Genomic DNA, 57,671 nt, shown 5'->3' on the forward strand with positions numbered 1-57,671 from the left:
TAAAAATAGTTTTTGTTAACGTTTTCATGACTGTTGATAATGATTGATGCTATAAAAGTATATGAATTAAGCACTTATAAAAATCATTTTCTGATAAATTGGGATAAAAAGGGGCTGAACCCTATTTTTTTAATGACCAATTGTAATTGCTAAAAACTAAAAAGGCTTCCTGTAACAGGAAGCCTTTTTTATTTACAATATTTGTTTTTTATTCTTCTTCAGATATGTCTGCGTGCTTATCTACATCGAACATTTTACCTAAGTAAACAAGTTCATAACCTTCTGTAATATCTGTAAAAGATGTACTAAACGCTGGTATAATATGTAACTCACCATCTGGTGATTTTAAAAATATTGGAATAATATTTTCATCGGCTTTTGTAATCTCTATTAAACCTTCATAATGAGTTTGGTCTTTTAATTTTATTTCGTGTATTGTTGGGTATTTACGTGCTGCTTCCATCAGCTTAATAAAATCATCTGTATGAGAAAATAAACCTTCTTTAGGGTTATTCTCTGGATCGTTCATCTCATCAGAATTTACCAATCTAAAAGAACCATTTTCACCAAATTGCTTTTCAAACTTTTTAACTGCAAAATTGTTAATATCAGAGTTTGCAGTAAGCGCCATAACATAGCCCATATCACTCAACTCTATATTATCTGTTAAAGAATCTGAATAAATATTGGCGTTAATAGCGTCTAAACCTAACTTTTTTGCTTTGCTTATATTGGTTTGGTTGTTGTCTATTAATACTACGTGTCTGTTGTGGTCTTTTAAATAATTTGCTATTAATCTAGATAATTTAGACCCTCCAATAATTAAAATACCTTCTGATCTTTTTAAGAAAACACCAACCAATTTTGCAAACATCCTTGCGGTAGTTGCATTAAGTAAAACTGTACCTAATACTATAACAAACACCAAAGGGGTAATATAATCTGCCCCAGGAACACCCTTAGAAAATAATTTAGAACCAAATAATGACGCTATACCTGCTGCTACAATACCTCTTGGACCAACCCAGCTAATAAAAAGTTTTTCTTTTAAATGAAGGTTAGATCCTCTTGTGCTTAAAAACACACCAAGCGGCCTTACAACAAATACAATAACTGCAAAAAGTATTAAAGTACCCCAATTAAAAATAAGCTCTAAATCTGCTATGTTAATATTAGCAGATAACAATATAAATAAGATAGATATTAACAGTACACTTAAAGATTCTTTAAAATAAAGTAACTCTTTAATATTAGGTAAGTCTGTGTTACCCATTACCATACCCATTACTACTACGGCTAGTAAACCAGATTCGTGTGCAAAAACATCAGACATTACAAATACAAGTAATACTACAGATAAAGACACCACATTAAGTAAATAATGCGGAATAAAATTACGTTTTACAGCAGCTGTTAAACCGTGTGCAAACGTAAAACCAAAAGTGGTACCAAATAAAAGTATTTTACCAAACTCTATTAAAGCAGTAAACGTAAAGTCTCCACCACCACCAACACTAATAAACTCATATACCAAAACGGCAACTAAAGCACCAATTGGATCTATTAAAATACCTTCCCATTTAAGGACTGCAGAAATATCTTTTTTTAAAGGTATGTTTCTTAAAATAGGAGTTATTACCGTTGGGCCAGTTACTATAATTAATCCTGAAAATAAAAATGAAATTGACCAACTTAAACCTAAAATATAGTGGGCAGCAACACCTGCGCCAAAAAACGTAACTAAAGAACCAATGGTTATTAACTTAGAAATTACAGGACCTATATTTTTAATTTCTGATCGTTTTAAAGTTAAACCACCTTCAAACAAAATAATACTAATTGCAAGAGATACAAAGTAGTACAAACTATCACCAGGAAAAAGACCTGTTGTTCCGTTCCAAATTGGTTCAATTATTTTACTGTTATCTTCTGTAAAAAGAGTGGATATTGGCCCCACTATTAACCCTATTAAAATTAAGGGTAAAATTGCAGGTAATTTTAATTTCCAAGCAAACCACTGTGCTAGTATTCCTAGTATTATAATTCCGGCTAATTCCAGCATAATTTATTTTTTTTGAAAAATAGCATTTTAATTTTAAAAAGCAATTTTTATGAACAGATTACTTTTCTTGTATAATTGTACTATCTTGGGCTAAATTTAGTTTATGGTTTACAAAAATCGTCCTTTTAAAACGATTCTTTTTGGATTTGCTTTCTCCCCAAAATTAGAAATAAATATTTTGGAGACTACAAGGATAGCACATTTTTTTAAGGCCAAGTTAATACTGCTTCATGTTGGTTCTAAAACTTCAGAAAAAGAAACCAAAATTGCATCTTTTTTAAACAAAACAGAATACAAAAATTTAGATGTAGAGGTTAAATGGGAAAATGGAGACCCTATAGATGTAATTACAAATGCCTGTAAAACGAGTAATATAGATTTGCTAATTCTTGGTGCGCTACAAAAAGAAAATATGTTTAAATTTTATGTAGGTTCTATTGCTCGTAAGCTTACACGTAAAGTATGTTGTTCTGTTTTACTGCTTATTAAGCCATCTATAGAGCGTGTACCTTGTAAAAATATTGTTGTAAACGGTTTAGATGCACCAGACACACCACTTACTATAAATTCCGCTTTTTATATTGCAGATGCACTTGGTGCTCCACAAGTAACCATTGTAGAAGAAATTTTGCAGAAAGATATTCAGGTTAGTGTACAGGATGACAAAACACTAAAAAAAGTAAATATTGTTAAAGAACGATTAAAACACCGAGAAGAACAAAGGGTTAGAGAAATTGTAAAAGACATTCCTGAAACTTGTAAAAAGGGAATTAAAATTAAAAACCAGGGCATTTTTGGCAAAAGGGGATACTCTATTGGTCATTATGCTGAAATTGTTAGAGCAGATTTATTGGTAATGAATGCTCCGTCTAAAACAGGAATTTTAGATCGTATTTTTCCTCATGATATAGAATATATTTTATCTGACTTACCAACAGATTTATTTATAATACGTAACCGATTTGACTCCGAAAACTAATAAAACAAAAACATTTGTAAGTGCACTACCTAAAAACATATTTTCTGGTTTTGTAGTTTCATTAATAGCATTACCCTTAGGATTAGGTTTAGCATTAGCTAGTGAAGCACCTCCAATTTCTGGTGTTATTGCCGCTATTGTTGGTGGCTTAATTGTATCTATTTTAGGAGGCTCTAATGTTACAATTTCTGGTCCTGGTAACGGTATGGTAATTGTTTTGCTAAGTGCTATTTACACTTTAGGAGATGGTGATTTGTATCAAGGGTATTTATTTACACTTGCTGCCATTATTGTATCTGGCTTGGTAATGATTATACTTGGTTTTTTAAAAATGGGCCGTCTTGCAGATTTTTTCCCAGCCTCTGCTATAGAGGGTATGCTTGCAGCAATAGGTATAGGAATCCTCTCTAAACAGTTTCATATAATGCTTGGTAATAATGGCGCTAGTGGCTCTATAGTATCATTACTAAAACAGTTTCCGGAAGGCATACAAAATTTATGGATAACCACAGATATTAGCGTTTTAATTGCTGCTGCAATTGGTATTGTTAGTTTACTAATTATGGTTTTTTATGCTAAAATTAGGAACAAATACTTTCAGCTTATACCTGCTCCTATGTGGATTATTGTACTTGTTGTAGGACTTAGTTATTTGTTAGCAAGTTTAGATATTAATTATCCGTTAACTAAAGATTTTTTGGTAAAAATACCTGAAGATGTTACTTCTAATTTAGCTTTTCCAGATTTTTCAAAAGTATACCAGCCCAATTTTATAATAGCCGTTTTTTCTATCACGCTAATTGCAAGTATAGAATCTTTACTTAGTATAAAAGCAGTAGATAAGTTAGACCCTTTAAACAGGCGTTCTAATGTAAATAGAGACTTAAAAGCCTTAGGTGTAGCCTCTATTGCTAGTGGTTTTTTAGGTGGTATAAACGTTGTAACCGTTATTGCTCGTAGTTCTGTAAATGTTAATAATGGTGCTACTAATAGGTCTGCAAACTTTTTTCATGCATTCTTTTTAGCTGCTTTTGTGCTACTTTTTCAGGAACAATTACGTAAAATACCTTTAGCTGCCTTAGCTGCTATTTTGGTATATACAGGTTATAAATTAGCTACACCAAAAACATTACAAAAAGTTGCTAAAATTGGTAAAGAGCAAATAATTATATTTTTAGTTACGCTTTTAACAACATTGTTTACAAACCTAATTACTGGTATAAGTGCAGGTATTTTAATTACTTTTTTAATTCACGTAACACTAAACAAAAGCTTTTCTTTATTTTTTAGCAACTTATTAAAGCCAAATATTTTAATGTATAAAGAGCCAGATGGTGGTAACTTTTATATTAGTGTAAAATATTTTTGTAGCTTTTTAAATTTTTACAAACTAAAAAATAAACTAGATGCTATACCAGAAGATAATGATGTAGTTTTAGATTTTTCTATGTGTAATTTTGTAGACCACACTGTTATGGAAGGCCTAGAGGGTTACATAGACACATTTAGTAAAAAGGGTGGTAGTATAGAGCTTATTGGGCTAGATAAGCATGGTACCGACTCTGCACACCCATTTGCCATACGTAAAATACTTCCGTTTGCTACAAAATTAGCTCCAGTTGGTGGTAACCTTACCAAAAGGCAGTTACTGCTTAAAAATACAGCTTCAGATTTTAAATGGAATTACATACCAGAGAAAAATAAAAATGCTAGTTTTTTCACCGATTTTGTTTTCTTTAAAAGTAGAGAAATACGTTATTTTTATAATCAACTTATAGCAAAAAACAGCAAAGTTGCTCTTATGGATGTAGAGTTTACTGAAGGTGCTTTTATTGCCCGAGAAGTAATAAAAACTACTGTTTTACATATAAAATTAGATAGGGAAGTACCTGTTTTTACTTTAGATAAAGAAGGACTTATAAAATACCTTTACAGCTTAGCTGGTTTTAAAGAGTTGAGCATAGATAACCACCCAGATTTTAACCGTAGATTTTATCTAAGTGGAGAAAAGCCAGCCCAAATACAACAGCTATTTACAAATGAGCTTATTCTGTTTTTAGAAAGTAATCCTTATTACCATATAGAGTGTAATGGGTCTGCGCTACTAATTATAAAAAAGGAACGCTTATTAAGTGTACAAGAAGTTAAAGCAATGCTATATTTTGGAAAGCAATTGCATCAAATATTACAATAAAAAAAGGGAGCATTTTGCTCCCTTTTTATTTAGTTCTGTATTACTGTTTGTTTCTTATTTTTGAAAAAATCTACAACTATTATTAATACTACACTTATACCAAACAAAGGAAAAATAACAGAGAGTAAAGCAATTATAGCTATTATACCGTAGCCAACTTTAAACTTTACAGGAACTTTAGGTACACCCCATTCTCCTTTTTTCTTTCTTTTTAGGTATGATAGTAATCCTGCTATACTAACAAAAGCTAATAATAGTGCAACACCAAGCATTAAAATCCAGTTCCAACGTCCAAATTGCCCTTGATGAAAAGCCATAACCCACATTCTACCGCGCATTAAAACACCTACATCTTCCCAATTGTGTTTTAGCAACTGTACTCCAGAATATTGATCAAAATGAAACCGTTTTTGCTTATCTAAGTCAAAGGTTTCATTAAACACACTATACACGCCTTTATCACTTGCAGGTAAGCCTATATTTAATTTACCTTCTAATTTTAGAGACTTTGCCTTTGCAACCATTTCATCTAAAGAAATAGGATTACCTTTTACAGCAGATTTTAAACTTTTACCATCCCAAGTTGCTGGAAATCCTGTATTAGTGGCATTTTGTAAACTTCTAAAATTATCACCAAAAACATCTGTCCAAGGCATACCTCCTGCCAAGGTTAATAACAACAAAATAGATATCCAAAAACCAAAAACGGTATGTAAATCTCTATATAATGTGCGCTTACCCTCTTTAAGCCGTATGGTAAAAAAACCTTTTATCCCTTGTTTTTTATTGGGCCAAAAAACATAAACTCCGGTTATAATTAACACAAAAAGCCAACTAGCAACAAGCTCTACTATTTTGGTTCCAAACTTACCCAATAAAAGTTCTCCGTGCAGTTTTCTAACAATATGCATATTAGAGTCCTTTGGTTTTATAGAACCTGTAACTTTATTTTTAAAAGGGTTTATATAAGTACTTGTTTTATGGCTAAATCTTCCTGTAATAAACTCTGTAGCTTCATTTTTTTGTGTAGGAACAACCATAGTATTTGGTGGTTGTTTAGACGCGTTTTTAGCGACTTGCCATTGTTCTTGAAAACTAACAAGTTTACCTCTGTCTTCTACTGTTGTTATATGCGCTTGTTTTGGAGCATCATATGTTTCTTTAAACAAATAAATACCGCCAGTTATTGCTAATAAAAAAACAAAGGGCAATGCTACTAAGCCAGCTATAAAATGCCATTTCCATAGCCATTGGTTTAACTTTCTATTTTTCTCTATCATTTTAAAAAAATTAAAAGTTATATTTTATTCCTAAATGAAAAGCTCTTGGATTACCAATTGTGTAACTATTAGCGCCTCTGTACTTATTGTAACTTGCTCTTGCAGCATATAAATCATCAAAAATATTAAGTGCATTTACCCAAATCTCACAGTTTTTAATATTATATGAGACCAAAGCATTAAATATGTTGTGACCTTTATATGTAGCTGTACCAAAAGTATCGTCACTGTTTTTAACTTGATTTTCAAAACTAGTATTGTATTTACCTACCATTTCATGTGTTAGGCTTAACATTAACCCTTTTACTAGTGACGGTTTATAAGCAATTTTAGATGTTCCTAAAAGTTTAGGTGCTGTTTCGCGGTCTGTGTCTGAATAGTCTACTCCTCCATCAAAAAAACTAACATAACGATGTTTTGCATAGCTACCGTTGTGCGTTATGGTAATCTCTTTAGTTGGATTATATGTTACACCATACTCAACGCCATAAGATCTTGTTTTACCTGCATTTGCGTTAAAAAAGTTATCTTCATCATCACGTAATGTAACCAATGTGTTTTTTCCGTCTAAAAGGTAAATAGCTGCATCTGTCTGTAACTTATTTCCTATTTTAAAATAGGTTCCTAGCTCAAAATTATCATAGTTACTTGGTTTTAAATTAAACACATCGCCGCCAACGCCTACAAAACTATTTCTGTATAATGTAGATGTTTGTGGTGGCGTAAACCCATTAGAATAATTAGCGTATAACCCTATACTTTTATTTAAATTATAGTTTATTCCTAATTTAGGAGAAATATTATTGTAGTTATTTTTAGAATCTTTTGGACCTGCTAAACCATCAATTAAATTGTTGTAATTATAGTCAAACCCATCATAACGTACAGAAGCTGTTAATTTTACATTTTCTGTTGGGTTTATTTCAAACTGAAAGTAATTGGCATAATTTAAAATATCTGCATTATAATTTAAAATATAATCTCCAGAATTAGTAATGTAACTTACATTTTTACCTGTATTTGTATCTACTGTTACACTTATATTTTCTGCATTATAACTCTGCGGAGAATAATCTACAGAAGCACCAATAATTAAAGATGAACTAGCAAAATTAAAGTTTATTTTATGCTGAATTAAACTTACATAACTGTTATATGAATTGCTGTTTATTTCTCCTTTTGCCGCTCCTGTTAACCTACCGTTTTCTCTAAACTGGCTTACTCTATAAGAAGGAATTTGATCCATTACGTTTCTTCTAAAAACAAGATTAAGTGTTGTTTTGTTATTGCTGTTCCAGTGTTTGTCTAAAGTACTTCTAACTCTAAAGGCCACTGCTTCTCTTTCTGTAAATGTTTGGTCACTTTCATAATTACCAGCAGAATAATCTTCTTCGCTTATAGAGCCAGACATATCTGACCTGTATTCAATAATATCAAAAACATTTGTCCAGTTTAATGTTTGTGATAAGTGATTTACGTTTTTAAACGTAAGTGCAAATTTTTCATAATTGCTATGCTCTACAGGTCCATCTTTACGCTGTACATATTGTGCTCCTATGTAAAAACCAACCTTTTCTGATGCGTACTGTGACAACTCTAAACTGTATTTAGATAAACCAAGATCGTTTACTTGGTAAGTTACCCCTCCAGATAAATCTCTTGTTGGTTGCTTTGTTATAAAGTTAAAACTTCCGCCAATAGACTCGCTACCATAAATACTAGAAGCAGGACCTTTAATAACCTCCATTCTATCATAAGAAATGTCATTCATTTCTAACAATGTATTGTGGTTAAATACTGCTGTTGGCCTAATAGGTAAGCCATCTTCTAAGTATAAAAACAAAGATTTTGTAGATATAGGAGAACGCACAGACATAAAATGCTGCTCATTACTTGCTGCCCTAGATGTAGACATTAAAACCCCAGGAACATTATTTACCAATTGGTCTATACCAATAGCTTTTGCTTCCTCTATTTGCTTAGTTGTAATTACAGAAATAGAAGCAGGAACGTCACTTCTTTGTTGTACTTCTCTACTACCAGAAACAACAACCTCTTTTAAGCGCTCTTCATTTAAAGTCAAAGTAATATTATTTTCTTTAGTAAAGAGCTCTTGGGTGCGTGTTACGTAGCCTACGTAACGTATTATTGCTATTGGTTTATCTTGTAAAGTAGTAATAGAAAATTTACCGTCTTTATCTGTAACAACAGTGTTTTTTAAATTAGATTGTAACTGTATTGTTGCGTTTTGTAGCGGATTATTATAAGTATCTACAACTTTTCCGTTGTATTTTTTTTGGGCATAGCCACCCAAACTCACCAATAATATGGCAAGCATAAATATTTTTTTCATGTATAAAATTTAATGTATTAAATAGCAGGTGTGGTCTAGTTAAATTTATAACTAAACACTCCTATTTTTAAACCGAATAAATTAAATTAATACCGTGGTGGCTTGTCTATTTCTTTATAAAATACAGAAGAAAATTGGTTGTTATAATTCCATTTATTTTTAACAAAAAAACGATCGCATTTTAAGTTAAAATTAGGATTATATTTTTGAAAATACACTGGATAAAAAGCATCAAAAAATGTAAATAATGGAGAAGAATCTTCTGAATCTGAATTATTAAGAGCTAATTGATTTGTTAAATGACACTTTCCGTTACACTCTAACTGTGGTTTTTCTTTATTAACACAGTATTTCTCTATTATGTAATCTATATTTAATTCATAATACGCAAAACAACCAATATTATATACTGGCCTCAATGCAAATACGAAAAATAAAATGAAGGAAAAATAGATTTTCACTCTATAGTGTTTGTGAAAAGCAAAAATAGATTGTTTTAGTTTGATAAAAAAAAATAGATTGTACTTTCTTAATTAATTCATAAGCAGTGCAACATATTTAAAGCAATTTCATAATTTGCACTCTATATGAAGATTTACCCAATAGAAACAGGCAATTTTAAGTTAGATGGCGGTGCAATGTTTGGCGTTGTTCCTAAAGCTATATGGACAAGAACTAACCCGGCAGATGCTAACAATATGATAGATATTGCTGGCCGTTGCTTATTAATAGAAGACGGTAACAGACTTATACTTATAGACACTGGTATGGGTAATAAACAGTCCGATAAGTTTTTTGGGTATTACTACATGTGGGGAGACCATACCTTAGATAATTCATTAAAGAAATTAGGTTTTAGTAAGGACGATATCACAGACGTTTTTTTAACACACTTACATTTTGACCATTCTGGTGGTTGTGCCGTTTGGAATAAAGACCGTACAGGTTTTGAAGTTGCCTTTAAAAATGCAACATTTTGGACTAATGAAAACCATTGGAATTGGGCCACAAAACCTAACGCACGTGAAAAAGCATCGTTTTTAACAGAAAACATAATGCCTATGCAGCAAAGCGGGCAATTAAAATTTTTAAAACCTAACCAGCATCAATTTGAAGCTGAATCTGAGCTTGGTTTTGGTATTTTTTATGCAGACGGACACACAGAAAAACAAATGATTCCGCATATAGAATACAAAGGAAAAACATTGGTTTTTATGGCAGATTTACTACCAACAGTTGGCCATTTACCATTACCATACGTAATGGGTTTTGATACCAGACCTTTATTAACATTGTCTGAAAAAGAAGTGTTTTTAAACTCTGCAGCAGATAATAATTATTATTTGGTATTAGAACATGATGCACACAATGAAATCTGTACTGTAAAGCACACAGAAAAAGGAGTTAGACTAAATGAAACATTTGCGTTTAATGAGCTTTTTAATTAAAAAAGTGCTTCAATTACTGGTATAACAACCATTTACAAAGAAATTACTAAATTCATCAAAAATTAAATACACAAATTAAATTAACATAATATGAATATCAGAATAACAAAATCTGTTTTAAGCTTATCAGCTGTTGCCATAATTATGGCTAGCTGTGGCTCTGCTCCTACATTAGTTTCTACTCCTGTAGAAAATATAGATGCTTTACCTTTAAAAGTATCAGAATTAACAGAACAACAAAAACAAAATTGGGGTCACGCAGATCTTGCTACGGACACTATACCAGGAATGAGTGTAGATAAAGCTTACAAAGAGCTTATTGGCAATAAAAAAGGTACAAAAGTAATTGTAGCGGTTATGGATTCTGGAATGGATTTAAACCACGAGGATCTTAAAAATGTTTTATGGACAAATTCTAAAGAAATTCCAGGAAACAATAAAGATGATGATAACAATGGTTTTATTGATGATGTACACGGTTATAACTTTTTAGGAGATTCTTACAATGAACAATTAGAAAGTGCTAGAATGGTACGTTTAAACCTTGGCGATGCTGCAACTTTAGCTAAAGCTAAGGCACAAGTAGAAGCAGACTATGCTGAAGCTTTAGCAGGTAAACAAAGGTATGAGCAAATTTTACAAGCTGTAAAAAATGCAGATGAAGCTGTTAAAAAAGAATTAGGTAAAGACACTTACACTAAAGAAGACCTAGCTGGTATTACTGCTAAAGACGAGGCTATGCAACGTAACCTTGCTGTTTTAAACCAAATGTATTCTTTTAGTGCTTCTATTCCAGAAGCTATTAAAAGTATAACTGGTGGTATTACATACTTTACAGATCAGGTAAATTACAACTTAAACAAAGATTTTAACGGTAGAGAACCTGTTGGTGACAACCCTTACGATATTACAGATACAAAATATGGTAACGGTAATCCTATGAACTCTGTAGATACAGAAAGTCACGGTACGCACGTTGCTGGTATTATTGCTGCAGAACGTAACAATGGTAAAGGCGCTAATGGTGTTGCTAACAATGTTGAACTTATGAGTGTTAGAGCAGTACCTAACGGTGATGAGTATGATAAAGATATTGCTTTAGGTATACGTTACGCTGTAGATAACGGAGCTAAAGTAATTAACGCTAGTTTTGGTAAAGCATTTTCTCCAAAAGCAGAATGGGTTTACGAAGCTTTAAAATATGCTGCAGAAAAAGATGTTCTTTTTGTACACGCTGCTGGTAATGATGGTGCAGATTTAGATGATTATGAAAACAATCCTAACTACCCTAATGACCAAATTAAAAATGGTGCAGAATTTGCAGATAACGTAATTACTGTTGGTGCTTTGGCTAACAAGTACGGATCTACAATGCTTGCAGATTTCTCTAACTACGGTAAAATTAACGTAGATGTTTTTGCTCCAGGTGCAGCAATTTACTCTACAGTGCCAGGTAGTAAATATGAGTTTATGGGCGGTACTTCTATGGCTTCGCCTGGTGTTGCTGGTGTTGCTGCAGTAATTAGATCTCAGTATCCTAAATTAACTGCTGCACAGGTTAAAAAAATAATTATGCAGTCTGGTATTCCTACTAAAACTAAAGTAGTTGTTGGTGGTGACCCTGCTAACAGTAATACATTAGCTAATTTATCTACATCTGGTAAAATGGTAAACTTATATAACGCTCTTTTATTAGCTGAAAGTGTTTCTAAAGGAAAAATAAAATTATAATTATGAAAAAATTATTAATTGCAGGAGTTGCAGCGTTTACTACGTTGCTTTCTCCTTTATCTGCACAAAATGGTTCGTATTGGCAACAACACGTAGACTATGCTATGGAGATAGACATGAATGTAGAAAACTACCAGTATGATGGTACACAGAAGTTAGTATACACCAACAATTCTCCTGAAGAATTAACACGTGTATATTATCATTTGTATTTTAATGCTTTTCAACCAGGAAGTGAAATGGATGCTCGCTTACACAGTATTGCAGATCCTGACGGAAGAATGGTAGATAAAGACAAAAACAGTAGAATAGAGACTTTAAAAGAAGACGAAATTGGTTTTATTAAGGTTTCATCTTTAAAACAAGATGGTGTTCCTGTAAAGTATAGTGTAGAAGGTACTGTTTTAGTAGTAGAATTGGCTAAACCAATTGCTGCTGGGTCTAAAACAACTTTTGATATGGTTTTTAAAGGTCAGGTTCCTGTACAAATACGTAGATCTGGTCGTAATAGCAAAGACGGCGTTTCTTTGTCTATGACACAGTGGTACCCAAAATTAGCAGAATATGATTTTGAAGGTTGGCACGCAGACCCATACATTGCAAGAGAATTTCATGGTGTTTGGGGAGATTTTGATGTAAAACTTACAATAGATAAAGACTATGTTGTTGGTGGTTCTGGTTATTTACAAAACGCTAATGAAATAGGTCACGGATATGAAACTCCTGGAACTAAAGTAAAAAAGCAACGTGGTAAAAAATTAACTTGGCACTTTAAAGCTCCAATGGTACACGATTTTATGTGGGCTGCAGATCCAGATTATATTCATGACACATTACAAGTAGAAAACGGACCATTATTACACTTCTTATACCAAGGTGATGATGCTGAAATAAAAGCAAACTGGGAAAAAGTACAGCCTAAAGCTGCAGAAATGATGCAGTTTTTTAGTAAAAACGTTGGTAAATACCCATACAAACAATACTCTATTATACAAGGTGGAGATGGTGGTATGGAGTACGCTATGAGTACGTTAATTGCTGGTGGTAAAAAGTTTGGTAGCCTTGCAGGTACAACAGCACATGAAATGGCACACTCTTGGTTTCAGCACGTATTAGCAACTAACGAAGCTAAACACGAGTGGATGGATGAAGGCTTTACAACTTTTATTTCTTCATTATGTATGAACGAGGTAATGGATCAGAAAAAAGACAATCCTTTTGAAGGATCTTACCGTGGTTATTATTACCTAGTAAATTCTGGTAAAGAACAGCCGCAAACTACACATGCAGATCGTTACCATGAAAATACGCCGTATAGTATTGCTGCTTACAGTAAAGGTTCTATATTTTTATCTCAATTAGGATATATTATTGGACAAGAAAACTTAATGAAAACAGTACGTAAATACTACGAGGATTTTAAATTTAAGCACCCAATACCTAACGATATTAAAAGAACCGCAGAAAAGGTTTCTGGTATGGAGTTAGACTGGTATTTAACAGACTGGACACAAACTACAAATACTATAGATTATGGTATTAAAGAAGTTACAGAAGCTAACAATGCATCTACAGTTTCTTTAGAAAGAATAGGTTTAATGCCAATGCCTTTAGATATTTTAGTTGTTTATACAGATGGTACACAAGAAACGTTTTATGCTCCGTTACGTATGATGCGTGGCGAAAAAGAAAACCCTTATACCAACTTAAAAAGAACAGTGTTACCAGATTGGCCTTGGGCAAACTCTAACTACAGCTTTACTATTAACAAGCCAAAAGCAAGTATTAAAGCAATTGTTATAGACCCATCTAACCTTATGGCAGATGTTAACAAAGAAAACAATGTTTTTCAGGCAGAATAATTTATAGCCTTATTACTATATTAAATCCGTTTAGAGCTTTGCTTTAAACGGATTTTTTTATCAGTATAAACAGCATCAAAAAAAGATAAAGAACTAATAGATAGCTAAAAATAGTAACTTTATAATACCTTTGCTTTTGAACAGGATATAGATTTATTTTAATACATATCTTTTTCAATAAAAAACTAACTAATACATTTTTAATGCCTACCCAACAACAAACAGATGCTTCAAATTTTTGTTTTCCTACTAAGGAAAAACTGAAAAGTAAAAAGTTAATTGGAGAATTGTTTACAAATGGTAAAAGTGTATCTAGCTTTCCTATTAAACTAATTTACTTGCCTTGCACATTAGAAAACACCCCTTTAAAAGTAGGTGTAACAGTGCCCAAACGTAATTTTAAAAGTGCTGTAGATCGTAATAAAATTAAAAGATTATTACGAGAAGGTTACAGACTTAACAAACACGTAATTTTTAACAACATAGATAAAGAATTTGCGTTACTATTTTTATACCTTGGTAAAAAGATGCCAGATTACGCTGAAATAGAGAAATCTATGGTAGAGGTTCTTGCCAAATTTTATAAGAAAGTAAACAATGAAGAACGTATTTAAGAAAAAAGTAATTATTCCTGTTTTTGCGGTTTGTATTTTAATAGGAACCAGTAGTTTTAAAGGCGATTTTTTTGAAATAGCAAAACAAATAGAAATTTTTACTACGCTCTTTAAAGAGTTAAATATGAATTATGTGGATGAAACCAATCCGGCAGAATTAATGGATAATGCCATTAAAAATATGCTAAATGGTTTAGACCCTTATACTCGTTTTTTAAATGAACAAGATGTAGAAGCTTACCGTATAAATAATGCTGGTAAATATTCTGGTATTGGTGCTGTTGTACGTAGCTACAAAGATAAAATGTTAATTATTGAAGCCTATAAAGGATCACCAGCAGACAAAGCTGGTTTAAAGTCTGGCGATGAAATTATAAAGATTGGTGATACAGACGTTGCAGATTTTAAAGATGATGCTACAGAGCTATTAAAAGGCGCTAGCAACACTAGTGTTAGTGTAGTTTATAAAAGACAAGGTAAAAATGCAACTACTACCATTAAAAGAGAAGATATAGATGTAGATGCAGTTCCTTTTTATAAAATGGTAGATGCCAAAACAGGTTATATTGTATTAACCAAGTTTAACCAAAAAGCATCTTCACAAACAAAAGAAGCTTTGGTTAACCTTAAAAATGAAGGTGCAGAAAAAATAATACTTGATTTAAGAGGAAATCCAGGTGGTTTATTGTCTGAAGCTATAAACGTTACCAATTTGTTTGTTCCTAGAGGAGAGCTTATTGTAACTACAAAATCTAAGGTTAAAAAGTTTAATAAAACATACACTACAAGAAACGCTGCTGTAGATACAGAAATTCCTTTAGTTGTACTTGTAAATGGCTCTAGTGCGTCTGCCAGTGAAATTGTTTCGGGTAGCTTACAAGATTTAGACAGAGCTGTAATTGTTGGTGCACGTAGTTTTGGAAAAGGTTTGGTACAAAGACCTTTAAAACTTACCTATGGTACGCAATTAAAGGTTACTATTTCTAGGTATTACACGCCTAGCGGTAGATGTATACAGTCTTTAGATTATTGGCACAGGGATAAAAATGGCAAAGCCGTAAAAAACACTAAGTTTAACGAGTTTAAAACCAAAAACGGACGTAAAGTACAAGATGGTGGTGGTGTTTTACCAGAAATACAAATTGCTGCTGCTAAAACAAACTCGCTAACAAAAGCATTGCTTGTTAACAATGTTATTTTTGACTATGCTACAAACTATTACTACAACAACAAAGTAAACACTATTGCAGATTTTAATTTTACTGATGCAGATTTTAATGCTTTTAAAGAGCACGTAAATGCTTCTAATTTTTCTTTTGAAACTGAAACTGAAAAAGCACTTACTGCCGCTATAAACAGTAATGATACCGCTATTTTTGGTGATGATATACAGGAAAAATACAAAAGTCTTTTGGTAGATATCAATAAAAATAAAATTAAAGCTTTAGATAAGTACAAGGCTGCAATTGTAAAAAATATTGAAGACGAAATTATTAAACGTTATTTTTACAGAGATGGCTTGTATGAGTATTACTTATCACATGACGATGCTATTTTAACAGCTACAGAATTGCTTAACAATCCAAGTAAATACAATGATTATTTAAAGTAGAATACGCAAAAATACTATGTCTGTTTACCAAAAAATGGCCAGTATTGGTCAAAAATTATTTTCTAAACATATACTTTTTAAATACGGATTTAATTATTCGCCTATGTACAGGAGAAGTACAGGTAAAATAATTGAAATTACTAAAGATTTACTGCACATAAAGGTAAAGATTCCTATTAGTTGGAAAAACAAAAATTATGTAAATTCTATTTTTGGTGGTAGTTTGTTTTCTGCTGTAGACCCTATACCAATGATACAATTGTTGTATTTAATTGGTGATGATTATGTGGTTTGGGATAAAGCTGCAGATATACGTTTTAAAAAGCCTGCTAAACAAAATGTTTTTGCAGATTTTACCTATACTGAAGAGGAACTACAGGATATTAAAAAACGCATTGCTACAGAAAACGAAATTGAGGTTAAAAAAACTACAGAAATAAAAAGTGAAGATGGCACTACTACCTTTTGCGTGGTACATAAAACCATTTATGTAGCCAACAAAGAGTTTTATAAGCAAAAAATGAAAAATAGAAAGAAACAAAAAGTATAATATTAGCTTATATAAATAAAAAGCTCCCTCAATTACTAGATAGCTTTTGGTGTTTATTTTTTTAAACTGATGCTGTACTGCACGAGCGAAACGCTCGAGCTAGCGGGAGATAAATAAAACCTTATTTAATATATTCTTTTGTGACAATTTTTTTGATGATATATGCTTGTACTTTCCATACGGTTACTAGTATTATCATAGAAGGAACAAGAGCAGGCCAGAATGTTTTTTTTATCACAGAAATAAATTTCATAATTAAACCTTTATCATTAGGATCAAAAAGATTGCCTGATAATTGCATTATTTCCCAACCAAAAAAATATATCCAAATAATTAGTAAAACAGATAAAGTCCCCCAAAAAAATGGACTCGTTTTTGATCTTTTAAAAACATTTAAACGCTCTTCTTTAGGTACGTTTTCTAAAATTGGATATCGCTTGGTAATATGTTCTATTTGTTTGTCTTTATTCATTAGTTTTATTTAATACATCTCTTGATTTTTATTCAGTAACAACTTATTTTTCTTCAAATTTTGATAGTCATTTTTAAAATATAAATTGTTTGTCTTTTATATTTTGTTATTAGTATTTTTATAAAAGAATATAAATTATTTATTTTCCATATAATTTTGAAGTTTATCTATCAAGTTTAGGTTATTTGTTAAAATAATAAATCTATCTCTATCCTCTTCAGTAACTTCTACTTCAAGTAAATCACTTAATATTTGTTCAAAATTATCAATCTCATCATCAGTAAACCTATTGTCATCTTCCATAGGCCATTCGTCTATTAACAAATAGCTTGTGCCGTCATCAAACACCCTAATTATTGGTGTGTTATCTTCAGGGTAATTTTTTAGTTCTATTTCTTTTATAACATTCATAATTTTTCAATGTAATTAAACATATCTATATACATACTCTTATCGTAACCACTTTTTTGAAGTTTTTCTCTATACTCTGTTAGTTTACTTTCAAATTTATTTGATTTTAATAGTTTTAAAATAATTAAACTTCTAGCAAAAACATTTTCATCAATGGTATAAGCTTTTCCTGTATCAACATCCTTCTCCATTACATGATAAAATGTTTCTAATGTAGAGTGATTTTGTATAAATGTATCTAAATGTTTTTCATAAAAGTCTTTAACATCTGTAATCATAGAATAAACATCTGCCTCGTTACTTATTATCCATTCTGGATTTTTTTGAATGTAATCATCTGGATTAATAAAATAAGAGAATGGTAGTATATAAGTATATCCCGAGAATTTTCCGATATATTCCTCCCTGCCTTCCTCTGATTTGCATTTGATATCACCAACTTCTTGTATAAAAATTCCTAATATAAATCTATAATTATATTCTGGTCGTTTATCGAGATGTGTGAATGATATACAAAAATCAATTCCATTAATTTGTTTTACAAACCACGTTTCTTTTTTTACGGTTTTAAAGCCTTGTTCTTTTAAAAAAGAACCTAAATGCTCAAATAATAAATTGTCTATTTCTTTTGGTTTCATTATTTTTATTTATGGGGTAAACTGAAAAAAAACTTCTGGGAATTAAATTAAATACACTGTTTTAAAAATACAAAAGCTACCTAAATTACTAGATAGCTTTTGTTATAACTATACTCTAAAAAAAAGTATATTTAATTATTTTGTTTAATTAAGGTACTAAGTTTGGTGTATAAATTACTTCTCCAAAATATCTCCCAGTAATTTTATGTCCTTTATCATCAACCATATCAAAAGTTAATTCATAATAATTATTTTTACTGCTAATTATGGTTACTGTTCCCCCTACAATTTCAGGATCAGATACATCGTCTGTATCATCTGTAGTTGTAAAATATATACCAACAAATGTAAATGGTTTATTAATATCATCATCACTATAATTATAAGTACCTGGGGCTAATTTCTTGGTTGTATTGGTAAAAATTTCTAATTCAAAACCATAACCTTCACCGTCATAACCATATTCTTCACGAAGCTCAAAACCTGTACTAAGTAAAGTTAAATCTATATTATAAGTATCACCAGATGGATAATCACTGTAATCATCTGCAAATCCTAAAATTAAACTACTTTCTACATCATCTACTTTTATAAAGTTTTTATCTTCTGATGTAGCGTCATCATCACTATTACAGCTAGTTATAAATAAAGTAAAAGTTAATACGGTAAATAAATAAAATGTTTTTTTCATAATTAATCTAAAGTTTAAGTACAAACTTACATTATTTTTTAAAAAAACTTACATAAATAATTTATAGAGTACCGTTAATATATTTACTATAATAAAACTAATTACTCTATAAAAAGAGCTGCATTTTTAAGTTCTAAAATAGCTTCTGTATTTTGGTGTAACATGCGGTTACTTTGTAAATACCTGTTTAAATTAAACTCATCAAAATTAGTAGCATCTTTATCTATACTACTAATATGTACACGGCCAGAGGAATGTATAAATTTATTATCGCCAATCCACATACCAACGTGTACAACTCTTTGTTTGGTAGAATCTGTTGCTGGCCTGCCAAAAAACAATAAATCGCCAACAGCTAGCTTACTAAAATCTTTATCTTTATCTACTATTGTACCTGCATTTACTTGTTGTGACGCATCTCTTGGTAAAACCATACCATTTAAAAAGTATATAGTTTTGGTAAAACCGCTACAATCTACTCCTTTACTAGATGTGCCTCCCCATAAATACGGTAAACCCATTAATTGTTTAGATGTTGCTACTAAAGATTCTTGCGATGGGTTTAATGCTTTTAACCAATTATTATACGTTTGTGCTTCGTCTTTATTAACAAATGCAAGTCTACCATCTGGGTATTTTACTTGGTAAAATAAGCCTTCTTCAGCTACTAATTCTAAAATACTACCAGCTACTAAATCTGAGACAATTTCATGACCTGTTGTTGACGTGTAAGAAAAACCTGTAATACCAGTATATATAATTTTATTTGCCTTTTTCCAGTTTTTAAAGTCATTATTGTTTAAAATTTCTATACCTCCTTTATCTACCCAAGCCAAGTAATTATCTGGTGTTTGTATAAGGTACCAATCGCCATCATTTTTATATACTTTTACTGGTGTACCTAAAGTTGCTTGTGTAGCTAGTTCTTGTGAGTGTCCTGCTTTGCTTCTTAAATTGGCAACAGATATTTTTACAATGGCCCAATTGCTATTTTTAAATTCTGCTGTTGGTAGTAATTGTATACTGTCTATATATTCAATTTTAGCCTCATTTAGCTTAGTTTTAAGCTCATTAACGGCTTCTGGTAGGTTAGATTCTCCTTTTAAAACAAAACTATTATTAACAGCTTTAGAATCAATATTAAAAAGGGCAACACGCTTGTCTGGTGCATGTACTGTTTTTACATCATCTATATATTCTAAAATAGGATTTTCCTTCTTTACTACATCATTTTTACAACTACCCAAAACCATTATTGTTGCAAGTGCTATAAATGGAATTTTAGAATTGATATTCTTCATCATTTTATACGTATTTAATTGGATGAGTGAAAATATGAAAATTTTATTTTAATGTAGACAAAATGAACATTGTAATGTTAATAACTACGTTAAAGTACTGTTAATCAGTATATAAATTAGGAATTTAAAGTTTATTTTGTTATGTTGATAACTATGATAGAGACAGATAAAATTGAAAATACTGAGTTTATAAGAAAATCTATTGGTTATTTAGAATCTAGAGGATTTACAAATATTAAGGCTGATGTAACTGATTGCGAAATACCAAAATCTTATATTAGAAAAAATACTGGCGATAAAATAACTCCAGATATTGTTGCTATGAAAAATGGTAGAAAATACTTTTTTGAAATAAGTTTAAAGTCTGATAAACCTAAACTTTTAAAATCTAAGTGGCTGTTTTTAGATACTTTAAGTAGAATGAATTCTAATAGATTTAGAATTATTACCACAAAAGGTCATTTTAAATTTACAGATACAATGCTAGAGGATATAAATTTAACCAACAAAACACCAATTAAAATTTAGTGTTTATACATTACCATATGTGGTATACCATCTTCTAAATATTCTTCTCCTTCTTCTTTAAAACCTAAATTATTATAAAATTTTAAAAGATATTTTTGAGCAGAGATTTTTATGGTAGTCTGTTGTAATTGTTCTTTAACGGCTATAATAGATGCTTCCATAATGTTATAGCCGTACTTGTGTTGTCTTTCAGACTTTTTAACAACTACTCTACCAATACTAGCGTCTTTAAAATAATCTCCAGGTTTAAAAATACGTGTATACGCAACTAGTTGGTCATTTTTAAAACCCAAAACGTGTAAAGCATTAAAATCTTTACCATCTATATCTTGGTAAACGCAATTTTGTTCTACAACAAAAATCTCTGATCTAAGTTGTAGAACTGCGTATAAATCTTTTGTGGTAAGCTCACTAAAGCTTTTAACACATATTACCATATAAAGTATTAATTACAAGCTATTTTTTCTACTCTGTTTTGGTGTCTTCCGCCAGCAAACTCAGTTTCTAAAAATGTATTCACCATTTCTAATGCTTGTGGTAAAGAAACAAAACGTGCAGGTATACTTAATATGTTAGCATTGTTATGCTCACGTGTTAAAGAAACAATTTCTTTAGTCCAGCATAAACCAGCCCTAACATTTTGGTATTTATTGGCTGTCATAGACACACCATTACCACTACCACATATAAGAATACCAAAATCTACTTTTTTAGCATCTACATCTGCAGCAACCGGATGTACAAAATCTGGATAATCTACACTATCATTACTATCTGTACCGTAATTAGTAACTTCTATACCTTTAGACTTTAAAAGCTCTATTACCGCAAATTTATAATCTGTACCAGCGTGGTCATTACCTATAGCTATATGCATTGTATTGTTTTTTGTTGTTTTACATTACAAAAGTACAAATACCTTTTATATACAGTTCTAAAATTGTTAATAAATACAAACCCCTATTTTTACATACATTTTTGCATGTATCACATACAACTAACAAGTTGTTCACAACACTTTAATAAGTATACAAAACATAAATTTTGTTTTTCGTAAAAATTGTTGCATTATAGCATAGAATTTCTTCAACCAAATCTATTTTTTACTTTTTAGATAAAAGATATTAAGACCATTGTTAATAATGTAAACAATTTTTTAGCTCTTAATTATTAAAAATTCGTTGTTAATAGAAGTTGTTAATAACCGTTAATAATTATGGTAATAGATTGATTTCTAAATAAAAAGTTAAATATAAAGACTTAATAACTTTACAATAAATTTACATTACTGTTCAATACAAGAAATAGTACATAATTTTATTGTAGATATTAACACACTATTATAATCACCTCTTTTTTTTAAAATTTAATAAAAGAAAAATAGTATATTATATATATGTTTATAACAACGTTTTCTTTACTATAAAATTAAGAAATTGTTTAATTAAGATTAGAGTAGATTATAATTTGTAATTTACCAGAAATAAATAAAATGAATGACAAAGAATAAAAAAGGACCTAAAAACCAAGATCGTAATTTTATCACTAAAGGTATATTTACGGTATTAGAAAAAGATCCTACTGCTAGTTATAACTACAAGCAAATAGCTGCTAAATTAGGTATAACAGATGCAAATAAGAGAAACATACTAGTTAAAAGATTAGTACAGTTAAAAGAAAAGAAAAGAATTATAGAAGAAAGTAGAGGCAAGTATAAAGCCGTAGCTAGAGATACTAAAACTTACCATACAGGTAAAGTAGATATAACTAGCAAAGGAAATGCTTATATAGTAATAGAAGGTCTAGATGATGATGTTTTTATATCTAGCAATAAATTAAAAAAAGCTTTTCATAGAGATATTGTAGAAGTTTACATTTTTCCTAGAAGAAAAGGTCGCAAATTAGAAGGCGAAATCACTAAAATTGTAGAAAGAAACAAAACTAGCTTTGTAGGTATTGTACAATTACAAAAGAATTATGCTTTTGTTACATCTACAGATTTTAGGATGTATACAGATTTTTTTATTCCAAAGGATAAAATAAATAATGCACAAGATGGTGATAAGGTCATTGTAAAAATGAGCGATTGGCCAGATGATGCCGACTCACCTTACGGAGAAATTACCGAAGTTCTTGGTAAACCAGGAGAGCATAACACAGAAATACATTCTATTTTAGCAGAATATGGCTTGCCATATCAGTTTCCTTTAGAAGTGGAAAATTATGCTAATAAAATAGATACATCTATTAAACCAGAAGAAATTGCAAAACGTAGAGATATGCGAGATACGCTTACCTTTACTATAGATCCTAAAGATGCAAAGGATTTTGATGATGCATTATCTTTTGTAAAATTAGAAAATGGCAATTATGAAATAGGAATTCATATTGCAGATGTATCTCATTACCTACAACCAGATACTATTTTAGACGATGAGGCTTATGATAGGGCAACATCTGTATATTTAGTAGACCGTGTGGTACCAATGTTACCAGAAGTTTTATCTAATAATGCTTGTTCTTTAAGACCAAATGAGGAAAAATATACGTTTTCTGCTGTTTTTGAGATCGATGAAAAAGCAACACTTATTAACCAATGGTTTGGTAGAACAGTAACAAATTCTAACGAACGTTTTGCGTATGAAGAAGCACAACATATAATTGAAACGGGAGAAAATACAATTCCTGAAGCTATTTCTATTAGAGAAAATGGCGCTTATAGTGTTGGTAATGATATTGTTGAAGCTACGCTTACATTAGATAAATTAGCAAAAATTATGCGTGGTAAACGTATGAAAGCCGGAGCCATATCTTTTGATAAAGTAGAAGTTAGGTTTAGTCTAGATAATGATGCTAACCCTACTGGCGTTTACTTTAAAGAGTCTAAAGATGCCAACAAACTTATTGAAGAATTTATGTTATTGGCTAACAGAAAAGTAGCTGAATTTATTGGTAAACAAAAACCAGAAAAAACATTTATTTATAGAGTTCATGATGAGCCAAACGAGGAAAAACTAGCTAATTTAAATGGCATAATTTCTAGATTTGGTCATAAATTAGATTTTAAAAGTAAAAAATCTATAAGTGAATCTTTGAACCAATTACTAGAAGACGTAAAAGGAAAAAAAGAACAAAATTTAGTAGATACGCTTGCTATACGTAGTATGAGTAAAGCAATTTATACTACAGATAATATTGGCCATTACGGTTTAGCTTTTGATTATTACTCGCATTTTACATCACCTATTCGTAGATATCCAGATGTAATGGTACACCGTTTATTACAACATTATTTAGATGGTGGTGCAAGTGCTAAACAAGATGTTTATGAAGAAAAATGTAAACATTCATCAGATATGGAAGGTCTTGCATCTAGTGCAGAAAGAGATTCTATAAAGTACATGCAAATTAAATTTATGGACGACCATAAAGATTCTGAATTTGTAGGCGTAATATCTGGAGTAACAGAATGGGGTATTTATGTAGAAATTATAGATAATAAGTGCGAGGGTATGGTACGTATAAGAGATATTAAGGACGATTACTACACTTTTGATGAAAAAAGCTATTCTATCATAGGACAACGTACAAACAACAGCTACCAATTAGGAGAGCAAGTTGTAGTTATGGTTAAAAGTACAGATTTAGTAAAAAGACATTTAGATTTTTCGTTACTTAGAAAGGCAGAATAAAGTATTTTTGGAACGAAATTTGTAAATTAGATTAGGAATTATACCTAAAAATAACAAAATGAATAAGTTAACCTTATTTACGTTTTTACTATTTACTTTTAGTTTAGTAAATGCACAAAACGAAAAAATTACATTACAACTAGAAAGCTTTACAGAGGTTAAGGCTTTTGATGGTTTATCTGTAAATCTTATTAAATCTACTAAAAATGAAGCTGTTATAACAGGAGCTAATACACAAAAAGTTTCAATTGTTAATAACGACGGAGTTTTAAAACTCCGTATGCAATTAGATAAAATTTTTAGTGGTTATAGAACTTTTGTAGATGTTTATTATACAGATATTTTAGCTGTTATAGATGTAAATGAAGATGCCAGAATTAGCTCTAATGAAACTATTAAACAAGATTTATTAGAGTTAAAATCTCAAGAAGGTGGCGAATTAATTATTGATGCTGAAGTTACTCAGTTATTAATAAAATCTGTTACTGGTGGTGTTATAACATCAAAAGGATCTGCAAAAAACCAGGACATAAAAATTAATACTGGTGGTATTTACTACGGTAAAAATTTAAAAACCGAACTTACTACTATTAGCGTTAATGCAGGTGGTAATGCAGAAATTAATGCTACAAATTATGTGCAAGCAACTGTAAAAGCAGGTGGTGAAGTTTTAGTTTATGGCGACCCATTAAAAATGGATGAAAAAACTGTTTTTGGAGGTAAAATTATTAGAAAATAGAAAAATTACTACATGTTAGATGATATACAGGCAGCAATACCATTAGGCTTTTTTTTAAGCTTTATGATTGGTCCTGTTTTTTTTGTTCTTCTAGAAACTAGTGCTGTTAAAGGTTTTAGAGCTGCGTTGGTTTTTGACTTTGGTGTAATACTAGCCGATATTTTATTTTTAACTGTTGCTTATTTTAGTAGTTATCAGCTACTAGAAAATTTAAGTAATTTACCAGGACTATATATTTTTGGTGGAGTTATACTACTAGTTTACGGGGTAATTGTAATCATAAAAAAGCCAGTTAAAGAAAAACCAACAACACTTAAATCTAATAAAAGTGCTTATCTAAGTTTATTTATAAAAGGCTTTTTATTAAACTTCATAAACATAGGTGTTTTAGTATTTTGGTTGGGCGTTATTTTAGTAGTAGGTCCTAGTTTAGATAATAATCCAAACAGAATTTTGGTTTTCTTTTCTGCAATGCTAGGAACTTATTTTATTACAGATATATTTAAAATATTATTAGCTAAACAATTAAAAAGATACCTAACTCCAAGACGTATTTTTTTAACTAAAAAAATACTCGGTATTATACTTGTAATCTGTGGTTTAGTACTTATAACCAAAGGGTTTTTACCTAAAGATCAATTAAATATACAAGAAGGGTTAGAGTTATTAGAAAAATAATTTTTTTTAATACCACTGTATATAAAAATGGAATTTAATCCTGAACTAGAAAAAATAATAGCTAATAGTAGACTAGTAGCTATAAATTTAAATTCTGGGTATATATCTTCTTTTCATTTTTTAATAGCTACCTTAAAATCTGATAATCTTGCGCATAAAATATTTGAATCTCATAACTGGCAATTTAAAAAATTAATAGAAACTCTAAGGTCAGATGATGAAAGAAAAGTTAATAGATATTATTTAACCCAAGAGTTTGAGGATATTTTAAAAAATGCAAAATTTTATGCTCGTACTTATTTAGATAAAAAAGTAAATTCCGAACACATAATTTTTGCTATGCTAGCTAATAAAAATAGCTACGCTGGTAATTATTTAAATGAAATAGGAATGGATTACTTTAAGTTTAAAAGCGAATGTGAAAAAATTAGAATAGTAAAATCTAATAGATTACTTGAAATTATAGGAAGTAATAAATTATTAGTGTCTATTGGATTACTTCATATTATAAATAAAATATAGAAATATCTTAACTATCACTATATAAATTATACCTTATCTTTTAAATAACTACTGTAGATATTACCATACATAATTAGATTATTATATGTAATTATTTGATTTTAAATATGATATAAAAATTGATAAGTATATAAACAAAAAAACCTCCACGTTAGTGAAGGTTTTTGAGGCATCGAGCAGATTCGAACTGCTGTACAAGCTTTTGCAGAGCTCTGCCTAGCCACTCGGCCACGATGCCATTTTTGGACTGCAAACTTACGAAAATAAATCCATAAGAAAATAAGTTTTTTTAAATCAATTTTGTATTTTTTTTTCGAGGCATCGAGTGGATTCGAACCACTATGCTAATCCTTGCGGGATTATGTCTATCCATTTCGACCACAATGCCATTTGTGCGGGGGGAGAGTTCAAATGTACATATATTTAGATGTATAAAAAATTTACTAATACGCAGTTTAACGAGTTAATTGTAATGTTATCGAAACCATTTCAACATCTCCTCCTATTGGTGGGTTTAATTTAGAAACTGTTACTTCTGATGCTGTTACAATAGGTAACTCAGAAAAAATACGATCTATTATACGCTTAGCAACATGTTCTAATAATTTAGATCTTATTGCCATTTCTTCTTTTACTATATGATTAATATGTACATAGTCTACCGTATCTACTAATTCATCAGATATTGATGCCTTAGTTAAATCTGCATCTACTGTTACGTTTACTAAATAATCACTACCAATTAAAGCTTCTTCATTTAAGCAACCGTGGTAAGCATATGTTTTAATAGTACTTACTTTTATTTTTCCCATTTGGTTTAGTTTAGATGTGCAAACTTAACTAATACTATTAATAAATAGTTAGTAAGTACATCTACAATTACTTAATCCTTGGAATAAATCTACACCAATTGTTATAACATGTGTACCTGTACTATAATTTAAAATATCATTTAAAATTATTTGGTAAGAATATCCAAAGTAATAGTTATCCTTTTTTAAACCTGCAAAAGGAGCTAAATATAAAGGCTTACCTATTTGATCGTTTAAAAATCTGTAATTTACACCTGCATAGTAGTAATCTTCAAAATCGTACTTTCTAAATTTTAAGTTTAAATCTGTTTCAGATCTACCGTCACTTTCAAACATTTTATAAAGTACAGATGGTTCTATTTCCCAATCACTACTTCTACTCTTTTTGTATCTGTAACCACTATAAATATAGTAGTTTCTTAATGCGTTAGGTTCAAAGGTTTCATTAAAGTTGGTTATATCTTTATTTACTAAGTTAGATGCGTTAACACTCGCATAAAACTTATTTTTTCTATACAAAAATCCAACATCAAAGTTATGGTTGGTTGTAGATCTATCATCTGTTACCGCATTATCTGGATTAGCAATAAGGTTAAATTCCTGTATGTCTAATCTAAATTGGTTAAAGTTGTATGATATACCAAATGATAAAAACTCATCTTCATACCTATTTAAAGTTAAGTGGTGTGCAAAAGATATTCTTGCACCTTGTTGTTTAGTGTATCCGTTTTTATCATTATATAAAAATAAACCTAAACCAGATTTGTTACCAATCCTGGCATCTGCAGCCAAAGACTGTGTTCTAGGTGCATCTTCTATTCCTACCCATTGAGCAAGACCGTTCATTCTAATTTTTACATGATCACCAATACCTGCATATGTTGGTGATAAAACAAATGGATTATCTGCTAAATATTGTGATAGCTGTGGGGAATTTAGCTCCTGTGCATTTGACAGCATTGTGCCGGCAAATAATGATAAGATTGCTAATTTAAGTCGCATAATTATAGGTTAAGTTCTTTTATTTTTTATCTGTACAATGTAAAGTGTCCAACAAATTCTCTGTCGTCTACTTCATCTTTAAGTTTAATAGTATACCAATAATCTCCAGATGGTAGTTCCTTATTATTATAAGTTCCGTCCCAACCTTTATCATCTGCTCCCATTCTATATAACTCTCTACCATATCTATCATAGACAATAGTTAAGATATTAGGGAACCCATCTGTGTTTTTAGGCTTCCATGTGTTGTTTACATCATCACCATTTGGTGTAAAGAAATTTGGGATTTCTATATCGATGAACTCAATAAATATATCTTGAGTAGTTTCACAACCATTTTCGTCTACAACAACAACGGTATAAGTATCAGTCTTACGTATTCTGAACGTATTGTCTTCCCCATTATTGTTTCCTTCTAGATAGAAAGTATATTTTGGGTTACCACCTGCAGCAATTGCCGTTATTTCGTTAATATTTGTATTTTCTAATACAAGTGTTAATGGCTCAAAAGCAGCTACAGTAAAGTCAATAGTTTCAGAACATCCGTTTGCATGCAATATGTGTAAATAATGATTACCAGCAGACATATTTGTAAAGTCTGGTGTTAATTGCATAGCAGCAGGATCTGTAGTATCTAAACCGTATAATACGTCTGTTATTGTGTTGTCTTCTAAAACAACATCTAAATAATTTGTTGGTGTATCTGTACTACACTCATAAATTGGTGTTGCAGTGGCTTTTAAATTAACACCAGGTGCAATATTTATTACAATATTTGCATCACAATCATTAGCATCTTTAACTAATATTACATGAGGACCAGCAGTTAATCCAGAGAAATCTACTCTGTCTAACACATAATCTGCAGGATCGTTAGAATCTATACTTGTTCTGTAAGGAGCGGTACCACCAGTTATTGTAACTGTAGCTGTACCATCTTCATTACCTGTACAAGTTTCTCCTGTTGTAGTTGCACTTAATTGTATTGCAGTTGGTTGTTCAATTGTAAATTCAAAAGCAATAAAACATCCTTTTTCATCTTGAGCAATAACATCATATACTCCAGGAGCTAAGTCTGTAAATACGTTTTTAGTATCAAACTGATCTAAGTTAGGTGTAATTGAGTATTTTATTTCTCCTGTTCCACCACTAACCTCAACAGTTATGGTACCATCTTCTTCACCAAAACATGAAACATCTGTAAATTCTTCAGTCTCTATAACTAAAGGAGCTGGCTCTGTAATAGTAATTGCTCTTGATACTTCTTCACAACCACCATCAGATGTTACTTTTATGTAGTAAGTTCCAATTCCTAGGTTTCTAAAATTACCAGTAGTCTGTGGTCCTTGTAGCGGACTTGTACTAGTTGGATTATCTAACAACTCATAAGAATAGTTACCTAAACCACCAATTGCTGTTGCATCTATACTTGCAGTAGATTCACCATTACAGTTTATAACTGCAGCAGTTTCATCTAATACTATTTGTAGTGGTGGTACAGGATCTATAGAAACTTGGTTACTAATAATATTACCACAGTTAAAATTGTCTCTTATATAGTATTGATAAATACCATCTGTTACTGTAAATGTGTGTGTATCTCCACCTGTCATAGGTGTAAAGTTTATACCATCTACACTAAACTCATACGGAGCAGTACCACCAGTAGCTGTTAATCTTATTTCAGCTGGGTCTACGCACGTTAATTGTGATACTTGAACTAGAGAACCAGTTATATCTGTAGGCTCTGTTATAACCGCTTGTATAGTTTCTACATCACAGTTCCATCCGTCAGAAACTGTTATTGTATACACACCCGCACTTAAGTTGTTAAACATTGGGTTTGGCTGTGGAGTACTAGAATATAGTAATGTTGTACCAGCATCATCATAAACATTTAATTGGTACGTGTAAACACCTTCACCATTTAATACGTTTATTGCACTAACACTACCGTTACTGTCACCAAAACAAGTTAACATTTGTGTTAATGGTGTAATATCTGCAGTAATTGGTATTGCAGGGGCTAATGTTATGTCATCTGTAAAATCACAACCAGCATCATCTGTTACTGTTGCAGTATATGTAGCTGCACTTAATCTTACAAAACTAGCAGAAGAAACATCTGTAAAAGTAGTTTCTACACCAGTAGTATTGTTTCTTAAAACAATATCATATGGTGCATAACCACCAGTTGGTTCTACTACTATTTCACCAGCATTATCATCACAAGTTACAGCTGCAGTTTGTGATAATGTTGCTGTTAATGCCATATCTGGAGAGTCTATTGTTATTACATTAGAATCTTCAGTACAAAAAGGAGCATTATCTTCTGTTACTGCTACATAATAATTACCACCAGATAAACCAGATATAGTAAATGTATTTGTAGTAGCATTACCATTAATACCAGCTAAAGTTCCATCAGTATTTAAAACTGTATAAGTAAATGGTGCTGTAGCATCTGTTACTGTTACTTCAATTTCTCCGTTTGTATCTCCAAAACAAGTTACAGGAGATGACGCTATTGCAGAAACTTTAATTAAGTCATAAGGTGCAATGTTATATACATCTGTATCTACATAACAACCTGTAGTTGTATCTGTAATTCTAAATACATAACCACCAACAGCAGTTAATTCAAAAGTTGCAGTGTTATAAGTTGGTGTTGCTGTTTGCGTAGCATTTGTATTACCAATTGGCAACAACTCATATGTATAAACATTTGTTACATCTCCGTTATCTGTTACTGTAATAGTAACCTCTTCTGGACCAGCACATGATATGTCTGTATCTTTAGATACTACAGCAGTAAATGTATTAATAGGCTCTATAGTTACCGTTGTTGTTTGCGGACAACTATTATCATCTTTAACATAAACAGTAATTGTTTGTGCAACTCCAGTATCTGTAACAGTAAATGTATTTCCTGTTTGGAAGTTTACATTATCTATACTGTATAAATACGGACTAGTACCTGAAGGTGTTCCTGGTGTTGTAGCACCATCTTCTATAGTAACTGTAATTGTTGCAGTATTTACTGTATTATTAGGAGCACAAGCAAAATCTGTTGCAACTGCACTTATTAATAATTCTGTAGGCTGAGTAACCTCAACAGTTTCTCTAACAGCACATTCTTTAGCAGAAACTACCTCTACTTGATAAAAAGCAGCAGCTAAGCCTGTAAAAGTTGGACTAGTTTGTGGTCCGGCTATTAAAGTTAGTCCTGTAGCATCATATAAATTATAAGTATAAATAGGATCTACATTTGTAGCAGGATCTAAGTTAGCAGTTATACTACCATCTGATAAACCAAAACAACTAACATTTTCTATAGTTGAAGTCAATAAAATAGGATCTACCTTATCAGTTAATTCTTGTGTAACAGGTTTTTCGCAAATAGGTGTATTTGTCTCTAAATCACGAACAGTAAAACTGTATGTACCAACTTCTGTTAAGCCAGTAAACACACCAGTTGTATTTGTAATTGTTGTACTACTTATTGGTAATGTAGCTACAAACTCTAAGTTTGTAGAACCACCAATTACATTCACTGTTATTTGTCCGCCTGGATCTACTGTACAATCTATTGGTTTAACCACAGTAGTAGAAACATTCATTTCTTCATACAATACTGTTGCAAGTGTTGTAAAATCACAAGACCATTGGTCATTAATTAATACGGTGTAAGAACCAGCACCTAAACCAGAGAATATTGTAGTAGTCTGTGGAGAACCAACTGCAGTACCATCTTTAATAAGTTGGTATGTATAGTTACTTCCTTGTCCACCTACAGTATTAATTACTTCAATTTCACCTTCTAGGTTTGTACAATTTTCTTGGTTTACCTGTAAAGTTGCCGTTATATCTGTTGGCTCTACTAAATTAACATCTGCTAATTGAATAATACATCCATTTTTATCTGCAATCCAAACTTGGTAATCTGTACCAGCCGGAGCTGCAGCACCCGATAAACCAGTAAATCTAGGATTAGAAACATAATCTGTTGGGTATACTGGAGCAGGATTAGTTGCTACGTCTACAAAGTAAACATAGTCTCCCCAACCACCAGCAGCATTAATAACTTCTATAACTCCGTCATTACCTATACAAGTTACTGGTGTAACTTCTGTAGCAGCTGTTATTGCAGCACTAGGACCAGCAATAGTAAATGCCTGTGTATACGTACATCTAGGATCTGGAGTTTGTTGTACTTCTATGTAGTAACTACCAGCTACTAAACTATTAACAACAAAGTTTCCATCTAAGTCAGAGGCTAAAGCTTGTACAACATTATTTGTTACAGCATCATACACGGTAAATGTCACACCATTAGCATAAGTAACATTAGCATCATCATGTAAATTAAATTCAACACTACCATCATTACCACCAAAACAAATTACATTGCTTAATACAGTTGCATCTAATTCTAATACATCTGGACTAGTTATAGTTTCTGATGTTGTTATAACACAACCAGTATCTGTATGCCTTACTAAGAAATTGTGAGTACCAACATCTAAACCACCAAAAACATTTGAAGGTTGCCATGTTGTTCCGTTATCAATACTATACTCAAATTTAGAAGTATCATTTGTATTTGATGTAGCAGTAATAGTTATTTCACCATCTGTACCAGGATCACAAGTAATATCACCTGTAATTGCAGCAGAAGCTGTTAACAATTCATCATAAGGAGCAATATCTGCTTCTATTGTGCCAACACAACCTTTATCATCATATACATTAATAGTATAAGAACCACCAGCAGTATTAGTTTCTATATAAACGTTATTAGAACCAGATTGTACAACAGTATCATCACTAATTGCAGGTGTGCTGTTATCATTTATAAATTCATAAATAACATAAGTATTGCTACCACCAGTAATATTAGCAGCAGTATTATCTATAGTAATGCTAGCATTATTATTAGTGTTACCACTTGTAGGCGTACAACCAAACTCTACAACATCTGCATCTACTATTATAATAGGGTTTGGTTCACTAATTACAATATTAGTAATATCTGTTGTACAACCATTTGTACCTGTTGCAGTTACTGTATATGTATTAGGAGGTAAGTCTGAGAATGTGCTTGTAGCAGCATCAAAAGTACCAGCTAAAGGTGTAATTGTATACGTTAATGGATTAATTCCATTATCTGTTTGGTATAAAGTTATAGTACCATCATCTGCACTATTACAAGTAACATCTGTAAATGTATGTGTAAATATTGGGGTTACGGCATCTTCTACAACAATATTAAATACTGTTGGAGGACAAGATGGAGTATTGTTATCATATACTGATACTATATAAGTACCAGATACAGTTGCATCATTCCAAACATCAGCATTTGAAGGTAAGGGTAAATTAGTTCTTGGTAAGTCATTAGTACCAGGACCATCAATTTCATATGCATAAGAACCAGAACCATCAAAAGCAGTGATTGTAATTTCTGCATTTGGCGTTGCAGAACAGTCTAATAATTTAGTTACTGCTGCAGTAGCTTGAAATTTAGGATAAATTGTAAACGTTTCTGTTTCTCCACAACCATTTAAATCTTTTATTTCTACTGTTTGTGCAGCACCTGAACTTAGTCCAGTTATAGTATACTCACCAGCTGTAAATGTAATATTTTGGAAAGCAGCACCATTAACACTTAAAGAATATGGTGTTGTACTTGGAGTGTCTAAAGTTACTAATACTTCATAATCACCTTCTGCCACACATTCATCAACTAATGATAAAGATATTTCTGGAGAAACATCAGTTGGTACAAAAATAGATTCTGTTTGTATACAACCATATGCATCTTTAATATACACATCATAAGTACCACCTTCTACATTAAATACATTTACTGACGAACCAGCCCATGTAGTTAAAGTTGGAGCGGTAGCTCCTGTTGGTAAAATTTGATATTCATAAGGACCTGTACCATATTGACCACTAGCAGTTATTACACCGGCATTTGTGTTACAATTATCATTTTTAGTTAGAGTTAAATCTATCTCTAATAAATTAACAGATTCACGTATGGTAAATTCGCCACCATAAACAGTACAACCATTAAACGGACCACCAACTTCAGATAGTAATAAGTAATATTCACCAGGAGGTAACGTTGCAAAATTAGATACAGTCACTGCAGTTACTGGTCCAGAAACTGGAGTTGAACCAGTAACAGGAGTAGGTGTTATCTGTGCGTTAGATTGCTTATAAAAAATTTCATAATCTACTGCTGTTGCTGCGGCATCATAATTATCAAAAGTAAAAGATATATTACCATCGTTAGAACCTGTACACGTTACGTTAGCTACAACATCTAAAGTAGCTACCATATTAGAAGGGCTATCTATAGGTGTCGCTGCAGTTTCAAAATAATAACAATTAGTTGTTAAGTCATGTACAACAAAAGTATACGTTATACCAGGTGTTAAATATACACCATTAGCTGTTTGAGAGAATGTAATAATACTACCTCCCGCTGTATCTGGAGCATAGTAAGTTGATGTATAAGGAGAGTTAAAATCTTCTAAAATTCCAAATTCATAATTACCACTACCAACCAATGCAGAAACTTCTACAATTGCTGTACCACCATCTGCACAATTAGCTGTAGATGTGCTTACATCTATATCTAAATCATCTGGTGGAGATGATATAACTTGTGTTGTAAAAGCAGAACAACCATTAGCATCAACAATATCTACTTCATAAATACCAAAAGTTAAAATATCAAAAGTATGGTCTCTTGTAGTTGCTGTCGTTGTATATGTTTGTGGTGCAATACCATTATTTGCAGTTAATATGTATGTATATTCTGCAGTACCACCACTAGTATTTGTTATTGTAATAGAACCAGGGTTTGTAATACCACCAGTTGTATCACATGTTATTGGTTGGCTATTTACTGTATAATTTATTACTGCTGGTTCATTAATTGTTGTTGTTTCTGTTGTTACACAACCTTTAGAATCTGTAACAGTTATAGTATAATCACCGGCTGTTAAACCAGATGTTTGTGTACCGTAATCTTGTGTTGTAGTTGTATTTAATACGTTTATAGTGTAAGGAGCTAAACCAACACTAGTATCTATTATAATATCTAAACTACCAGAATCGTCTCCGTTACATGTTAAATGTGTTGGTGTTACACTTGTTATAACAGGCAATACTGCTGGTGAAACCGTTACACCATTTGTAATGTAGGTACAAGCAACAGGAGTTGTATTATCTGTTACTCTAAAAAAGTATGTACCATCTGTATCTGTAGTAAAGTTATTTCCTGTAAAGTTTGTAACATTCCAAGGCCCAGAATTAGTAGTAGACCATTCATAAGTATACGTACCAGAACCTCCAGTAACATTTACATCTATTGATGCATCTATTAAACAGGTTAAATCGTTATTTAAAACTGTTGTAGCTCTTAAAGTAGGATTTAAAACAACCGTTTCTTGTACGCCAACGCAACCATAGCCATCTTTAACGTCTATTGTGTAAGTACCGTTTGCTAAATTAGTAAAAGTATATGTTGTTGCAGTTGCTGGAGTTGGAGTAATCCAAGCACCACCGTTAATGCTAAACTGGAAGTTTTCATTCCCAGGAATAGATGTAACATCTACTTGTATTTCTCCATCATTTGCACCAGAGTAACACGCTGTTGGCGTTACTGTAAAAGTTGGTACCTCTGGAGTAGTAACAGTTACTGCAGGTGTAATTGCATTAGTACATAAGTTATCATCCTGTACTCTTACAATATAATTTTCATTAGCTGCATTTGCAGGTACATCTGTAAATATTGCAGAAGTTTGATATGCTCTAAAAACAGTATAACTTGTTGTTACTGTATTGTATATTTCTAATTGATAGTTATAAGTTGGTGTACCACCATTTGCAACAGCAGTAATTGTAGCACCTGTATTATTACATGTAAATTCATCTGTTATAGATGCAGTAGCAGTAACTTCTGTTGGTTCAGTTAATTCTTGTGTTAACGGAATACTACATGCATTATCATCAACATCTCTAACTTCAATAGTATAGTTTTGTGCAGTTAAACCAGTTACGGTTTGCGAACTTGTAAAAGGGCCAAAATAAGTTGCACCACCATCTAAAGTATATTCAAATCCGCCAGCGCCAAAATTAGAAGCATTAATAACAAATTCACCATCATTACCACCAAAACAAGAGATGTTTTTAGGGTTTGTAATGTTTGCTGTAAAAGCTTTACCTGCTTCAACTAAAACGTCAAAAGTTACAGAAGAAGAACAAACTTCTGGAAATTGAAACGCTTGTATATCATCTATAGCAATATCATTACCATCAACAACAGCAGAATTTGTACGTATAACAATATCTAGGTTTGTATTAGCACCAGGATTTAATGTTACTGTATAATTATGCCAATCATTAGCATTATTATTTTTAGGAATATTACCTGTAGATACACTATTAATTACTGTACCACCAGCATCTACTAATTCTATTTCTATTGTTGGATCACCACCACTTTCACCGGTTCTTAATAAGTTGTATGCCCAAGTAGATATTGTAATATCTCTATTTGGTATAACCTCTATACCTCTTTTAGCATATACAATACCACCAACACCAGCTACACCACCAACGTTTATTGCTAAAAATCTTCCATTAGCATTACCTGTATGGTCGTTAGGACTTCTCCAAGTACTAAATGGTGAAGCTATTGCTTGTGTAACCGAGTATTCACCATCATTAATTCTTGTATGTACTCCTGGGTCACAAGGTCTTACTGTACCATCTTGCGGTTCATAACAGTATAAAGGATCTATTTGTGTTATTGATGTATTTGCACCAACGCCAAAATCTTCTGATAATAAATTACTTGGTGTAGGAGTTGCATTTGAAGTATAATCTACTCTAATTGTATGTGTGCCAGCTGCTACATCTGTAAATACATTACTTGTATTATCTGGTGTGTTAAATGAACCATTTATAGAGTATACATAATCAAAATCTGTACTACTTGGTGTTACTGTAATTTCGCCAAGACCCTCACAATCATAAGAAATAGACGGAGCAAATGTAGGTGCTTCAGGAGCAGAGTCTACAGTTACTGTCATTTCAAATGTACATAAATTAGCATCTCTAATATATAATGTATGTGTACCTGGTAATAAGTTAGATATTGAGTTTGTACTGTAATTAACACCACCATCAAAACTATATTCATATGCAGGGGTACCACCTTGTGCATTTGTAATTCTAACTTCAGCACCAGTTGTTGGGTTACACTCATATAAAGCTGTTACTGCTGCAGAAGCAGATAAAGTAAAAGGTTCTGTTATGGTATGTGTATCTGTTATTTCACAGTTATTTGCATCCCTAACTACAATGTTGTAGCTATTTGCAGGTAAGTTATTAAATGTATTTGTTGGTACAAATGTTGCACCACCATCTATACTGTATTGGTAAGGAGCTTCTCCACCACCAGCAGTAATTGTTATTGTAGATTGTGCTTCACCACTACAAAGTATGTCTGTACTTGCAGTAGAAACTGTTAATATAGGATCTTGTGCAATATTTAAATTGTACATAGCCTCACAAAAAGTTCCTGTTCCATTATTATCACGTACATAAACGTCATAATCACCAGCACCAGTTGTTACAGTTCTAGGATTAGTATTAGTAAAGTCTGTTGCTGCAGGAGTATCTCCGTCTGCAACAATTGCAAATACATAATCTGTACCGCTACCACCTGCAGGAGTAATAGTTACTATTGCATCTGTACCACAAGCAGTAATATTATCTGCAGAAGCAGTTACTGTTAATTCTGGATTTACTGTAATAGAAGCTGTTCCTGTACAGTTATTACCGTCTATAACATCTATAGTATATGTTCCTGGATTTAAGCCAGAGAACACGTTATTTGTGCTGTAAGCACCACCATTTATTCTATATTGATAAGTACCATCTCCGCCAGCTGTAACATTTGCTGTAAGTTCTAGTCCTGCTGCAGCCACAAAGCAATCGTTATTTGGAACAATTTCTAAGGTAGGAGCTATTGAAGCATCTAAATCAAAACTTGAAGTAACAATACAACCATTAGCATCTTCTACACTAACATTAAAAGTACCTGTTTGGTTTAAGTTATTAAACGTACCAGTACCATTGGTAAATGTAGTTGTAGCATCTGGGTATGTAATTGTAAAACTGTTACTACCCCAACCACCAGTAGCAGTTAATGTAACACTACCATCTGTAGTACATGTTGGTTGTGATTCTACAACATTTAACGCTAAAGCTGCTGTAGGAGCATTTATAATAACATCTGCGGTTGCAGTACAATTAGTTTCTGTATCTGTTACAGTAATTGTATATGTACCATTATCTAAATTATTTAAAGAAATAACAGCATCATTTACTGTAGTACCTGCTGGTACAGCTGTTGGTCCTGTTATGGTATAATTGTATGTAGAATTAAAACCAGATACTGTAAATTCTGCTTCACCATCTGTGTCATCAAAACAAGAAATATTACTAACTAATTTTCCAGTTACCGATATTGGGTCTACTGGTCTAATTGTAAAGCTTTCTTCATATTCACATCCTTTATCATCAGTTACTCTAAATGTATATGTGTCTGGATCTAAATTATTAAATGTTGCTGTGTTTCCCGTTGTGCTTGTAGCCGCTACTGCTGCCGGAGCAATAATTTGAAAAACATAAGGAGCATTACCATTTGCAACTGTTACTGTAACATTTGATGTTTGTGTAGGACAGTTAGGAGCAGTTGCTGTAAAGTCTAAATCTGTAGGCGGATTTAATGCATCTATAACAATTTCATTAGTAACAAACGTACATAAATTAGCATCTCTAATAGTAATAGTATAACTACCATTAGTTAGGTTTGCAAATGTGTCTGCACCTACTCCGGTATTAAAGTTAACACCATCTATACTATATGCATAAGGAGCAGCACCACCAGTTACATTTTGTACCTGTATTGTTGCTTCTTGTAAACATGTATAATCATCAACTAAAACAGCATCACCCGTTACACCATCTACTTGGCCACCTATTGTAAAAGGTTCATCAAAATCACAAGATGTGCCACCAATAGTTTGTGTAATTGTTAGTACATAATTTCCTTGTGGTAATGATGTAAAGTTTCCAGAATTGTTAATGCTTGTTGTTGTACCATCTGGATACAATAGGCTGTAAGATAAAGTATATCCGTTACTATTTGTAACGTTTATGTTATACGTACCATCTTCTGCACCAAAACATTTTTCGTCTTCTATAATTGGTGTGTAAACTATTGCAGGTGCAATATCTACAGTAGCCTCATTTGTAATTATATAACAATTGTTACTACCAACAACTATAAATTCATAAGTACCAGCATCTGCATCACTAAAGTAAAAGTCTTCTGTTGTTTGGTATGCACTTGCAGGAATATCGCTTATAGAAAAAGGAGCAGAATATAAATCTACACCATCTTTACTCCATATTGCATAGCTGTATGATGGATTAGCAACACCACCAGTAGCATTTACAGAGATAATACCATCTGTACAGTCTATAGATTTTGTTGTTAAAGCTGTACCTGCTAAATCAGATACATCGTTTATAGTTACTTCTCTAGTTAATGTACAACCATCATCAGTTCTTACAGTAACATCATAAACACCATCGTTTAGATCTGTAAAAGTATAGTCATTATCATTAGTAGGTCCAAAAGTGTCTACCTCTATTCCTCCTTGAGATATAGAAAAATAGTACTGTGGTTCTACATCTTCAGCAGAAATTCTAATTTCTCCTAAGCCGTTACAATCAGTATCTTTTGTTGTAATGTTTACAACATAATCTCTTCTTAAAACACCTATATCTTCCAGTCTAAAAACACAACCATCTACAACACCTTGCTGACGCATTTCTATTGTGTATGCTCCGTTATTTGTTATAGGAAAAACAGGACCATTATTAGCACTGTAAGGAACAAGAATAGTACCTGTTGCTGCATCTAATAATTGGAAATCGTAATTTGCTGGTACATTGGTAACACTAATGCTACCATCTGTAGTACAAATAATATCTTTTACTGTTGCTCTAGGATCTAAATCGTTTTTAAATACGTTAAAATAGAACCTCGTAAAACAACCATTTAAATAGTTAATTACTACTCTATATTGTCCTTCATCTTCTGCATTAAAAGTTTGGCCTGTTGCTACTTGGCTCCAAGTACATGTACCATTTTTGTTTGCACAATCTTCTACAGAAGCTGTACAACTACCCTCGTCTAATTTTTCCCATTGTATGCTTGTAGCATCAGGAATGTTAATATTTATAGGTTCTATATCATTTAAACCACATAAAAATATTTTTGGTAACGGGTCACCATCAATAGGACAAGTAGTTACTTCACCATCAACAGTGTTAGAAGTATCGTTTATTAAATCTATTATTGGGTTTGTTTGTGTTGTTCCAAAGCGTGTTACAGTTATAATTTCTTGAAAACCTTTACAAGGATCTGCAATTATTTTATCAACTATATAAACACCTATGTCATCTACAACCAATGTACTTAAATCACCATCTGGGTTACCATCATTAATAACAGTATCTCCACCGTCTATAACACCGTTTCCGTTTTCATCTTTGTACCAAACATAATCATCAAAACCATCACCTGAGTCTAATATAGCATCTGCGCCACAAATTTCTACATTTCTACTATAGTCACAGCTTTCTAAATCATCTAATAAAAAGTTTGTTGCACCAGGAGTTGTAAATCCACAAGTATCAAAATCTGTAACACTTGGGTCATCTGTTATTTCATTATCATTTATAACACCTCTGTACGTAGAGTATGCTAAGTTTTGTATTAGATCTGAACAAGCATCTATAAAATCAAAACAATTTTCTGCTACTCGTACACGCATACGTATAGTTTCTAATGGTCCGCCTTGTACTACTAAGTTATTTGGAATAGAAAAAATAACCTCTCTAGTTGCTGGGTCATATGTGTATGTAACACCAGTTGGCATTGTAATGTTAGTCTCATCTAAGGTTACGTTTACAGGTAAAACATCTTTAATTGTATACCTGTCACCATCATCATTACCAACATTTTGGAATGATAAAACATAGTCTAAAACTTGACCTAAATTTACGCCTTGACCAGTAATATCTGTACCACCAATATCCTCTACCCTTTTGGCTAAGTGCATTTGTGGTTCTATAATTTCTACATCAAAAGATGTAAAGAAAATGTCGTACTTATCTTGTGCAGAGCTGGCTCTTAATATAGCACTTGTTTCATCATTAGGGATGGTAGACCAACCTGTATTAGGTATTGTAAAAAGGTCTGCATCCCAACCTAATGTATTTATACTATTGGGGTTACGAGTAGTTACGATATTGTTTTCAAAAGTGACATTACTGTCAAAAAAGTTATTTGTTTTATTAGGATTAGTTCCAAACCTGTTTGTACCCAAAGGAGTATAAGTAGGTCTTCCACTTGCTTTAATAGATAAACCATCTCCTCCTAAACTATTATCTCCTTCTAATGTGCTAACCCCTAACCTTGCATTTACAGGGAAAGGCGCTGGTAATGTTGTAAATCCTGAAATAGGAATATCTACAGACTCTCCGGATTTAATACCTGCATAACCATCAAAAGTAGTAATATATTTACCTGGATATGTTGGGTTTTCATAAACAACAACCATTGTCCATCCACCAGAATATCCACCAGAACCAGCTGGAGCGTCTCCAAGGCTAGCTCTTATATTTGCTACAGTATATTCACCATTAGGGTCTGTTAAACCTGCTACTATTGATGTGATGTCTTTATAACTTGCATAAGGACTATAATATCCAAAATCTGAGTCTCCATAACCATCAAAAAGAATTTCGTCTGCAGAGATATTTACATAACTACCTCCTGGTGTTTTAAATTTTATATTTCCAATATTACTTCTATCAGGGTCTCCATAAACTGCAGACCAGTATAAACCAGCATACCTAACTCTAGAACAACTAGCGTCAGGTACTGTTAACTCTGCACTACTAGAGCTAAATGTAGATGGGTCACCATCTATATCTATGTATTGCATTGTCCAATTATCATTAGCCGTGGAGCTACTTCCTGTTTGGTTATATGGATCGTTTGCTACTTTTGGATCTGACACATATGTATAACCAGACCACCAATTACCTACCCAATAACCTTCATCACCTTCACGGTTAACAATGTTATTGGCTACAATAGTTAAGTCTCCGCGGATACTATTATCATACCTTGGTTCAAAATTGTTTTTAACTTGACTAGATCCTAAATGGGATATTGCTAAAACAATAATTATTAAAAATGATTTTAAAAACTTATTCATTAGGTTGAACGTTTTTAGTGTTTGTTGGTGAGTAATTAATTTGAGTTGAGTTGTCATTCTTTATACTGTCATTGAATTTTACAGTATACTTATCGGTATTTTTTGTGTTTGCCAATGCTATACATGTAAGCAATAGTGCACAAAAAAGTATTATTTTAGAGAATATCTTATCCATTACGCTATGTTGTTTTGAGTTACTCTCATAATCCACATACGATCTTGGTAAGAGCTATTAATATTAGAATAGTAAGACAGTAAAGCATTGTTCCAAGTACCGTGCTTTTTTAAGTATACATACCTGTAGTTGTTTTCTGGGTTTATAAAATAGCTAGCATGTAAGCCTTGCTTATTTAATAACCTTACAAAATTGTTTGCGTTTTTAGCACTTGCAAATACGTTAGCAATAATGTAATAACCAGAATCTACACCGTTGAATTTTACAACTTGTGGCGTTGGAAAAGCACCTGCAACATTGTCTTTTTGTACAGGATTTCTAAACTTAGGATTGTCATTACTGTACTTATCCCTTGTTAATGTTTTAGTTTTATCTTGCGTTGTACCCGCATAAGCAGTATTGTTATATCTACTATCTGTATTGGTACCATTATCTACATTCATTATCCACATATCATAACTATATGCACCATTAAGTTGCGAGTTATGTGCTGCTTCTGCTTCTTTCCAAGTATCATATCTTTCTAGGTACACATACTTAAGTCCTGTTTTTGGATCTTTAATATAATCTGCAGAAAGTCCGTTGTCTTCTAAATCTTTTATAAATTTATTTAAGTAACCTTGACCCTTGTAAACATTAGCAATTACGTAGTAACCCTCTTCTACACCATCTAAGTTTTTAAACTTTCTTCTTTTTATTGATGAAGCCGTTTTTTTAACAGCAGTAGAAGTAGTATTGTTAGCAATTGCACTATTTGTGGTAGTTGCATCTTTAACAACAGCTGAATTTTTTACAGCAGTGTCAGGATTATTGTTAGCTGTATTTTGGTAACCAGAAGTTGAGGTATTAGGTGTAACAACATCAGTTGCATCTTTTACTATACCATTTGGTTTATTATTTGAGTTTTCTGCAACTGCATTATCATCATTATTAATGAAATACATTTTTTTAGCCTTTTCTTCTAAGTCAGGCCTTGTACCTTTAGTTTCACTACGTACCATACGTAACACTCTTTCAAACCTTGTTTCTAGATCTCTTTGTCTGTTTACTTCTAAAGAATCTTGTCTATACATTAGCTCTGCCAATACCTGATCGTTTTCTGCTAATCGATTTTTAAGTTCTTCAAATTTTTCAGATTCTAATTCTTCCTCTAGGTTTGTATCTTCTTCATTAAAAGCTAATTCATCATCACTATCATCTTCTAACATTACTCTATCTTCAGTTAAATTAGGAGTAAAAGAATATGCTACAGATATTTCATGAGTAACACCAAAGTTATCTAGATCTCCAGAGATACCTTTTTCCATAGTATATCCTAACGATAATCTTTTGTTTAGATTAAAACCTAAACCTGCAGCGGCACCATAATGGTCATCATAACCAACTTGGGCCCATCCAAGTTTAGGTAAATCTAATATTAGGCTACCTCCAAGTACAATATCTTCTTGACCAGCTTTACGTACTCTAGCCAAAGGCATTAATCTACCTTGTTCTAAAATACCAGATGTTTTATCAAATTGATGTGTGTACTGTAAGTGACCAGAGAATGTTTTATCTGCAAATTCTGTTATAGATTCGCTTGTTTTAAGATTGTAATCAAATAAGTTTTCTGCATATAAACCAATATCAAATTTGTCATAAGACAAGTTAACACCAGGCTGAAACTGTAATAAATTGTCTCTTTGACCTGTTAAAAACGGATCGTCTGGATCGGCAGCATTTACTCTACTTTTATCTAAACCACTTGCGTAGTATGACATATTAGCTCCAAAAGTAAAATTACTTTTATCACTAAGTTTTACACCATAAGCATAGTTGGCTAATACACCATAGTTTGTTAAGGTACCAGCAGTTTGCTGGTATATACTTAGACCTAAACCTGTACGATCGTTAACACGACCACTATAACTTAAAAAGTAATTTTGATTATTATCTGTAAACTGTACCGATTGGTTTCTATGTAATAAGTTTATGTACGACTTGTCTTCCCTTACCGTTGAAAACGTAGGGTTTATTAAGAACCTATTGTATTTTAAAAGGTTCTGCGATGGAACATCGTATGATAGGTATGGATTAACCTCTTGGGCACTAACATTGGTTAGCACCATCACTAATAATAGACAGTATATGTACTTAAACTTAAACATTTTATGATTATCTTATGATTGTTATAGTCCCTTGTTTTTGACCACCTTTGTCATCAAGAATCTTATAATAAAAAACCATATTTTGCTTAGGGAAACTCATAGTTGAAGTTGGCCAATTGTTCTTGTAGCCTTTTTCATTTAAAATTTCTTCACCGTTACTATTGTAAATAATAACAGTTGCATTGGGGTTATTAGAATAAGAATTTGGTAGTATCCATAGGTCATTTTTACCATCACCGTTTGGAGTAACTACATTAGGAACATTAAAAGTATCTTTGTATGAGACTGTAAATTGTTTTATAACTTCACAGTCGTCTATTTTTGCTATAAGCGTGTAAGTACCTTCTGCTGTTAAACTAACAGTTGCACTTGTGCTTAATTCTACATTAGCTGCATCTAACCACTGGTAACTTGTACCACCGCTTGCAGATATTGTTTTAGTTTGTCCTTCTACAAGAATAACTGGATCACTGCTGTCTAGTGTAATTAAATCTTCATTTAATGGAGAAATAACAACTTCGTTAGAACGTAACGGACAGCCATTTTTTAGTACTTCTAGAACAAAAGTTCCTGTTTCTGTACTATTTAAAGTTTCATCTGTAGTATTAAAGCTAACACCATCTTTATACCAAGTAAATGTTTCACCTGCTAAAGTTGTTGTAGTACTTATAACTACCGGGTTGCTTGGGTTACAAAAAGTAGCACTACTTGCTGCAATTGTAACTGTTTCTGACGTTAATAATACTACACCTAATGTATTAGAATCTGTAGCACTATAACCACTAATACTAGCGTTTAGTGTGTAATCTCCGTTAGTTGTAATATCAGATAAAGAAATTGAGTTACTTGTTTCACCAGAAACAGCTACACTATTCTTTTTCCATTGGTATGTAAATTCATTTTTTAAATCTGCTGTAACATCTGTTTTTGTTCCATCTGCTGCAACAGCTTCAATTGTTTTTACATCTAATGTTGTTGTTGTATTTTGGCAGTCTGTGTAAGCAGCTGTATAATCTATTTCTATGTTAAAAGAAGCTGGACTTACTACTGTTGTTTTGTCAGAATCTATAGTAAATGGGCAACTACCTCCATTGTCTGTAATACGTGCAAAATATTCTCCTGCACTATTAACTACTAGCGTATTTGTTGTTTCACCGCTAATTACTGTACCGTCTTTGTACCAAGCATAAGTAACAGCACTACTGCTACTAGTTACTTGTAATGTTTTTGTTTTAGTTGGTAAAATAACAAGGTTAGCCTCATTATCTCTAGTTAAAGTAACATTAGATGCTGTAGTAATAGAAACTGTTGCAGAGCGCTCTAAACAAGCTCCTGTACCACTAATTTCTACTGCATAGTTACCTTCAAAGCCTGCAGATGAACCATCTACTGTATATGTGTGGTTATCTACGGTTGGGCTAGTAATAGCAACATCGTCTTTATACCAAACATACGTTAATCCTTGTCCAGATATATTTGCTGTTAGTGTTTCTGTTTCTGTAGAGCAAAGGCTTGTTTTACTTGGTGTATTTAATGCTACACCTAAGCTTGTACCTGTTGTAACCTCTATAATGTTAGAGTCTGTACTTGCAGAACCAGAACAAATTGTTCCATAGTCTATTTGTACAGAATACATACCTGCTTGTGTTGTTGTTAAAGAAGGTCCTTTTTCTGATAATAATGTACCGCTTCTATACCAGTTGTATAAATAAGTACTGGCGTTTGGTACATTATGTGGAGCCATAGTTATTGCTGTCCCGTCGCAAACTTCTATTGTTCCGCCAGATGGTATGTTGCCATTTCCATCTTGACTCATTAGTATTGGCGAGTTAAAGTCTACATAGTACATAGAATAAGGCCCTGCTGTTGGACTCACTTTTTCTGGACTTGTACTTTTTACTCGTATTTTGTAGTTCTCACCTCTAGTATCTGTAGGTAAGGCAAACTGAATGTTAAAATCATAATTAGCATTCTTATCATCTAATGTAGCAAGTGCTACAGGGCTACCAAAGTTACCGTTGGCATCAGATAATTCTAAAATAAATTTGTTGTCGCTGTTTACAGCTGGGGCATTAATCCAGGTAAAATTTACCCAGTAAGAGTTAAATCCGGAAGACGCACAAGCGGCAGTCCATCCGCTAGAACCACCACCGCTTGGGTCGGCAATGGGCTCTGGAGCATTTAAAATTTGGGCAGTTGTTGTTACCGAAAAGGTAAATAACAATAAAAGTACCAAAAGAGATGTAGTAGGTGTTGTTCTCATGACATGATTTTTTTTGTAACTATTTTATTGTCTGGGGACATAGTTAGTTAGATTAAACGTTTAAAATTTTTGCAAACATTTTAACGCGTGTGCGAAATTTGCTTTAACAAATATGGTTGTTTATAACTTGTTCATAAATTTATTGTTGTAGTAGTATTTAAATCTGTTGTGAAAATGGCATTATTGTATGGTGACCGAATTTTTAACCGCCATAATTAATCTTATTTTGTACCTTTACTGCTTAATTTTATCCTATGAATGAAGGCGAAAAATCATTAAATTTTATAGAGCACATTATCGAGGAAGACCTGAAAAACGGTTTCTCAAAAGAGAATTTACGTTTTCGTTTTCCACCAGAACCTAATGGGTACTTACATATAGGACACGCAAGTTCTATTTGTTTAAATTTTGGTCTTGGTTTGCGTTATAATGCACCTGTAAATCTGCGTTTTGACGATACAAACCCAGCTAAAGAAGAACAAGAATATGTAGACGCAATTAAGAAAGATGTTACCTGGTTAGGCTTTAAATGGGAGCAGGAGTGCTTTGCATCAGATTATTTTCAGAAGTTGTATGATTGGGCAATTTTTCTTATAAAGCAAAATAAAGCATATGTAGACAGTCAGTCCTCTGATGCTATGGCTCAACAAAAGGGAACACCTACAACTCCTGGTGTTGCTAGTCCTTTTAGAGACAGGTCTGTAGAAGAAAATCTAGACCTTTTTAACCGTATGAAAAATGGCGAGTTTAAAGAAGGAGAACACGTTTTGCGTGCTAAAATAGATATGAGTTCTTCTAATATGCTAATGAGAGATCCTCTTATGTATCGTATTTTACATAAAGCGCATCACAGGACTAATACAGATTGGTGTATTTATCCTATGTATGATTGGACTCATGGAGAAAGTGATTATTTAGAGCAAGTTTCTCACTCTTTTTGTACACTAGAATTTGCTATGCATAGAGAGTTATATGACTGGTTTTTAGACCAAGTTTATGATGCTGAAAAAACAAGACCTAAACAAAGAGAATTTGCCAGACGTAACTTAAGTCATACCATAGTTAGTAAAAGAAAATTACTAAAACTGGTAGAAGAAGGAGTTGTAAAATCTTGGGATGACCCACGTATGCCTACTATTTCTGGTATGCGAAGAAGAGGGTATACACCAGAATCTATCCGTAATTTTGTAGATACTATAGGTATTGCAAAAAGGGATAACCTTATAGATGTGTCTTTATTAGAGTTTCATGTACGTGAGCACTTAAATAAAATTACAACTAGAGTTATGGGTGTTCTAGATCCTGTAAAAGTGGTTATTACCAATTATCCAGAAGGACAAGAAGAGTGGTTAGACATAGAAAATAATCCTGAGGATGCTGATTCTGGCAGTAGAAAAATACCTTTTTCTAGAGAAATTTATATTGAAAAAGAGGACTTTAGAGAAGAAGCTAACAAAAAATTCTTTAGACTAAAACTTGGTAAAGAGGTACGTTTAAAGGGAGCTTACATAATAAAGGCAGAATCTTGCACAAAAGATACCGATGGGAATATTACTGAAATTCAATGTACGTATGATACTTTAAGTAAAAGTGGAAGTGGCACTGAAGAAAGTTTACGAAAAGTAAAAGGAACATTACATTGGGTTTCTGTAAAACACGCTATAGAATCTGAAGTTAGATTGTATGATAGGTTGTTTACAGATGAAAGTCCGGATACCCATAAAGAAAAAGATTTTATGGAATTTGTAAATCCTAATGCTTTACAAGTAATTAAAGGATTTGTAGAACCAAGTTTAAAAGAAGCAAAAATTGGTGACCGTTTTCAATTTCAAAGAATAGGTTATTTTAATATTGATACGGATAGTACTCAAGAAAATTTAGTTTTTAATAAAACAGTTGGTTTAAGAGATTCTTGGGCAAAAATTGCAGAAAAGAAGTAGTATAAGTTTTACTGATACTAATTAAAAACTAATTGGTATTTTCTATTAAAAACGGCTTGTTTTAAGCGTTTTTAATGGACTTTTAAAAAGGCTTAAACTATTTATATGACTTGCTTATTAAAGTTTTAAAATTGATATTTAAAATGATTTTTAGCCTTTGAGGAGGTCATTTTTTATAAGTTTTGCTTTAACAAACAATATTTAGCATTGTAACATAAAAAAATCCGATAGAAATATAATTTTCTATCGGATTTTCTGATTTAAGTGCCTTGCTTAAAAAATTAATCTTTTTTAGGTTGATCTAATTTTTTGGGCTTAGGATTATTGTTTGCTTTTTTCATATTTTCACCAATCATGTTACTTGCTGTAAATGATGCAACCATATCATTTAACATTTGGCTACCAGCTTGTGGTGAGTTTGGTAATAGTATTAAATTACTATTTGTTTCTTGTCCTATAGATTGTAAAGTATCATAATGCTGAGTTACAACAATTAGGGCAGAAGCTTCTTGAGAATTTATACCAACTTTATTTAATACTTCTACAGATTCTTCTAATCCACGAGCAATTTCTCTACGTTGGTCTGCAATACCTTGACCTTGTAAACGCTTACTTTCTGCTTCAGCTTTTGCTTTTTCTACAATTAAAATACGTGCAGCATCACCTTCATATTGTGCAGCAGTTTTTTCTCTGTCTGCAGCATTAATACGGTTCATCGCAATTTTTACTTGCGGATCCGGATCAATATCAGTTACTAAGGTTCTAATTATATCAAAACCATAATCCATCATAGCATCATTCAATTCAGCTTTTACAGCCAATGCAATATCATCTTTTTTAACAAAAACGTCATCTAATTTCATTTTTGGAACTTCAGCACGTACAACATCAAATACATAAGATGTTATTTGGTCATGAGGATAATCTAATTTATAAAATGCATCATACACTTTATCTTTTATTACTTTGTATTGTACAGAAACTTTTAATTTCACAAATACATCGTCTAAAGTTTTTGTTTCAATAATTACATCTAACTGCTGAATTTTTAAACTTAGTCTTCCTGCTATTCTTTGTATAAATGGTATTTTAAAGTGTAGACCAGATTGTCTAATACTACTAAATTTACCAAATGTTTCAATAATAGCAGCACTTTGTTGTTTAACAGAGAAAGCTGCAGAAAAAATAACAAATACCAAAAATACGATCATTGGTATGTATAAATAATCTCCCATAATTTTTTTAAGTTTTAGGTTTATGTTTTAAATGTACAAATACTGCACATATATATGTAGATAAAATAGGGGATATGTTACATTTTTATAAAAAAAAAGCTACAAACGCATAATTACGTTTGTAGCTTTTAGTAAATGTTATGTAGATTATGCTAATTTTTCAATAGCATTTTTTATTCTTTTAATAGTTTCTTCTTTACCTAACATCTCAATAATATCAAATACGTGTGGCCCTTTCATGTCACCAACCAATACCAATCTAAAAGGAGGCATTACTTTACCAAAAGATAATTCCTTATCTGTAATCCATTGTTTTACAATTGTTTCTGTATTGCTAGAACTAAAGTCTGTTATTGATTCTAAAACATATACCAATTGGTTTAAAATGTCTGGAGTACCTTCTTTCCATTGTTTCTTAACCCCTTTTTCTGCATATTCTGTTGGAGCAATGTAAAAGTAATCTGCTAAATCCCATATGTCATTTACAAAAGTTGCTCTCTCTTTTAGTAAACCTACCAAACGCTCAACAGTTTCTTGTTTTGCTAACGGGTGAGTTTCTTGTACATGACCTAAAATAGTAGGCATTAATAATGTTGCAATTTCTGCATTATCTTTTGCTTGTAAATACTGTGTATTATACCATTTGGTTTTATCTGGATCAAAACGAGCTCCAGATTTGTTTACACGCTCTAAAGAAAACTCTTTTACAAGCTCTTCTAAACTAAATATTTCTTGTTCAGTTCCTGGATTCCAACCTAGTAGAGCTAAAAAGTTTACAACTGCTTCCGGAAAATATCCTTCTTCTTTATAACCAGTAGACTCGTTCCAAGAAAGCGGAAATACAGGAAAACCTAGCTTTTCTCCATCGCGCTTACTTAATTTTCCTTTACCAACAGGTTTCATAATTAATGGTAAATGAGCAAATTCTGGAGCTTGCCAACCAAATGCATCGTACAATTGTTTGTGTAACGCTAAAGATGGTAGCCATTCTTCACCACGTATTACATGAGAAATTTCCATTAAATGATCATCTACAATATTTGCTAAATGGTATGTTGGCATACCATCACTTTTATAAAGTACTTTATCATCTAACACATTAGTATCTATATTCATAGTGCCACGTATGCTATCTTTTAATTCTAATTTCTCATTTTCAGGAGTCTTAAAACGTATTACAAAAGCCTCATTATTAGCTAGTTTAGCTTCTACTTCTTCTTTAGTTAATGCTAAAGAGTTATTTAATTTTAACCTATTATGCCAGTTGTAAATAAAAGTTTTACCCTCTGCTTCATGGTTTTTTCTATGTTCATCTAAACTCTCAGAACTATCAAAAGCATAGTATGCATTACCATTTTCAATTAATTTATCTGCATATTCTTTATATAAATGCTTACGTTCACTCTGTTTGTAAGGTCCAAATTTACCTTCTTTACCAGGACCTTCATCAAAGCCAATTCCACACCAATTTAAACTGTCAACTATGTACTGTTCAGCACCTTCTACAAAACGATTTTGATCTGTGTCTTCTATACGTAGAATAAAATCACCACCATTTTTTTTAGCAAAAAGGTAATTAAATAATGCGGTGCGCACACCACCAATATGTAAAGGTCCAGTAGGACTAGGAGCAAAACGTACTCTTACTTTAGAACTCATAATTTGTATTTATATGTACAAAGATACAGTTAGTTATTTGTCCTATTAAAGTGTTATACTCACTTTTTAACAATTTTTTTCTATCTTTTTCTTAAACTGTGGGTATCTTGGTATTAAATATTACACATTTTGAATAGTTTAGACCATATTTTACAAAAATTAAGGGCCTTTACTAAGAGGTATTATACCCAAAAATTACTAAAAGGAGTGCTTCTTTTTTTAAGTTTTGGATTGCTTACTTTATTAGTAATACTGGGGCTTGAGTACCTTTTATGGTTTAATTCTACAGGTAGATTATTACTATTAATTGCACTTTTGGGAGTAACTATTTACTTATTATATGCCTATATTTTAACACCGCTGTTTTATTTATTTCAACTTAAAAAGGGAATTACAAACAAAGATGCTTCCTTATTAATAGGTAAACATTTTCCTGAGGTAGGAGATAAGTTGTATAATTTATTAGATTTAGCAGAAGATACCAATTCATCAGAATTATTATTGGCAAGTATTGCTCAACGTTCGCAAAACTTAGATACTGTTCCTTTCGTCAGAGCAATAAATTTTAAAGAAAATTTCAAATACGCCAAGTATTTGGTAGTGCCTATTCTTATTTTACTGCTTGTATGGTTAAGTGGTAATTTAGGTTCTTTATTTGGTTCTTATGATAGAGTTGTTAACTATGAAATGGCTTTTGAAAAACCGGCACCTTTTTCTTTTAATTTGATTAATAATAAGTTAACCGTTTTAAAAGGTGAAAATTTAACACTAAAGCTGACTACTCAGGGTAAAATTAAACCAGAAAATGTAGCTATTGTTGTAGATGGTAAAGAACTTTTTTTACAAGAAAATAATGGCTTTTTTGAGTATACTTTTGTTGCTCCGCAAAACAGTTCTTCTTTTTATTTTAAGGCTAATGATGTAACATCTCAACAGTATAGTTTACAAGTACTTAATGTTCCATTTTTAGAAGATTTTAAAATGGAATTGGTTTATCCTGCTTATACAAATAGAAAGTCCGAAACTATTAAAAGTACTGGAAACGCTACGTTTCCTGAGGGTACAAAGGTTACTTGGAACATAAAAGGAGCACACATTAGTACTATTTCTATAGGATTAAAAGATACTATAATTGGTTTTAATAAAATTGATAATTCTTTTTCTTCTTCAAAAAGAGTTTATAATAGTACAGATTATATAATTAGCACATCTAATGAGAATGTTTCTAATTTTGAAAAATTAGGGTATAAACTTACGGTAATAAAAGATGCTAATCCTATTATACAAGTTAATCAGGTTAAAGATACCCTGAATCCTAATATTTTATACTATTCTGGTACTGCTTCAGACGATTATAAACTGATGAGTATAAAATTAGTTTGTTATCCTGTAGATAAACCAGATAATAAACAAATTATTACTATAAGTACTCCAAAAAGTAATGTAAATCAGTTTTATTATACATTTCCTTCTGGGCTTAATTTAGAGCCTAATACTAATTATAGCTTTTATTTTTCTGCTACAGATAATGATGCTATTCATAATGGTAAAAGTACTAAAAGTCAAGTGTTTAGTACTATGTTGTTAGATCAAGATGCTCTTAAAAATAATGATTTAGAACAGCAACAACAATTGTTAAACAATCTAGATAATTCGTTGGATAGTTTTAAAGAACAAAAAGAAAAATTACAGGAGCTTAATACCAAGCAAAAAGAGAAAGCTGCTTTAAATTATACCGAACAGTCTGAAGTTAAAGACTATTTGCAAAAGCAACAACAGCAAGAGCAGATGATGGAAAAGTTTAGCAAGCAGTTAAAAGAGAATTTGCAAAAGAGTAATACAGACGATAAACAAAATAAATTATTACAAGAAAGGCTACAACGTCAGGAGCAGAAAGCAAAAAAGAATCAAAAATTACTTGAAGAATTAAACAAAGTCGCCGATAAAATCAATAAAGAAGAGTTAACTAAACGCTTAGAAGAGCTTGGAAAAAGTCAAAAAAACAGTGAGCGTAACCTAGAACAGTTGTTAGAATTAACAAAAAAATACTATGTTACAGAGAAATTGGCGCAGTTAGGTCAAGATTTAGAGAAGCTTGCAGAGAAGCAAGAAGCACTTTCTGAACTTAAACAAGATCAAAATTCTGATATAAAAGATCAAGAAAATCTAAATAAAGCCTTTGAAGATTTAACAAAGGAACTTGATGAACTAAAAAAGGACAATCAAAAATTACAAAAACCGCTAGATATTAAGGCTGATAAGAGTAAGCAAGATGATGTAAAACAAGATCAAAATGATGCTTTAGAGGAGTTAAGTAAAGAACAGGGGAGTGTTAATTCTTCTAAATCTGACAGTAAAGCCAGTAATAAAGCCGCTAAAAAACAGAAGTCTGCAGCAGATAAAATGAAGCAAATGAGCAGCCAAATGCAGCAATCTTCATCTGGTGCTAGTGGTGAATCTATTACTGAAGATGCAGAAATGTTGCGTCAAATTCTAGAAAATCTAGTTATTTTTTCTTTTAAACAAGAGCAATTATATGAAGATATAAGCTCTAGAGATACAGATGTTGCAAAGTTTTCTACCACAATTAAACGCCAAAAAGAGTTACGTACTTTGTTTGAGCACGTAGATGATAGTCTTTTTGTATTGTCTTTACGTCAGGCCGAAATATCAGAAAAAGTAAATAAAGATATAACAGAAGTGTTCTATAATATAGATAAATCACTAGAGCAACTTGCAGAAAACAGGTCATATTTAGCTACTGCAAATCAAAAATATGTGCTTAATTCATCTAATAGTTTGGCAGATTTTCTTGCCAATTTGTTAGATAATATGAACCAGAGTATGAAATCTGGTTCCGGCCAAGGCCAAGGAAAAGGAAAAGGTTTTCAACTTCCAGATATTATTAAAGCACAAAATGAACTAAAAAATAAGATGGGTAAACAGGGAGATTCCAAGTCTTCTGAAGGAAAAAAACCTGGTGAAGGTGACAAACCAGGTGGGGAAAAGCCGGGTTCTGATGGAGAAAATGGTAAATCTGGAGAAAAAGGTAAGGAAGGAGAAGGCGGTAAAGAGGGTGAAAAAGGTAAAAATGGAGAAGGAGGTAAGCAAGGATCTCAAGGTAAAAATGGTGAAAAAGATTCTCAAAAAGGATCTGGTGGAACTGGTTTATCCGAGGGTGAATTAAAAGAAATCTATGAGATTTATAAGCAGCAACAAAAAATTAGACAAGAATTAGAACAGCAATTAAAAGATATGATTGCTAAAGAAGATAAGAATTTGGCTAAAAAACTGCTACAACAAATGGAAGATTTTGAAGATGATTTACTTGAAAATGGCATTACTAATAGAACAAAGTCTAAAGTAAATAACATACAACATCAGCTGTTGAAGCTAGAAAATGCAGCTTTAAAACAAGGAGAAAAAAGTACAAGAGAAGCTAATAAAGCAAAAAATAAGTTTAGTAATCCTATTACGACTAAGCCAGAAGCATTAGAGAATTATCGTAACGAAATAGAAATCTTAAATAGACAAGCACTACCTTTGCAGCAAATTTATCAAAATAAAGTGCAAAAATATTTTAAAACCAATGATTGATTTTCATTATGAAACAGAATTTAGTCTAAAAGATAATACCAAGTATATCGATTGGATTAATAGGATAATAGCTTCTGAAGAGCATTTAGTAGGTGATATTAATTACATTTTTTGTGATGATGCTTACCTGTTAAACATCAATCAGCAGTATTTAGATCACGATACTTATACAGATATTATTACGTTTGATTATACAGATGGGAAGGTAATTAGCTCAGATATTTACATTTCTGTAGAACGAGTTAAAGAAAATGCAGTAGATTTTAAGGTCGATTTTGATGTAGAAATGCTTAGAGTTATGGCTCACGGAGTGCTACATTTAGCCGGTTATAAGGATAAATCTACTGAAGAAGCTGCATTAATGAGGAATAAAGAAGAAGAAAAAATTAAATTGTTCCACGTGGAACATTAAGATTATGTTTGATAAAGAATACGATGTTATTGTAGTTGGCGGTGGCCACGCAGGTGCAGAAGCAGCAGCTGCTGCGGCTAATTTGGGTTCTAAAACTTTGTTGGTTACAATGAACCTGCAAACCATAGGGCAAATGTCTTGCAACCCTGCAATGGGAGGAATTGCAAAAGGACAAATTGTTAGAGAAATTGACGCTTTAGGAGGGTATAGTGGTATCATTTCTGATAAATCTGCTATACAATTTAAGATGTTAAACAAGTCAAAAGGACCTGCAATGTGGAGTCCTAGGACGCAAAATGACCGTATGCGTTTTGCTGAAGAATGGCGTTTAGCTTTGGAAAGAACACCCAATTGTGACTTCTATCAGGAGATGGTTTCTGGCTTAATTATAGAAGGAGATAAGGTCTGTGGAGTAACAACTTCCTTAGGAATTGAGATAAGATCTAAGGCTGTTGTACTAACAAATGGCACGTTCTTAAACGGGTTAATTCACATAGGAGAACGCCAATTAGGTGGTGGTAGAGCAGGTGAAAAAGCCGCTACTGGTATCACAGAACAACTGGTAGACTTAGGGTTTGAAAGTGGTAGAATGAAGACTGGAACACCACCTAGAGTAGATGGTAGATCACTAGATTATTCTAAGATGATAGTGCAGCCAGGTGATGCAATTCCAGAGAAATTTAGCTATACAAATACCAATGCATTGGCTCATCAGAGAGATTGTCATATGACGCATACAAGTACTTTAGTGCACGATTTATTGCGCGAAGGCTTTGATAGATCACCTATGTTTAACGGTAGAATTAAGAGTTTAGGACCGCGTTATTGTCCGTCTATTGAGGATAAAATTAATAGGTTTGCAGACAAAGATAAGCACCAATTATTTGTAGAGCCAGAGGGTTGGGATACGGTAGAAGTATACGTAAATGGCTTCTCAACTTCTCTTCCAGAGGACGTACAATTTAAAGCTTTACGCTCTGTTGTTGGCTTTGAAAATGTGAAGTTTTTTAGACCAGGATACGCTATAGAATACGACTATTTTCCGCCAACACAATTAAAGCATACACTAGAAACCAAGCTTGTAAATAACCTATATTTTGCGGGTCAAATTAATGGTACAACTGGGTATGAAGAAGCAGCAAGTCAAGGTCTAATGGCAGGTATAAATGCGCACCAAAAAGTGAAAGAAAACGAGCCTTTAATACTGAATAGAGACGAGGCTTATATAGGTGTTTTAATAGACGATTTAATTACAAAAGGAACAGAGGAGCCATACAGAATGTTTACTTCTAGAGCAGAATATAGAACATTATTGAGGCAAGATAATGCCGATATTAGGCTTACTCCACTAGGTCATAAAATAGGTTTAGCATCAGATTCTAGACTAAAAAGGATGGAAGAAAAGCTTAAAAAATCCGATGCATTTGTAAACTTTTTTAGAGAAACAAGTGTTGTTCCAGAGGATATAAATCCTATTTTAGAGTCTGTAAATTCTGCTCCAGTTAAACAATCTCATAAGATGTTTAAGAGTTTTTCTAGGCCTAATGTTACTATGGATCATATGAAATCTTTGGATGCTGTAGCGCAATTTATTGAGCAAGAAAACATAGATAGAGAGGTGATGGAGCAGACCGAAATTCAGGTTAAATATGCAGGTTACATTGCCAAGGAAAAGAACAATGCAG

General features: G+C 32.0%; 35 protein-coding genes and 1 tRNA gene (1 of these 36 running past the window's edge). 17 read left to right on the forward strand and 19 right to left on the reverse strand.

The genetic code is table 11. The features are described 5' to 3' along the window. Positions 1-208: 208 nt before the first annotated feature. Complete coding sequence (locus tag ABJD66_RS15515; protein ID WP_303542281.1) at positions 209-2,062, reverse strand: sodium:proton antiporter; 1,854 nt, start codon at positions 2,060-2,062, stop codon at positions 209-211. A 103-nt stretch (positions 2,063-2,165) separates the two neighbouring features. Here ABJD66_RS15515 and ABJD66_RS15520 point away from each other — a divergent pair, with 103 nt between their 5' ends. Beyond that, positions 2,166-3,041, forward strand: a complete 876-nt coding sequence (locus tag ABJD66_RS15520) for a universal stress protein (RefSeq protein ID WP_100894420.1) — start codon at positions 2,166-2,168, stop codon at positions 3,039-3,041. Then, positions 3,025-5,235, forward strand: a complete 2,211-nt coding sequence (locus ABJD66_RS15525) for a SulP family inorganic anion transporter (protein WP_348133309.1) — start codon at positions 3,025-3,027, stop codon at positions 5,233-5,235. The genes ABJD66_RS15520 and ABJD66_RS15525 overlap by 17 nt, the downstream gene beginning before the upstream one ends. Before the next feature lie 29 nt (positions 5,236-5,264). Here the strand turns inward: ABJD66_RS15525 and ABJD66_RS15530 are convergent, their stop codons facing one another. The 3 genes from ABJD66_RS15530 to ABJD66_RS15540 form a co-directional block, all read right to left on the reverse strand. After that, the gene (locus ABJD66_RS15530; protein ID WP_348133312.1) at positions 5,265-6,515 is read right to left on the reverse strand and encodes a PepSY domain-containing protein; all 1,251 of its coding nucleotides are present in this window, start codon (positions 6,513-6,515) and stop codon (positions 5,265-5,267) included. 10 nt (positions 6,516-6,525) lie between these two features. Continuing rightward, positions 6,526-8,868: a TonB-dependent receptor gene (locus ABJD66_RS15535; RefSeq protein WP_348133315.1), complete on the reverse strand. Its 2,343-nt coding sequence runs from the start codon at positions 8,866-8,868 to the stop codon at positions 6,526-6,528. Positions 8,869-8,954: 86 nt separating this feature from the next. Beyond that, a complete protein-coding gene (locus ABJD66_RS15540; protein ID WP_100894416.1) occupies positions 8,955-9,329 on the reverse strand; it encodes a hypothetical protein in 375 nt (124 codons plus the stop codon). Positions 9,330-9,455: 126 nt separating this feature from the next. Here ABJD66_RS15540 and ABJD66_RS15545 point away from each other — a divergent pair, with 126 nt between their 5' ends. The 6 genes from ABJD66_RS15545 (at position 9,456) to ABJD66_RS15570 (ending at position 16,685) form a co-directional block, all read left to right on the forward strand. Beyond that, positions 9,456-10,316: an MBL fold metallo-hydrolase gene (locus tag ABJD66_RS15545; RefSeq protein WP_348133318.1), complete on the forward strand. Its 861-nt coding sequence runs from the start codon at positions 9,456-9,458 to the stop codon at positions 10,314-10,316. Between the two features lie 90 nt (positions 10,317-10,406). Next, complete coding sequence (locus tag ABJD66_RS15550) at positions 10,407-12,047, forward strand: S8 family serine peptidase (RefSeq protein WP_348133320.1); 1,641 nt, start codon at positions 10,407-10,409, stop codon at positions 12,045-12,047. Positions 12,048-12,049: 2 nt separating this feature from the next. Continuing rightward, positions 12,050-13,909 carry a M1 family metallopeptidase gene (locus ABJD66_RS15555; protein WP_348133323.1) on the forward strand — a complete coding sequence of 620 codons (1,860 nt, stop codon included), beginning with the start codon at positions 12,050-12,052 and terminating at the stop codon, positions 13,907-13,909. 203 nt (positions 13,910-14,112) lie between these two features. Then, complete coding sequence (rnpA, locus tag ABJD66_RS15560) at positions 14,113-14,523, forward strand: ribonuclease P protein component (protein ID WP_348133326.1); 411 nt, start codon at positions 14,113-14,115, stop codon at positions 14,521-14,523. Next, on the forward strand, positions 14,507-16,135 hold the full coding sequence (locus ABJD66_RS15565) for a S41 family peptidase (RefSeq protein ID WP_348133329.1): 1,629 nt from the start codon (positions 14,507-14,509) through the stop codon (positions 16,133-16,135). Before rnpA ends, ABJD66_RS15565 begins: the two co-directional genes overlap by 17 nt. 16 nt (positions 16,136-16,151) lie before the next feature. Beyond that, a complete protein-coding gene (locus ABJD66_RS15570) occupies positions 16,152-16,685 on the forward strand; it encodes a DUF4442 domain-containing protein (RefSeq protein ID WP_348133332.1) in 534 nt (177 codons plus the stop codon). Positions 16,686-16,806: 121 nt separating this feature from the next. Here ABJD66_RS15570 and ABJD66_RS15575 read toward each other — a convergent pair whose 3' ends face one another. From ABJD66_RS15575 to ABJD66_RS15595, 5 genes are all read right to left on the reverse strand, one after another. Then, positions 16,807-17,157, reverse strand: a complete 351-nt coding sequence (locus tag ABJD66_RS15575; protein ID WP_348133335.1) for a hypothetical protein — start codon at positions 17,155-17,157, stop codon at positions 16,807-16,809. A 135-nt stretch (positions 17,158-17,292) separates the two neighbouring features. Next, a complete protein-coding gene (locus ABJD66_RS15580; protein WP_075694480.1) occupies positions 17,293-17,568 on the reverse strand; it encodes a hypothetical protein in 276 nt (91 codons plus the stop codon). Further along, complete coding sequence (locus ABJD66_RS15585) at positions 17,565-18,206, reverse strand: hypothetical protein (RefSeq protein WP_348133338.1); 642 nt, start codon at positions 18,204-18,206, stop codon at positions 17,565-17,567. The genes ABJD66_RS15580 and ABJD66_RS15585 overlap by 4 nt, the downstream gene beginning before the upstream one ends. Positions 18,207-18,354: 148 nt before the next feature. Beyond that, entirely contained in the window at positions 18,355-18,897 is a 543-nt protein-coding gene (locus ABJD66_RS15590) for a hypothetical protein (RefSeq protein WP_348133341.1), read from the reverse strand. A 101-nt stretch (positions 18,898-18,998) separates the two neighbouring features. Next, positions 18,999-20,201, reverse strand: a complete 1,203-nt coding sequence (locus ABJD66_RS15595; protein ID WP_348133344.1) for an SH3 domain-containing C40 family peptidase — start codon at positions 20,199-20,201, stop codon at positions 18,999-19,001. 150 nt (positions 20,202-20,351) lie between these two features. On the opposite strand from ABJD66_RS15595, the gene ABJD66_RS15600 reads away from it, so the two are divergent. Beyond that, the gene (locus tag ABJD66_RS15600) at positions 20,352-20,726 is read left to right on the forward strand and encodes a hypothetical protein (RefSeq protein ID WP_303542302.1); all 375 of its coding nucleotides are present in this window, start codon (positions 20,352-20,354) and stop codon (positions 20,724-20,726) included. Here ABJD66_RS15600 and ABJD66_RS15605 read toward each other — a convergent pair. Both ABJD66_RS15605 and rpiB read right to left on the reverse strand, forming a co-directional pair. Beyond that, positions 20,723-21,163, reverse strand: coding sequence for a GNAT family N-acetyltransferase (locus tag ABJD66_RS15605; protein WP_348133348.1), 441 nt, complete (start codon positions 21,161-21,163; stop codon positions 20,723-20,725). The two genes, ABJD66_RS15600 and ABJD66_RS15605, sit on opposite strands and share 4 nt — an antisense overlap. A gap of 8 nt (positions 21,164-21,171) precedes the next feature. Continuing rightward, positions 21,172-21,603: a ribose 5-phosphate isomerase B gene (gene rpiB, locus ABJD66_RS15610; RefSeq protein ID WP_100894407.1), complete on the reverse strand. Its 432-nt coding sequence runs from the start codon at positions 21,601-21,603 to the stop codon at positions 21,172-21,174. Between the two features lie 619 nt (positions 21,604-22,222). Here rpiB and rnr point away from each other — a divergent pair. The 4 genes from rnr to ABJD66_RS15630 are packed head-to-tail and all read left to right on the forward strand — an operon-like array spanning position 22,223 to position 26,357. Then, positions 22,223-24,418, forward strand: a complete 2,196-nt coding sequence (gene rnr, locus ABJD66_RS15615) for a ribonuclease R (protein WP_303542308.1) — start codon at positions 22,223-22,225, stop codon at positions 24,416-24,418. 58 nt (positions 24,419-24,476) lie between these two features. Next, entirely contained in the window at positions 24,477-25,157 is a 681-nt protein-coding gene (locus tag ABJD66_RS15620; protein WP_100894405.1) for a head GIN domain-containing protein, read from the forward strand. Positions 25,158-25,169: 12 nt separating this feature from the next. Continuing rightward, positions 25,170-25,835: a LysE family transporter gene (locus ABJD66_RS15625; RefSeq protein WP_100894404.1), complete on the forward strand. Its 666-nt coding sequence runs from the start codon at positions 25,170-25,172 to the stop codon at positions 25,833-25,835. Positions 25,836-25,862: 27 nt separating this feature from the next. Further along, positions 25,863-26,357 (forward strand): Clp protease N-terminal domain-containing protein, encoded by a 495-nt coding sequence (locus ABJD66_RS15630; RefSeq protein ID WP_348133353.1) that lies wholly within the window; start codon positions 25,863-25,865, stop codon positions 26,355-26,357. A 167-nt stretch (positions 26,358-26,524) separates the two neighbouring features. On the opposite strand, the gene ABJD66_RS15635 is transcribed toward ABJD66_RS15630, so the two are convergent. The 6 genes from ABJD66_RS15635 to ABJD66_RS15660 form a co-directional block, all read right to left on the reverse strand. Beyond that, positions 26,525-26,595 (reverse strand) — tRNA-Cys (locus ABJD66_RS15635). Positions 26,596-26,812: 217 nt separating this feature from the next. Continuing rightward, entirely contained in the window at positions 26,813-27,169 is a 357-nt protein-coding gene (gene folB, locus ABJD66_RS15640; RefSeq protein ID WP_100894402.1) for a dihydroneopterin aldolase, read from the reverse strand. Between the two features lie 48 nt (positions 27,170-27,217). After that, complete coding sequence (locus ABJD66_RS15645) at positions 27,218-28,171, reverse strand: type IX secretion system membrane protein PorP/SprF (RefSeq protein WP_100894401.1); 954 nt, start codon at positions 28,169-28,171, stop codon at positions 27,218-27,220. Between the two features lie 26 nt (positions 28,172-28,197). Further along, positions 28,198-42,558 (reverse strand): T9SS type B sorting domain-containing protein, encoded by a 14,361-nt coding sequence (locus ABJD66_RS15650; protein WP_348133356.1) that lies wholly within the window; start codon positions 42,556-42,558, stop codon positions 28,198-28,200. A gap of 174 nt (positions 42,559-42,732) precedes the next feature. Beyond that, a complete protein-coding gene (locus ABJD66_RS15655; RefSeq protein ID WP_348133359.1) occupies positions 42,733-44,880 on the reverse strand; it encodes a type IX secretion system membrane protein PorP/SprF in 2,148 nt (715 codons plus the stop codon). 7 nt (positions 44,881-44,887) lie between these two features. Continuing rightward, positions 44,888-47,143, reverse strand: a complete 2,256-nt coding sequence (locus ABJD66_RS15660) for a gliding motility-associated C-terminal domain-containing protein (protein ID WP_348133362.1) — start codon at positions 47,141-47,143, stop codon at positions 44,888-44,890. A 254-nt stretch (positions 47,144-47,397) separates the two neighbouring features. Between ABJD66_RS15660 and ABJD66_RS15665 the strand changes: the two genes are divergently transcribed. Then, positions 47,398-49,083 (forward strand): glutamine--tRNA ligase/YqeY domain fusion protein, encoded by a 1,686-nt coding sequence (locus ABJD66_RS15665; RefSeq protein ID WP_100894397.1) that lies wholly within the window; start codon positions 47,398-47,400, stop codon positions 49,081-49,083. A gap of 281 nt (positions 49,084-49,364) precedes the next feature. Here the strand turns inward: ABJD66_RS15665 and ABJD66_RS15670 are convergent, their stop codons facing one another. Both ABJD66_RS15670 and gltX read right to left on the reverse strand, forming a co-directional pair. Beyond that, positions 49,365-50,318, reverse strand: a complete 954-nt coding sequence (locus tag ABJD66_RS15670; RefSeq protein WP_100894396.1) for an SPFH domain-containing protein — start codon at positions 50,316-50,318, stop codon at positions 49,365-49,367. Positions 50,319-50,465: 147 nt separating this feature from the next. Continuing rightward, the gene (gene gltX, locus ABJD66_RS15675; protein ID WP_348133366.1) at positions 50,466-51,977 is read right to left on the reverse strand and encodes a glutamate--tRNA ligase; all 1,512 of its coding nucleotides are present in this window, start codon (positions 51,975-51,977) and stop codon (positions 50,466-50,468) included. 207 nt (positions 51,978-52,184) lie between these two features. Here gltX and ABJD66_RS15680 point away from each other — a divergent pair, with 207 nt between their 5' ends. The 3 genes in view from ABJD66_RS15680 to mnmG are tightly spaced (at most 4 nt apart) and all read left to right on the forward strand, a layout consistent with a single transcriptional unit that may run on beyond the window. After that, positions 52,185-55,574, forward strand: a complete 3,390-nt coding sequence (locus tag ABJD66_RS15680) for a hypothetical protein (protein ID WP_348133369.1) — start codon at positions 52,185-52,187, stop codon at positions 55,572-55,574. Continuing rightward, the gene (gene ybeY, locus ABJD66_RS15685) at positions 55,567-55,986 is read left to right on the forward strand and encodes an rRNA maturation RNase YbeY (RefSeq protein WP_348133372.1); all 420 of its coding nucleotides are present in this window, start codon (positions 55,567-55,569) and stop codon (positions 55,984-55,986) included. The genes ABJD66_RS15680 and ybeY overlap by 8 nt, the downstream gene beginning before the upstream one ends. Positions 55,987-55,990: 4 nt before the next feature. Beyond that, on the forward strand, positions 55,991-57,671 hold the 5' portion of the coding sequence (mnmG, locus tag ABJD66_RS15690; RefSeq protein ID WP_348133375.1) for a tRNA uridine-5-carboxymethylaminomethyl(34) synthesis enzyme MnmG. Its footprint extends 188 nt past the window's final position; only the first 1,681 of its 1,869 coding nucleotides appear in the window; the start codon lies at positions 55,991-55,993; its stop codon lies beyond the right edge, outside the window.

It is taken from the genome of Cellulophaga sp. (assembly GCF_039943695.1).
Lineage (GTDB): Bacteria > Bacteroidota > Bacteroidia > Flavobacteriales > Flavobacteriaceae > Cellulophaga.

Coding starts and splice junctions, on each gene's coding strand:
- ABJD66_RS15590 (WP_348133341.1), bottom strand. CDS start 18,897: ATGAAAAAAACATTTTATTTATTTACCGTATTAACTTTTACTTTATTT.
- ABJD66_RS15585 (WP_348133338.1), bottom strand. CDS start 18,206: ATGAAACCAAAAGAAATAGACAATTTATTATTTGAGCATTTAGGTTCT.
- ABJD66_RS15515 (WP_303542281.1), bottom strand. CDS start 2,062: ATGCTGGAATTAGCCGGAATTATAATACTAGGAATACTAGCACAGTGG.
- ABJD66_RS15555 (WP_348133323.1), top strand. CDS start 12,050: ATGAAAAAATTATTAATTGCAGGAGTTGCAGCGTTTACTACGTTGCTT.
- ABJD66_RS15665 (WP_100894397.1), top strand. CDS start 47,398: ATGAATGAAGGCGAAAAATCATTAAATTTTATAGAGCACATTATCGAG.
- gltX (WP_348133366.1), bottom strand. CDS start 51,977: ATGAGTTCTAAAGTAAGAGTACGTTTTGCTCCTAGTCCTACTGGACCT.
- ABJD66_RS15670 (WP_100894396.1), bottom strand. CDS start 50,318: ATGGGAGATTATTTATACATACCAATGATCGTATTTTTGGTATTTGTT.
- ABJD66_RS15600 (WP_303542302.1), top strand. CDS start 20,352: ATGATAGAGACAGATAAAATTGAAAATACTGAGTTTATAAGAAAATCT.
- ABJD66_RS15605 (WP_348133348.1), bottom strand. CDS start 21,163: ATGGTAATATGTGTTAAAAGCTTTAGTGAGCTTACCACAAAAGATTTA.
- ABJD66_RS15520 (WP_100894420.1), top strand. CDS start 2,166: ATGGTTTACAAAAATCGTCCTTTTAAAACGATTCTTTTTGGATTTGCT.
- ABJD66_RS15620 (WP_100894405.1), top strand. CDS start 24,477: ATGAATAAGTTAACCTTATTTACGTTTTTACTATTTACTTTTAGTTTA.
- ABJD66_RS15595 (WP_348133344.1), bottom strand. CDS start 20,201: ATGATGAAGAATATCAATTCTAAAATTCCATTTATAGCACTTGCAACA.
- rnpA (WP_348133326.1), top strand. CDS start 14,113: ATGCCTACCCAACAACAAACAGATGCTTCAAATTTTTGTTTTCCTACT.
- ybeY (WP_348133372.1), top strand. CDS start 55,567: ATGATTGATTTTCATTATGAAACAGAATTTAGTCTAAAAGATAATACC.
- ABJD66_RS15565 (WP_348133329.1), top strand. CDS start 14,507: ATGAAGAACGTATTTAAGAAAAAAGTAATTATTCCTGTTTTTGCGGTT.
- ABJD66_RS15530 (WP_348133312.1), bottom strand. CDS start 6,515: ATGATAGAGAAAAATAGAAAGTTAAACCAATGGCTATGGAAATGGCAT.
- ABJD66_RS15545 (WP_348133318.1), top strand. CDS start 9,456: ATGAAGATTTACCCAATAGAAACAGGCAATTTTAAGTTAGATGGCGGT.
- ABJD66_RS15575 (WP_348133335.1), bottom strand. CDS start 17,157: ATGAATAAAGACAAACAAATAGAACATATTACCAAGCGATATCCAATT.
- ABJD66_RS15550 (WP_348133320.1), top strand. CDS start 10,407: ATGAATATCAGAATAACAAAATCTGTTTTAAGCTTATCAGCTGTTGCC.
- ABJD66_RS15645 (WP_100894401.1), bottom strand. CDS start 28,171: ATGCGACTTAAATTAGCAATCTTATCATTATTTGCCGGCACAATGCTG.
- ABJD66_RS15535 (WP_348133315.1), bottom strand. CDS start 8,868: ATGAAAAAAATATTTATGCTTGCCATATTATTGGTGAGTTTGGGTGGC.
- ABJD66_RS15630 (WP_348133353.1), top strand. CDS start 25,863: ATGGAATTTAATCCTGAACTAGAAAAAATAATAGCTAATAGTAGACTA.
- rnr (WP_303542308.1), top strand. CDS start 22,223: ATGACAAAGAATAAAAAAGGACCTAAAAACCAAGATCGTAATTTTATC.
- ABJD66_RS15655 (WP_348133359.1), bottom strand. CDS start 44,880: ATGTTTAAGTTTAAGTACATATACTGTCTATTATTAGTGATGGTGCTA.
- ABJD66_RS15650 (WP_348133356.1), bottom strand. CDS start 42,558: ATGAATAAGTTTTTAAAATCATTTTTAATAATTATTGTTTTAGCAATA.
- ABJD66_RS15570 (WP_348133332.1), top strand. CDS start 16,152: ATGTCTGTTTACCAAAAAATGGCCAGTATTGGTCAAAAATTATTTTCT.
- rpiB (WP_100894407.1), bottom strand. CDS start 21,603: ATGCATATAGCTATAGGTAATGACCACGCTGGTACAGATTATAAATTT.
- ABJD66_RS15660 (WP_348133362.1), bottom strand. CDS start 47,143: ATGAGAACAACACCTACTACATCTCTTTTGGTACTTTTATTGTTATTT.
- ABJD66_RS15580 (WP_075694480.1), bottom strand. CDS start 17,568: ATGAATGTTATAAAAGAAATAGAACTAAAAAATTACCCTGAAGATAAC.
- ABJD66_RS15625 (WP_100894404.1), top strand. CDS start 25,170: ATGTTAGATGATATACAGGCAGCAATACCATTAGGCTTTTTTTTAAGC.
- folB (WP_100894402.1), bottom strand. CDS start 27,169: ATGGGAAAAATAAAAGTAAGTACTATTAAAACATATGCTTACCACGGT.